The 57,671-nt window shown below is 44.7% G+C and carries 59 protein-coding genes (2 of these 59 running past the window's edge); 24 read left to right on the forward strand and 35 right to left on the reverse strand.

All coding sequences use genetic code 11. From position 1 onward, the window contains the following. The 3 genes in view from HW988_RS00550 to HW988_RS00560 are tightly spaced (each overlapping or abutting the next) and all read right to left on the reverse strand, a layout consistent with a single transcriptional unit that may run on beyond the window. Positions 1–57, reverse strand: partial view of a hypothetical protein gene (locus tag HW988_RS00550; protein WP_255490133.1) — the 5' portion only. It extends 480 nt beyond the left edge of the window; 57 of the gene's 537 nt are visible here — the first part of the coding sequence; the start codon lies at positions 55–57; its stop codon lies beyond the left edge, outside the window. After that, positions 33–863, reverse strand: coding sequence for a metallophosphoesterase (locus HW988_RS00555; RefSeq protein ID WP_181605772.1), 831 nt, complete (start codon positions 861–863; stop codon positions 33–35). The genes HW988_RS00550 and HW988_RS00555 overlap by 25 nt, the downstream gene beginning before the upstream one ends. After that, positions 860–1,828, reverse strand: coding sequence for a hypothetical protein (locus tag HW988_RS00560; RefSeq protein ID WP_181605773.1), 969 nt, complete (start codon positions 1,826–1,828; stop codon positions 860–862). Before HW988_RS00560 ends, HW988_RS00555 begins: the two co-directional genes overlap by 4 nt. A 152-nt stretch (positions 1,829–1,980) precedes the next feature. Here HW988_RS00560 and HW988_RS00565 point away from each other — a divergent pair, with 152 nt between their 5' ends. The 4 genes from HW988_RS00565 to groL all read left to right on the forward strand — a co-directional run bounded on the left by HW988_RS00565 (position 1,981) and on the right by groL (position 5,432). Further along, entirely contained in the window at positions 1,981–2,511 is a 531-nt protein-coding gene (locus tag HW988_RS00565) for a hypothetical protein (RefSeq protein WP_220128780.1), read from the forward strand. Positions 2,512–2,631: 120 nt separating this feature from the next. Beyond that, positions 2,632–3,210 carry a hypothetical protein gene (locus tag HW988_RS00570; protein WP_181605775.1) on the forward strand — a complete coding sequence of 193 codons (579 nt, stop codon included), beginning with the start codon at positions 2,632–2,634 and terminating at the stop codon, positions 3,208–3,210. Between the two features lie 223 nt (positions 3,211–3,433). After that, complete coding sequence (groES, locus tag HW988_RS00575) at positions 3,434–3,721, forward strand: co-chaperone GroES (protein ID WP_168196705.1); 288 nt, start codon at positions 3,434–3,436, stop codon at positions 3,719–3,721. Between the two features lie 64 nt (positions 3,722–3,785). Continuing rightward, positions 3,786–5,432: a chaperonin GroEL gene (gene groL, locus HW988_RS00580; protein WP_181605776.1), complete on the forward strand. Its 1,647-nt coding sequence runs from the start codon at positions 3,786–3,788 to the stop codon at positions 5,430–5,432. Positions 5,433–5,530: 98 nt separating this feature from the next. Here groL and HW988_RS00585 read toward each other — a convergent pair whose 3' ends face one another. Then, positions 5,531–7,099 (reverse strand): hypothetical protein, encoded by a 1,569-nt coding sequence (locus HW988_RS00585; RefSeq protein WP_255490134.1) that lies wholly within the window; start codon positions 7,097–7,099, stop codon positions 5,531–5,533. A gap of 76 nt (positions 7,100–7,175) precedes the next feature. Between HW988_RS00585 and HW988_RS00590 the strand changes: the two genes are divergently transcribed. Genes HW988_RS00590 through HW988_RS00600 form a run of 3 tightly spaced genes read left to right on the forward strand, consistent with a single transcriptional unit; the run spans position 7,176 to position 9,018 of the window. Beyond that, entirely contained in the window at positions 7,176–8,336 is a 1,161-nt protein-coding gene (locus tag HW988_RS00590) for a hypothetical protein (protein WP_181605777.1), read from the forward strand. A gap of 42 nt (positions 8,337–8,378) precedes the next feature. After that, positions 8,379–8,771, forward strand: coding sequence for a response regulator (locus HW988_RS00595; protein WP_142698531.1), 393 nt, complete (start codon positions 8,379–8,381; stop codon positions 8,769–8,771). Continuing rightward, the gene (locus HW988_RS00600; RefSeq protein WP_142698532.1) at positions 8,758–9,018 is read left to right on the forward strand and encodes a hypothetical protein; all 261 of its coding nucleotides are present in this window, start codon (positions 8,758–8,760) and stop codon (positions 9,016–9,018) included. The genes HW988_RS00595 and HW988_RS00600 overlap by 14 nt, the downstream gene beginning before the upstream one ends. Here the strand turns inward: HW988_RS00600 and HW988_RS00605 are convergent, their stop codons facing one another. The 9 genes from HW988_RS00605 to HW988_RS00645 form a co-directional block, all read right to left on the reverse strand. Further along, complete coding sequence (locus tag HW988_RS00605; protein WP_181605778.1) at positions 9,019–9,192, reverse strand: hypothetical protein; 174 nt, start codon at positions 9,190–9,192, stop codon at positions 9,019–9,021. Positions 9,193–9,439: 247 nt separating this feature from the next. Next, positions 9,440–9,649 carry a hypothetical protein gene (locus tag HW988_RS00610; RefSeq protein WP_181605779.1) on the reverse strand — a complete coding sequence of 70 codons (210 nt, stop codon included), beginning with the start codon at positions 9,647–9,649 and terminating at the stop codon, positions 9,440–9,442. A 186-nt stretch (positions 9,650–9,835) separates the two neighbouring features. Further along, positions 9,836–10,108, reverse strand: a complete 273-nt coding sequence (locus tag HW988_RS00615) for a hypothetical protein (protein ID WP_181605780.1) — start codon at positions 10,106–10,108, stop codon at positions 9,836–9,838. A gap of 12 nt (positions 10,109–10,120) precedes the next feature. Further along, positions 10,121–11,773 (reverse strand): DUF6531 domain-containing protein, encoded by a 1,653-nt coding sequence (locus HW988_RS00620; RefSeq protein ID WP_181605781.1) that lies wholly within the window; start codon positions 11,771–11,773, stop codon positions 10,121–10,123. Between the two features lie 32 nt (positions 11,774–11,805). Next, positions 11,806–12,705, reverse strand: a complete 900-nt coding sequence (locus HW988_RS00625) for a type II secretion system F family protein (protein WP_181605782.1) — start codon at positions 12,703–12,705, stop codon at positions 11,806–11,808. 3 nt (positions 12,706–12,708) lie between these two features. Beyond that, entirely contained in the window at positions 12,709–14,916 is a 2,208-nt protein-coding gene (locus tag HW988_RS00630; protein ID WP_181605783.1) for an ATPase, T2SS/T4P/T4SS family, read from the reverse strand. Between the two features lie 53 nt (positions 14,917–14,969). After that, positions 14,970–16,493 carry a type II secretion system protein GspD gene (locus tag HW988_RS00635; RefSeq protein ID WP_181605784.1) on the reverse strand — a complete coding sequence of 508 codons (1,524 nt, stop codon included), beginning with the start codon at positions 16,491–16,493 and terminating at the stop codon, positions 14,970–14,972. A 50-nt stretch (positions 16,494–16,543) separates the two neighbouring features. Beyond that, positions 16,544–17,455 carry a Flp pilus assembly protein CpaB gene (cpaB, locus tag HW988_RS00640; RefSeq protein ID WP_142698540.1) on the reverse strand — a complete coding sequence of 304 codons (912 nt, stop codon included), beginning with the start codon at positions 17,453–17,455 and terminating at the stop codon, positions 16,544–16,546. A gap of 8 nt (positions 17,456–17,463) precedes the next feature. Then, on the reverse strand, positions 17,464–17,964 hold the full coding sequence (locus HW988_RS00645; RefSeq protein ID WP_181605785.1) for a hypothetical protein: 501 nt from the start codon (positions 17,962–17,964) through the stop codon (positions 17,464–17,466). A gap of 173 nt (positions 17,965–18,137) precedes the next feature. Between HW988_RS00645 and HW988_RS19220 the strand changes: the two genes are divergently transcribed. Continuing rightward, positions 18,138–18,233: a hypothetical protein gene (locus tag HW988_RS19220; protein ID WP_370468165.1), complete on the forward strand. Its 96-nt coding sequence runs from the start codon at positions 18,138–18,140 to the stop codon at positions 18,231–18,233. 372 nt (positions 18,234–18,605) lie between these two features. On the opposite strand, the gene HW988_RS00655 is transcribed toward HW988_RS19220, so the two are convergent. From HW988_RS00655 to HW988_RS00690, 8 genes are all read right to left on the reverse strand, one after another. Then, positions 18,606–18,863: a hypothetical protein gene (locus HW988_RS00655; RefSeq protein ID WP_142698543.1), complete on the reverse strand. Its 258-nt coding sequence runs from the start codon at positions 18,861–18,863 to the stop codon at positions 18,606–18,608. A 212-nt stretch (positions 18,864–19,075) separates the two neighbouring features. Beyond that, positions 19,076–19,264: a Flp1 family type IVb pilin gene (locus tag HW988_RS00660; RefSeq protein WP_142698545.1), complete on the reverse strand. Its 189-nt coding sequence runs from the start codon at positions 19,262–19,264 to the stop codon at positions 19,076–19,078. A 145-nt stretch (positions 19,265–19,409) separates the two neighbouring features. Further along, the gene (locus HW988_RS00665) at positions 19,410–19,721 is read right to left on the reverse strand and encodes a hypothetical protein (RefSeq protein WP_255490136.1); all 312 of its coding nucleotides are present in this window, start codon (positions 19,719–19,721) and stop codon (positions 19,410–19,412) included. Between the two features lie 13 nt (positions 19,722–19,734). Then, positions 19,735–21,222 (reverse strand): methyl-accepting chemotaxis protein, encoded by a 1,488-nt coding sequence (locus HW988_RS00670; RefSeq protein WP_181605786.1) that lies wholly within the window; start codon positions 21,220–21,222, stop codon positions 19,735–19,737. 216 nt (positions 21,223–21,438) lie between these two features. Further along, positions 21,439–21,957, reverse strand: coding sequence for a hypoxanthine phosphoribosyltransferase (gene hpt / locus HW988_RS00675; protein ID WP_181605787.1), 519 nt, complete (start codon positions 21,955–21,957; stop codon positions 21,439–21,441). Between the two features lie 17 nt (positions 21,958–21,974). Beyond that, on the reverse strand, positions 21,975–22,700 hold the full coding sequence (locus tag HW988_RS00680; protein ID WP_255490137.1) for a lipopolysaccharide assembly protein LapB: 726 nt from the start codon (positions 22,698–22,700) through the stop codon (positions 21,975–21,977). Beyond that, positions 22,697–23,437: an outer membrane protein assembly factor BamD gene (locus tag HW988_RS00685; protein ID WP_142698548.1), complete on the reverse strand. Its 741-nt coding sequence runs from the start codon at positions 23,435–23,437 to the stop codon at positions 22,697–22,699. Before HW988_RS00685 ends, HW988_RS00680 begins: the two co-directional genes overlap by 4 nt. A gap of 67 nt (positions 23,438–23,504) precedes the next feature. Further along, the gene (locus HW988_RS00690) at positions 23,505–24,284 is read right to left on the reverse strand and encodes an SH3-like domain-containing protein (RefSeq protein ID WP_181605788.1); all 780 of its coding nucleotides are present in this window, start codon (positions 24,282–24,284) and stop codon (positions 23,505–23,507) included. 111 nt (positions 24,285–24,395) lie between these two features. Between HW988_RS00690 and HW988_RS00695 the strand changes: the two genes are divergently transcribed. From HW988_RS00695 to mltG, 5 genes are read left to right on the forward strand one after another with little or no spacing between them, the layout of a single operon-like run. Beyond that, positions 24,396–25,772 (forward strand): aminotransferase class III-fold pyridoxal phosphate-dependent enzyme, encoded by a 1,377-nt coding sequence (locus tag HW988_RS00695; protein WP_142698550.1) that lies wholly within the window; start codon positions 24,396–24,398, stop codon positions 25,770–25,772. After that, complete coding sequence (locus HW988_RS00700; RefSeq protein ID WP_181605789.1) at positions 25,773–27,125, forward strand: M20 family metallopeptidase; 1,353 nt, start codon at positions 25,773–25,775, stop codon at positions 27,123–27,125. After that, positions 27,122–28,150 (forward strand): arginine N-succinyltransferase, encoded by a 1,029-nt coding sequence (locus tag HW988_RS00705; protein ID WP_181605790.1) that lies wholly within the window; start codon positions 27,122–27,124, stop codon positions 28,148–28,150. The genes HW988_RS00700 and HW988_RS00705 overlap by 4 nt, the downstream gene beginning before the upstream one ends. 3 nt (positions 28,151–28,153) lie before the next feature. Further along, positions 28,154–29,671, forward strand: coding sequence for a succinylglutamate-semialdehyde dehydrogenase (locus tag HW988_RS00710; protein ID WP_181605791.1), 1,518 nt, complete (start codon positions 28,154–28,156; stop codon positions 29,669–29,671). Continuing rightward, positions 29,671–30,738, forward strand: a complete 1,068-nt coding sequence (gene mltG, locus HW988_RS00715) for an endolytic transglycosylase MltG (RefSeq protein ID WP_181605792.1) — start codon at positions 29,671–29,673, stop codon at positions 30,736–30,738. The genes HW988_RS00710 and mltG overlap by 1 nt, the downstream gene beginning before the upstream one ends. 1 nt (position 30,739) lies before the next feature. Here mltG and HW988_RS00720 read toward each other — a convergent pair whose 3' ends face one another. Continuing rightward, positions 30,740–31,237: a hypothetical protein gene (locus HW988_RS00720; RefSeq protein WP_181605793.1), complete on the reverse strand. Its 498-nt coding sequence runs from the start codon at positions 31,235–31,237 to the stop codon at positions 30,740–30,742. Positions 31,238–31,319: 82 nt separating this feature from the next. On the opposite strand from HW988_RS00720, the gene lysC reads away from it, so the two are divergent. The 7 genes from lysC to HW988_RS00755 all read left to right on the forward strand — a co-directional run bounded on the left by lysC (position 31,320) and on the right by HW988_RS00755 (position 39,600). Continuing rightward, positions 31,320–32,687 carry a lysine-sensitive aspartokinase 3 gene (gene lysC / locus HW988_RS00725; protein WP_181605794.1) on the forward strand — a complete coding sequence of 456 codons (1,368 nt, stop codon included), beginning with the start codon at positions 31,320–31,322 and terminating at the stop codon, positions 32,685–32,687. Continuing rightward, positions 32,684–33,283, forward strand: a complete 600-nt coding sequence (locus HW988_RS00730; protein WP_181605795.1) for a nitroreductase family protein — start codon at positions 32,684–32,686, stop codon at positions 33,281–33,283. The genes lysC and HW988_RS00730 overlap by 4 nt, the downstream gene beginning before the upstream one ends. Positions 33,284–33,398: 115 nt before the next feature. Beyond that, positions 33,399–34,904 carry a methyl-accepting chemotaxis protein gene (locus HW988_RS00735; RefSeq protein ID WP_181605796.1) on the forward strand — a complete coding sequence of 502 codons (1,506 nt, stop codon included), beginning with the start codon at positions 33,399–33,401 and terminating at the stop codon, positions 34,902–34,904. A 74-nt stretch (positions 34,905–34,978) separates the two neighbouring features. After that, positions 34,979–35,992, forward strand: a complete 1,014-nt coding sequence (gene dusB, locus HW988_RS00740) for a tRNA dihydrouridine synthase DusB (protein ID WP_181605797.1) — start codon at positions 34,979–34,981, stop codon at positions 35,990–35,992. 79 nt (positions 35,993–36,071) lie between these two features. Continuing rightward, a complete protein-coding gene (gene typA, locus HW988_RS00745) occupies positions 36,072–37,886 on the forward strand; it encodes a translational GTPase TypA (protein ID WP_181605798.1) in 1,815 nt (604 codons plus the stop codon). Beyond that, entirely contained in the window at positions 37,886–38,812 is a 927-nt protein-coding gene (locus HW988_RS00750; RefSeq protein WP_181605799.1) for an ABC transporter ATP-binding protein, read from the forward strand. Before typA ends, HW988_RS00750 begins: the two co-directional genes overlap by 1 nt. Continuing rightward, a complete protein-coding gene (locus tag HW988_RS00755; RefSeq protein ID WP_181605800.1) occupies positions 38,812–39,600 on the forward strand; it encodes an ABC transporter permease in 789 nt (262 codons plus the stop codon). Before HW988_RS00750 ends, HW988_RS00755 begins: the two co-directional genes overlap by 1 nt. 1 nt (position 39,601) lies before the next feature. On the opposite strand, the gene HW988_RS00760 is transcribed toward HW988_RS00755, so the two are convergent. From HW988_RS00760 to HW988_RS00770, 3 genes are read right to left on the reverse strand one after another with little or no spacing between them, the layout of a single operon-like run. Beyond that, complete coding sequence (locus tag HW988_RS00760) at positions 39,602–40,495, reverse strand: biosynthetic peptidoglycan transglycosylase (RefSeq protein ID WP_181605801.1); 894 nt, start codon at positions 40,493–40,495, stop codon at positions 39,602–39,604. Next, positions 40,496–41,482 carry an SDR family oxidoreductase gene (locus HW988_RS00765; protein ID WP_181605802.1) on the reverse strand — a complete coding sequence of 329 codons (987 nt, stop codon included), beginning with the start codon at positions 41,480–41,482 and terminating at the stop codon, positions 40,496–40,498. Further along, positions 41,479–42,066, reverse strand: coding sequence for a phosphatase PAP2 family protein (locus HW988_RS00770; RefSeq protein ID WP_181605803.1), 588 nt, complete (start codon positions 42,064–42,066; stop codon positions 41,479–41,481). The genes HW988_RS00765 and HW988_RS00770 overlap by 4 nt, the downstream gene beginning before the upstream one ends. Before the next feature lie 50 nt (positions 42,067–42,116). Between HW988_RS00770 and HW988_RS00775 the strand changes: the two genes are divergently transcribed. Beyond that, on the forward strand, positions 42,117–42,917 hold the full coding sequence (locus HW988_RS00775) for a flagellar motor protein (protein WP_181607512.1): 801 nt from the start codon (positions 42,117–42,119) through the stop codon (positions 42,915–42,917). 22 nt (positions 42,918–42,939) lie between these two features. Then, the gene (locus tag HW988_RS00780) at positions 42,940–43,656 is read left to right on the forward strand and encodes an OmpA family protein (RefSeq protein WP_255490138.1); all 717 of its coding nucleotides are present in this window, start codon (positions 42,940–42,942) and stop codon (positions 43,654–43,656) included. A gap of 66 nt (positions 43,657–43,722) precedes the next feature. On the opposite strand, the gene HW988_RS00785 is transcribed toward HW988_RS00780, so the two are convergent. From HW988_RS00785 to HW988_RS00800, 4 genes are all read right to left on the reverse strand, one after another. Continuing rightward, positions 43,723–44,418, reverse strand: coding sequence for a hypothetical protein (locus HW988_RS00785; RefSeq protein ID WP_181605805.1), 696 nt, complete (start codon positions 44,416–44,418; stop codon positions 43,723–43,725). A 176-nt stretch (positions 44,419–44,594) separates the two neighbouring features. Continuing rightward, a complete protein-coding gene (locus HW988_RS00790) occupies positions 44,595–47,462 on the reverse strand; it encodes a hypothetical protein (RefSeq protein ID WP_181605806.1) in 2,868 nt (955 codons plus the stop codon). Positions 47,463–47,657: 195 nt separating this feature from the next. Next, entirely contained in the window at positions 47,658–49,475 is a 1,818-nt protein-coding gene (locus HW988_RS00795) for a DUF4105 domain-containing protein (protein WP_181605807.1), read from the reverse strand. Then, positions 49,465–49,941, reverse strand: coding sequence for a DUF3015 family protein (locus HW988_RS00800; RefSeq protein ID WP_181605808.1), 477 nt, complete (start codon positions 49,939–49,941; stop codon positions 49,465–49,467). Before HW988_RS00800 ends, HW988_RS00795 begins: the two co-directional genes overlap by 11 nt. Before the next feature lie 83 nt (positions 49,942–50,024). Here HW988_RS00800 and trxA point away from each other — a divergent pair, with 83 nt between their 5' ends. Both trxA and HW988_RS00810 read left to right on the forward strand, forming a co-directional pair. Continuing rightward, positions 50,025–50,369 carry a thioredoxin gene (gene trxA, locus HW988_RS00805; protein ID WP_181605809.1) on the forward strand — a complete coding sequence of 115 codons (345 nt, stop codon included), beginning with the start codon at positions 50,025–50,027 and terminating at the stop codon, positions 50,367–50,369. A 185-nt stretch (positions 50,370–50,554) separates the two neighbouring features. Beyond that, on the forward strand, positions 50,555–51,217 hold the full coding sequence (locus tag HW988_RS00810) for a hypothetical protein (RefSeq protein ID WP_181605810.1): 663 nt from the start codon (positions 50,555–50,557) through the stop codon (positions 51,215–51,217). 73 nt (positions 51,218–51,290) lie between these two features. On the opposite strand, the gene HW988_RS00815 is transcribed toward HW988_RS00810, so the two are convergent. The 6 genes in view from HW988_RS00815 to tolQ are tightly spaced (at most 33 nt apart) and all read right to left on the reverse strand, a layout consistent with a single transcriptional unit that may run on beyond the window. After that, on the reverse strand, positions 51,291–52,025 hold the full coding sequence (locus tag HW988_RS00815; protein WP_304504530.1) for a peptidylprolyl isomerase: 735 nt from the start codon (positions 52,023–52,025) through the stop codon (positions 51,291–51,293). 33 nt (positions 52,026–52,058) lie between these two features. Then, the gene (locus HW988_RS00820) at positions 52,059–54,362 is read right to left on the reverse strand and encodes a glutamine-synthetase adenylyltransferase (protein WP_181605811.1); all 2,304 of its coding nucleotides are present in this window, start codon (positions 54,360–54,362) and stop codon (positions 52,059–52,061) included. After that, the gene (locus HW988_RS00825; protein ID WP_181605812.1) at positions 54,355–55,740 is read right to left on the reverse strand and encodes a PD40 domain-containing protein; all 1,386 of its coding nucleotides are present in this window, start codon (positions 55,738–55,740) and stop codon (positions 54,355–54,357) included. The genes HW988_RS00820 and HW988_RS00825 overlap by 8 nt, the downstream gene beginning before the upstream one ends. Before the next feature lie 9 nt (positions 55,741–55,749). Continuing rightward, complete coding sequence (locus HW988_RS00830; RefSeq protein WP_181605813.1) at positions 55,750–56,583, reverse strand: cell envelope integrity protein TolA; 834 nt, start codon at positions 56,581–56,583, stop codon at positions 55,750–55,752. Then, entirely contained in the window at positions 56,580–57,002 is a 423-nt protein-coding gene (locus tag HW988_RS00835; RefSeq protein WP_246845786.1) for a biopolymer transporter ExbD, read from the reverse strand. The genes HW988_RS00830 and HW988_RS00835 overlap by 4 nt, the downstream gene beginning before the upstream one ends. A gap of 3 nt (positions 57,003–57,005) precedes the next feature. After that, positions 57,006–57,671 carry the 3' portion of a protein TolQ gene (gene tolQ / locus HW988_RS00840; protein WP_181605814.1) on the reverse strand. 72 nt of this gene lie beyond the right edge of the window, so 666 of the gene's 738 nt are visible here — the last part of the coding sequence; the start codon falls outside the window, past its right edge — the gene reads right to left on this strand; its stop codon occupies positions 57,006–57,008.

Raw genomic sequence — 57,671 nt, forward strand, 5'->3', positions numbered from 1 at the left:
CGCAGACGTATTCCACAGGAAAGAAAATAAAACTAGGGCTTTAGCGAAAGGCTGCAATCTTCCTCCAAAGTATCCATGCGTTTGACACAAAACTGTTTCGACGTCGTGTCGATAGTAATAATCAACCAGTGTGCTCCGTACTCGCTGTCAGATCTTCCACACTGCATGGTGATCGTGCCGTTGTCAGTTCCCAGTTGGTAGACGTGATTGTGACCATTAAAGACGACTTTGACCTTAGAGTTCGTCATGACAGCATCCATGTTGGCGGCATCGTCACCAAAAAAACGTTCGGGGTCACGAAGTGGTGTGTGCGTGAAAATAAAAACGTTATCCGGCGCAGAGGCATCAGTGGCAGTTTCTTTTAACCAAGCGGAATCAAAGTTTTCCGGGCTTTCAAGATTATTAGTATTAAAGAAAATGAAGCGGTAGTCGCCACGATCAAAATACATGTTCAAAGGACCGAAAGCTTTTTTGAAAAGCTCGGGACCAGCGCCGATGGTATCGTGATTGCCAATCGCCATGACACTAATCCCCTTCAACCGAGAAATCGCTTCGATGAAGGAGTCATATTCAAGGTTATAGGCAGAATTGGTATAGTCGCCCAGCCCCGCGATAAAATCGAACGGTTCATTTTGATTGATACCGTATGTGACCTTATCTATGGCTTTATAATTTTGGTGTGGATCTGCAAAAACCGCCAGACGAATTTTACCATCACTATCAACTGCTCCAATTTGACCGACATTTTGGGCGTTCAAATTTCTTTCCGGACGAAGAAGCTTGTCCGAAAAAGGTGAATCAACAAACGGAGCGCACGAGCTTAATGTGACAAAAAATACCAGGTGCAGAAGAATTTTTGTCATAAACGAAACTCCAAAGCTAATCTGCCGTAAAAGTCTCCCTTAATAGTTTGAGTTTTCGCATCCGGATGATACAGATGGTCTGTTTGATAAATGCGACGATCACCTGATCCACCGATAGCAAAGGTCACTTGTGTGGCCGAAGTCACGTCACGAGTAAGATACGCCTCGGCCAGGATTTCCTGATAGTAGAGACGATGATTGTCTTCGATACGCTCGTTCAGAAGATAGGAGCGCACGGTGAATGCGGTAAAGGCCCCGACAGTAGTGTTATCTCCGACATCTGTGGAAACTCTTAAATTGGTTCCAAATGGTGTGGTGAAGAACTGGCCGTGCCAGTCATCTTTGAATATCCAATCAACTTTTACATAGGGAAATCCGAAAGAAACCGTTTTTCCTTCAAGTTCGAACATCATCCCGAAATATGGAAAAGGCTTCCCGTTGTGAAGGCCTCGATTCCCCGACTGATCAATTCCCAGAAGGTAGCTGTGATCGTTGAATTTTTTAGTGTGATAAATCAGCGCACCATAAAAATAGTTATTGCGGGGTGCACCCCAAGGACTGTCGCTGGCGGTGGCATAGGCTGCAAAGACGCTCATCTCGCTACCATCAGCAAAATTTTTCCTGACGCCAAAACCGCCGATCTGATTACTTAAAGAGTTCGCGATGAAAACGCTTTGATCCCCCAATTCAAAATCGGCACGTCCCAAATTAAGCGCTTCATCGTAAAGTAATGCGGAGGCGGACCACGTCTCTGAATGAAAAAGTGGAATACGAATACTGCCGCCAGATATACGCACCGGGGAGTTTTTGTAAGTATAAGGTGAAGTCCATAAATCCGAGCGTAAATCGAACATGATCTCGAGATTCTGTTCTTGAATAGTCGGCACAGTACCCAATGGGCCTGCGACAGCTGTGGATTGTTGGATTAGGAATCCTGCGATAGTTATGAAAAATATTTTGAGCACTTTTAATTTTTAGATTTGCTGCTCGATAGAGTCATCTGAAATATCGCATGAGTGTTTTATAATACATCTTGTACCCCAAAGTGCTTTTAGTTAGCATTTCTCAGTACATGAGTTGTTTTAAATTTTTTGCCAAATGGCTGTTGAGCTTGTTAGTGATTGGACTTGTTGCTTGCGCAGATCAAGGTTCATCGTCTTCCGTGATTCCGGATAATCAAAATCAGAATAACGGTGATAGTCCCGACATTATCGAATATGCACGTGGATCGATTAAAGGGCGTGACTGGAAATATGTCCAAGGCCGTGCGGTTATCTTTAAAAGAAATAACAAAAACTTTTTAGAGATTCGTTTGTGGAATGAGCGATTCGATAATCCGTGCGCCGTTGCCGTAGGAACCAACACTCAAGTGCGCATGTATGCTCCTTACTCTCAAGGAACATGGCGAATTGATCCGCTGGATCCCTTTTCTTTAATTCCGACAGTGATCTTTTCTGATTATTCTGCCGGCTCTCATGCGCGTGGAAATCTGATTGCTGATCAAGGCGCCATTTCTGTGAACACGATAAATAAGGATATGGTAAGCGGGGTTGTCCAAGGACGCTTTACCCCTTCTGATGTGGGTGCGACACATATATATGGAAGATTTAGTGTTCCATTGTGTACGCCCTTATTCGGCTCATATTGACACAAAAAGGCCCTGAGCCCCACCCAAGTCAAATGTATTGCTTATGAGGCCTGAAAAGGCCGGGCATAAACATTGAATTCCTGGAATCCGAATCACGTATGTTGGAGACTTGGAGGATTGATGAACCCTGTTAAGCACCTTTCTTTGGTGGCCGTTTTCTGTATGACTGCAACAGCTTTGTCTGGGCAGGCGGCAGCTCCATCGAAACAATTCATCATCCCCGTACGTTCGACGGTGGCTACTCCTCAAGCTCAAGCGCCAAAATTTAAAAGTTATCGTGAGTGGAAAACTGAAATGGTTAGCACCGCTCAAATGAAAGTTACTTACCTAAAAACTCAAATTGATTCTAAGAAAATGAACCGCCGTGCTGCTTCTGGCACTGATCCTAACCTTGCTCGTGGAAGAAATAATCTTGAAGCTGTAGCGTCTCAGGATATCTCTGTGGATAAAATGGAAAAGCAACTTCGCGAAGAGCAGTATGACTTGGAAGTGGCGAAAGATCTGTCCGTGACGGACTATTTCGCCGGCTATTTGACAAAGGTTCCAGATAAGAAAGCGGCTTTCAAGGAAGTGGCTGGTAAGCTTTCTCCGGAAGAAGTGGCTGAGTTGATGAATGCCTATGCGAACTCTGTTTTTGGCGCCCATGCGTCAGACCTACCAGCGAGCGCTACGAACACCAGCAAAGAGTCCGTTCGCTAATCTGACTCTACCCTTCTAAAACACCTACAAATCAATATAGCTTTGTGCGTTAAGCGTGCGGAGCTGCTGGTTTTCGTTCAAACCGAGTCCAAAGTCAGTTTACCGCAAAAAATTTCACTTCCGCGGCTTGACGTTTTCTCAGGGGGGTTCATATTACCTCCATCAATAATTATTACTTAATCAGTTCTAATAACCGGAGGAATACACAATGGCTAAGAACGAAATCGGCGTTCGTCCGCTTCACGACAGAATTCTTGTTCGCAGAATGGCGGAGGAAGAAAAAACTGCAGGCGGTCTTTTTATCCCTGATACAGCAAAAGAAAAACCACAAAAAGGTGAAATCATCGCGACTGGTAAAGGTCGTGTAACTGAAGACGGCAAAATCTTGCCTCTTGAAGTTAAAGTTGGCGACAAAGTTCTTTTCAGCAAATACGCAGGGACTGAGTTGAAACTTGAAGGCGCAGAATACTTGATGATGCGCGAAGAAGACATCCTAGGCGTTTTTAACTAATTTAATAAAGTAAACTTATCTACTCCGACCCCGTCGGAGTGCTTTTAGATACGGAGTAAATCAAATGTCTAAAGTATTAGTATTCTCAGAAGACGCTCGCGCACACATCCTTAAAGGTGTGAACACTCTTGCGAACGCAGTAAAAGTAACATTGGGACCTAAAGGTCGTAACGTTGTTATCGATAAATCTTTCGGCTCACCGATGATCACTAAAGACGGTGTAACTGTTGCTAAAGAAATCGAATTGGAAAATAAATTCGAAAACATGGGCGCGCAAATGGTTAAGGAAGTTGCTTCCAAAACTAATGACGAAGCCGGTGACGGTACAACAACTGCAACTGTTTTGGCTCAAGCGATCTATCGCGAAGGCGCAAAACTAGTTTCTGCAGGTCACAACCCAATGTCTATCAAACGTGGTATCGACAAAGCGGTTGCGATCATCATCGACGAACTTAAAGCAATGGCGAAACCAGTTAAAGGTTCAAACGAAGTTGCTCAAGTTGGTTCTATCTCTGCAAACAATGACAAAGAAATTGGTCAAATGTTGTCAGACGCTATGGACAAAGTTGGTAAAGAAGGCGTTATCACTATCGAAGAATCTAAAACTGCTAAAACTGAAGTTACAGTAGTTGAAGGTATGCAATTCGACCGTGGTTACTTGTCACCGTACTTCGTAACTAACGCGGAAAGAATGGAAGCAGTTCTTGAGAACGCTTACGTTCTTGTATACGACAAAAAAATCTCTTCTATGAAAGATATGATCTCTATTCTTGAAGGCGTTGCTAAGCAAGGTCGTCAGTTGTTGATCATCGCTGAAGACGTTGACGGTGAAGCATTGGCAACTTTGGTTGTTAATAAACTTCGCGGCACTCTTCATATCTGTGCTGTTAAAGCTCCTGGCTTCGGTGACCGTCGTAAAGCTATGCTTGAAGACATCGCGATCCTAACTGGTGCGAAAGTTATCTCTGAAGATATCGGTCGTAAACTTGAGCAAGCGACTATCGCTGATCTTGGTGTTGCGAAACGTATCGTTGTTGATAAAGACAACACAACTATCATTGATGGTTCTGGTAAAAAAGCAGACATCACTGGTCGCGTAAACGCAATCAAAGGTCAAATCGAAGAAACTTCTTCTGACTATGACAAAGAAAAATTGAAAGAGCGTTTGGCTAAATTGGCTGGCGGCGTAGCTGTTATCCACGTTGGTGCTCCTTCTGAAGTTGAGATGAAAGAGAAAAAACACCGCGTAGAAGATGCGTTGAACGCGACTCGCGCAGCTGTTGAAGAAGGTATCGTTGCTGGTGGTGGTACTGCTTTGCTTCGCGCTTCTGTAAAAGTTGATAAAACTAAATTTGCTGAAGAAGAAGCTTTCGGTGCGATGATCATCAAACGCGCTTGTGAAGAGCCTATTCGTCAAATCGCTGCGAATGCAGGTCTTGATGGCGCGATCGTTTTGGATCGTATCCTTCAAAACAAATCTGCCTCTTGGGGTTTCAACGCATACTCTGACGAATACACTGACCTAATCAAAGACGGTGTTATCGATCCAGTTAAAGTTGTTCGTTGTGCTCTAACTAACGCAGCCTCTGTTTCTTCTTTGATGCTTACTACTGAGACTATGATCGCAGAAGCACCTAAGAAAGATTCTCCAATGCCAGCTGGTGGCGGCCATGACATGGGCGGCATGGGTGGTATGGGCGGCATGATGTAAGCCTAAGGCTTACATTAGCTTCCTAAAACAAAAAGCCTGAGTTTTGCGACTCAGGCTTTTTTTATGCGCTGTTGCTACCAAAAAGCGCCAGGCACTTTTTAGAAAAGGTACTGAATGCCGCCCATTAGGGTTGTCATTTTATGGCTGACCGTGCTGCGATCTGCGCCGCCTTTATAGTCGGAACTAAAGTTTTCAAATAGCAACTCACCTTTGATCGCAAATTTCTGTTTTAAGCGATAGTTTCCAAAGAAACTGAAACTATTGATCTTGCTGCTGTTGCCACCGCCGGAATTTGGGCTTTCGCTCATCGTTGGATTTAAGAACAAATCAAAACGACCGCCAAGTTCCACCGGGATTTCGGGGCCCAGCGGGAATGACCCACCCAGGCTCATCAATAAACCACCATACTTGTTGGATGTGAAGGCCACCGGAGTGCTGTCGTCTATTTTAAAATTCGTGTCTTGATATCCGGCACTGACTTGAATTTTCGGTCCAAAGAAATCATTGCTCAGTAAAAAGTTATATCCACCCGTTACCGAATATTGGGACATGGATTCATTCAAAGAGCTGGGAGAAGAGCCTGCAAGGCTGTTGTCGATCGAGAATACAGACTGACGAAGGGAAGCCCCAACGAACCATTCTGGGTTTAGCCACAGTTCTCCACGGATCAATAGATTGGGTGCAAGGCTGGCGTTGCCAGAGATCGATTGTGCTGAAGGGGAAGTAATCTTTACGTTTTGTGTATACGAGGAAAAGCCCGCAAGGACTTCTACTTTACCGTACTGGGGAGCTGGTTCCGGAGTCCATTCTTTAGGATCGTCACCGAAAGCTACGTCTTTGTCAGGACGAGTTGTAACATCGGTAAGAATTTTTCCGGATGGTGTTGTGATTGGTGTCGCGTATTTTACGAATTCATCTGGCATGACTTTCGAGCCGACCCCGATTACGCCTGGTTCTTTTTCAAGCTCAATGTAACCAAAACTTAGATACGGTTCCACTTTGAAAAGCTTTACTCGCCCCAATACTTCTTTTTCAGTGCTTACCAGAATTTTCAATTTCGGGTGACGATTTACTTTAATGATTTGAACAACCGACACGCGGCTATCAGGCTTTAAACCGTAGTTGCTACCCAGATTTAACGTCACTTGTTGACCACGGCGACTTAAAATAACTGCACGGAATGGCATGCGGTTCTTGATATTGTTAAACAATATACTCGCTTGCATTTTGATATCGGCCGTATCAAATCCTTTATAATCCGTGAGTGTTTCTTGGGTCAGTGGCAGTCCTTCGCGACCGACAAATAAAGTCAGCGTGATGGAAATACCGCGAGGTCCGCGAATAATTTTGGAAGTGATCGCTGCATCGGCTTTTGCGGTTTGCAAAAGTTTTTGAACTTCAGCGGGATTCTCATCCAAAGTTTCTGATTTGATTTCCAGATTCTTTGGGTAATTCACCAAAGACCACTGTTTGTCTTCGTTCAATTGATTGCGAATCTGCTCTTCAACTGGTTTTGCGTAAATCCCACCAATATTGTCAGTCGTGGGAACTAAAACGATCGACTTAATAGCCAGATCTTGGTCGACGGTGCTGACGTAAGCATTCTGGGCAAAAGTCTTAAAGCTAAGTGCAAAAACCACGGTGCTAATGAGCATTTTTATTTTCATATTTTAATTCTGCACGGTGAATGAAAAGTCGTCAATTTTGGGTCAAGTAATTCGGACCGTTGCCGAAACTATTTTTATGAAATTTCATTCTCAAATTACTTTATTGATCGCCTTTGCTTTGATGACTTCAACTTCCTATGCACAGTCTAGTCTGGAAGGTTTTTCAACTGGACGTTATGAGGTTCGTAAGACCACAACGTCTGCTCCTAAAACAAAGCGAAATCCTGCGCAAGCAGTAAGTGCTGAAGCAGCGGAAGCAAAAAAAACTGAACCAGTGGCGGCAGCAGCTGCAACGACAACTGCAGCGCCAGCAACAACGGCAGCACCTGCGACAACAACGACTGCGGTGGCTGTTGTAACGACGACTCCTGTGGCGACGCCGGCTCCATCGTCCACGCCAGCTTCAGCGGCAACACCCGCGGTGACGTCTGAGCCAAGCATTGGTGATCAGGCCGAAGCTTTGTTTACGAATAAGGCCGATAAAATTTATGACTACTATGCGGAAGCAATCCATCCATACGATATTCGTAACAATCGCCTGGAGGTCGAGATTTCACCGGTGGCCGTCTATAACGAGTCGAAATCGAATTATTCATTCCGCGAGTATCAAAGCTTTTATGATGCTCTTCGTTTTAAAGCGAACGTGTGGCTGACACCTTTGATTGGGGTGAGCGGTAAGTTCATGTTCTCTATGACTTCAGATATTGATTCTATGGATGCGGATAAGTCCCGTGTGCCAGCCAAATACGAATTTTTGGATTTGGGCCTGAATTTCCGTAAGTACTTTGGCAACTCCCGCAAGTCGAACTCTCTGGAGTTTTCTATCCTTTACAGTCAGGATAAAATGAACACGCCAAGTGATGCGGAAAATCGTATGCGCATCAGCAGCACCGGATTCGGTTTGGGTTTAAAAGCCCGCATTCCAACATCTGTGGAGTACGCATGGGTATTGGGTGGAAGTTTTTTTCCGCGCCTTCAACATAAAGAGACAACGACTAGTACGGGTGTAAATTCTGGTGCCGTGGAAGAAAGCTCTCGCTTGGGTGTTGAATTCGGTGGAGAGTGGCGTTTGTCACGTTCCAGCCAGCTTTTGTGGGGTCTAGAGGCATCCGCGGAGCGCAACATGTTTGACGGACTGGCAAGCCAACCGGACCCAAGTACAGGTTCTACGCCTAAGAATGTCAGCGTAACGAATTCCTTGTATCTGTTCTCCCTAGGCTATCGTTGGGGCCAATAAAATCCACTCATCAAAAGGCTGCATGGCTTCTATACTGAAGCCATGAAGATACGTTTCACTGTTATCGATGATGCCGCATTTCTGCGCGAGCTGATTAAAAATATAATGAGCTCTGCTGGTCATATCTGTGTGGGTGAAGCAGAAAATGGAAACGATGGTATTCGCCTGGTTTCTTCTGTTCTGCCCGATCTTGTATTCTTAGACATGGTGATGCCGTTACGTAATGGCTTAGAGTCGGCTCGTGCGATCAAAGAATCTCATCCTGACATTATGATCATTGGTTGTTCGACAATTGATAGCGACGCCATGATTGAAAAAGCGCACGAAGCTGGCTTTGATGCATATATCACCAAGCCGTTTACCAAAGAAAATTTATTGATGGTCGTTTCAAAAGTGCTACCGCAGGCGGGAGAATCAACTCATGGAAGAACTTAAATTTGTATTAAAGACTTTGGCATTCACGATGGTTTTGATTGTGCTTGCTCAGGTAAAAGTTGGTGGGGCTTCAATTGAATCCTACACATTCCGCTGGTTGCAAAGGTCGACGGTGTCTCAGTATATTCAAAGTGCGGCTGCGGGTGGCGCGATGGCTTTAAAGAATCTGACAGTTCACGTAAAAGATGGCGTAGTTAGCACTGTCGATGGTTTCCAGGAAGGCTCTCACGAAAAGGCTGTTCGATAATTATCTAACGGCTTTTGTAGAAGCTACTTTTACAGATGCTTGAGTTTTAGCGGCGATATTTGAAGATGTTGCTGCTGTGTTTTTGAAAAGACCGTTGTTAGAGCGTGGGCATGAACCGTAAGAAGTTGAAGACATTGCCAAAGCTGCGATTACGATAAGTGTTGCTAGTTTCATGTGATCCCCTTTGTTCGTTGGATACTTACATCTAATGCATCCGACATGCCAAAGCGGGCGTTTCAGACTGAGAATTCAGTCACGAAGAATCAAGTACTTAGAAATTTCAAATCTCAAAATGAGACACACGTGCCGAACGACGCCGTTTTTCGCGCACCTGTGACAAGGCATTGATCATACCCAAAATAGAGTGAACGACCTGGGGGGGGTGAAGGTCGCTCACTCGGTAAGGGCTTTAATCAACATCTTAAGAACCTTGAATACCTTTAACAGTTTTAGTTTTTGTTGAACCAGAAGATGAAGTGTTCTTGGCCGTCTTGTAGTCGGAAGCTGTTTTATCCATCATGCGACCTGCTAGCTTTTGATTGCATACTGGAGCTGCTGTGGATAGGGATGCATGGGATACGGAACCTGTAGCTACAACGGCTACCGCGATCATCAATGTAATAGCTTTCATACTATCTCCTTTGAAGTGAAATAAGACTTCACAGGGGTGTATTGCAGCGGGTGTGCCAGAATGCCTGTCTCGGGCTGGGATGTAATCTTTGTGATATCAATAGGTTAGGGATTCGAGGGGCGAAATAAAAAAGGCTCCCGTTTCAGAGAGCCTTTTTAGGCGCTTCCATTGTTTAGGAAGTTAACACTAATCGTTCAAGCCGCCTTGGCCTTTTGCAGGAGAAGCTTCCGAAGATCCAGCGCCTGCTTTTTGTAAAGGATTTGTGTTTTTAGTAAGAGGCACGTCTGTTACGTGCTTGTTAGCACAATTAACACAGCCTTCTTTGTTAAGGCCGCCAGTGGTTCCAGTTTTTTGATCTGGATAACCAATTTTTTCATTTGATTGATCACCGCTAACTGACTGCGCCTGAGCCGCCGTTACCATCAGAGTGCATACTGCCAATAACAATATTTTCTTCATAACGATCTCTCCCTAGAGATATAGCTCTGCAGTTGCAGGCGCGATAATGTCGAGCAAGTTATTGAATGTAGAGGCCACTTGCATTGCCACTGATGGACCTTCTTTACTGTCGACCTTGTTAATCTCACCATTCGATTTATATGAAACCTGAATAGTGCCCAAGCCCGGGCGAGTCACGATCGCTGGTTTACCATAGCGCTCTTCGTACTCGATCTTAACGACTTTCTTAGCCTGATCCGTGATGGTAGCAATACGTCCACGATTATCATAAGTCATGGAGATTTTCTGACCATCAGAGTTCTGTGCATAGTTTAGGTTGCCTTTGCCATCGTATTTAAACTGAGTGGCTTTCGTCGTTACTTTTTGACCTTTTTGATTGAAGAAAGTAGTCGATACTTGGCTAACTTTTTTAATGGTCTGATCGTACTCAAAAGCCATACGTGTTGCTGGAGTGGCTTTTACTTTCACCAAACCATCTGTGTAGTATTCGTAAGAGATACGTTCAGCATTTCTGCGGATGCTTGTCGGTTTACCGAAAAGCTCGTGATAGCTGATATCTGTTACGTTGCCATTTACAGTCGTCATCACACGTTGCAAGAAGAACTGACCGTCTGCCCGCTGTTTGTGCCAAAATTCGTATTTGTTATCTGCAACAGTCTCTTTACCGCAAACTTTCTTAACTGTAGACCAGTAGTGATTTTGCGGGTCATTTTGAGAGAATTCGTACTTATAGGCCTCTGTACACTTATCACGATCAGTAAATGAAGTTACCCAGTCGTTTTTTTTATCGTATTTAACGGCGATAAAAGTTTTATCCGGCCAAGAAGCTTTTGTCAGATTGTGAAGATCATCGTATTCGTACGTGTAAGTCTTTTGCCAAGCATTTTTCACTGAAGACAAATCATCCAAATTCGCGAATTTATAATCCACATTCAAACCGTTCGGGCCTGTGATGGATTTAACTTTCTTGTTTTGGTAGTACTTGAATGACAGGCGACGACCGTTGTTATCTTCAACTTTCGTAACCAGGTCTTTATCGTATTCGAATTTCAAGAAGTTGCCGTTTTTATCGTAGATGTGAGTCAACTTACCTTGCGGGCTAAAACGTTGAGCGCTGCCGTCTGGAAGAGTGCGCGTATAATACGTTTTATTGAAAGTAAAGTTCTCAACCTCACGACCGTTGGCAAAGAATTTTGTGCCTTCTTTAACTTGAACAGCCACGCCATATTTTTTTGCGAAATCCGCACGGGCATTGTCGTCTTCAAGCAACTGAGTTTTAAGAGAAGTCAGATACGCTTCAGTAACGCCGACTTTCTTTTCAGCCTTCATCTTAGTGATGATGGAGTTGATGGTATTCTCAACATCTTTACGAGTGACTTCGCGCTGGGAGTAGGTAACTTCCATACCACCGCCGCACTCTTTAATTTTGATATTGCCTTCACCATTAACTTCCATGCTGGTTTCGAAATCAGAGCACCATCCGAAACCAAACATCCCGTTGAAAAGTGAACGGCTATTGTAAGTTCTGATAATTTTAAGATCGTAACCAGTGCCTGGTACGTCCATGTCTATCCACGTATTGGAATAGTTGGCATTCTTCATGTCGACAAGAGCATACGCTTGCGCCGAGAAAAGAACGGCCACTGCAATAAGTGCCTTCTTCATTATGTCTACCTCTTCCCTGAAACTCTGACGGACTACACTTTGATAGTAACAAGTTTTTTGATAATGACACCACCGATAATTTGCAGAGCCAGCATCGCAAACAGCAACACTAGACCTAAGGTGGTACTAAACATGGGCTTGATAAAAGCGGGATCGATGACCAAAAAAACGATCATCAAAAAGAATGGAATCAAAGTAACAATGATACCTTGCATGAGGCCTTGCGCTGTCATTGCCTGGATTTTTTTCTCGACCTTTTGTCTTTCACGAATCACTAGGACGATGGTCTGGAAAGTCTCTGCGAGATTACCACCAGTCTCTTTTAAAATGTTGATGGAGGTTACAAACATCTGCACATCGGGACGTGGGATGCGATTTCCCAAATCATTTAGGGCGCTTTCAAAGCTGTCACCAACCTGCATTTGGTAAAGGACTTGCGAGAATTCCTGACTTATCGGATTCCCCATGATTTCAACCACACGTTTCATGGATTCTTGCGGATTCGAGCCGGCTTTAATACCGTTTGCCATGATCGTAATACCGTCAACCATCTGATCCACGAAACTTGTACAACGACGTTCATACAACATGCGCACAATTAAAAGTGGCAGCTGCCAGCCTGCAATAGTTACAGAGGCACCAAAGAATGCGCCAACAAGAACGCTCGGCCAGAAGATTAAAAAGACCAAGGCACCTAAGCCGAAACTCATCAGCAAGATAAGTATGGTAATTTTCTTTTGGTCTGCTTCCATGCCCATCAGGCGCATGATGCGAATAACTTCTTCACGTTGACCCAGGCTGCGCTTATGAAGAAGCGCAATAGCCTTTTCGGCCCACAGAATGACCATGATAAAAACGATCGCCCCAAAGAGTGGGATTAAAACCCATTCTTTAGCCAGCAACGTTTTTAAGAAGGCCAAGACTGCTGTCATACTTTATCCAACCTTTTTCGGTGGTACTACACCACCTGGCATTTTCGGCATCAACCCCCCTTGTGCAGGAGGAGTAGGGCCTGTTGGTTTTGCTTGAGTTGCAGGGTCATTACTGAAAATTTCGCGTGGGATTACAACACCTTTATCACTCAATTTTTGAATGAAGCTTGGGATTGTCCCTGTCGCCTGAAAGACACCTTGGATCTTACGATTTTTATCGTAACCAGTTTCTTTAAAGCGGAAGATTTCTGCTAAAGTGACAACGTCACCCTGCATGCCGGCTACTTCTGTGATGCTCATAATTTTACGGCTACCATCTGATTGACGGGAGATCTGTACGATCAAATTCACGGCACCCGCAATTTGTTCACGGATCGCACGCACGGGAAGATCCATACCGGCCATCATAGATAGAGTTTCCAAACGGGCAATACACTCGCGGGCACTGTTCGCATGGGTTGTTGTCATCGAGCCATCATGACCTGTATTCATCGCTTGCAACATGTCCAAAGCGGCGCCGTCACGGCACTCACCGACGATGATGCGATCAGGACGCATACGCAGGGCATTTTTGATCAAGTCACGGATATGAATGGCATTGTTACCTTCCATAGAAGCTGGGCGAGTCTCCAGACGAACCACGTGCTCTTGTTGCAATTGCAACTCGGCCGCGTCCTCGACTGTGATCACACGCTCGTTGGAAGGAATATATGAAGAAAGCATATTCAGCAGCGAGGTTTTACCGGAACCGGTACCACCCGAGATCACCACGTTCAGACCGTTTTCCACGCAGATGCGCAGGAAGTCGATCATGTTCTTAGTGATACTTCCGTACTCAATATACTTTTCAGCGGTGATACCGCCTTTTTTAAATTTACGAATTGTCAGTGCGGGACCGTCAATAGAAAGAGGCTCGATCACCGCGTTCACACGGGAACCGTCTTTCAAGCGGGCATCCACGTAAGGAGTCGAATCATTAATCTGACGACCCAGGGGTGTCACGATACGCTCGATAATACGGCGTAAGTGATCATTGGAAGTAAATGTCACAGGACTTAGTGCGACTTTACCGCTTTTTTCGACGAAGATTTTTTTATGACCGTTCACCATGATCTCGGTCACGGCCGGATCAGCCAGCAAGTCTTCCAAGGGACCTAGTCCCAATGCTTCCTCTAAAACCTCTTTGATGATTTTAGAACGCTCGTCACGGGAAAGCTCAGGCGCTTCTTTGTCGACGATGACGGTGATTTCACGCTTGGTCTTTTCACGAACTTCTTTTTCTTTGTTTTCGTCTTTGGTATCTGTCAGAAGCTTTTTTAGATCCACAGTGCGGATCAATTCATTGTGCACACGAATCTTCATCAGTGTGCGGGGGTCCATACCATTGGAGCCGGGAACTGGAGCGCTAGCGCCCTCGGAGGCAGCCGGTGTTGGTTTCGGACGGGACAGAGTTTTAAGTCTTTGCAGAACGCCACCCGTAAGCTTACGGGAAAGATCAAAGTACGAAGCTGTCAGTGGAGTTTTTGGCGCACTGATAACGAATGGCTGATATTTTTGTAAAGCCATATTAGTTGTCGCTTCGTCTTGAGGAATGATTCCCAAGAATGGCAATTGCAACTGATTGGAAATAGCTTGCGGAGACAAACCTGTTGGGGAGGCTTTGTTGACGACAAGCTGGAACATGTCTTTTGGGAATGTCGCTGACAACAACTCATTCACAAGTCTTTGTGTTTGAGTCACAACCAGAACTTCTGGAGTGGTCACGATCATAATAGCCGTGGCTTCCTGAAGAACGGCCATCTGTGCCGGGCCCAAGTCATTACCGACGTCAACAACCACAAATTTAAATGCACGAGAGAAGAACTCCATGAGCTTGCCAAGCAGATCAGGAGAGATGTTTAAAGATTCTTCCGGTCCACGCACGGCGCCCACATAGCCCAAGCCAGAGGGATGCATCGTTACCAGTGTATTCATTGGTTGAGAATTCAAAGAGCCCGTGAATGTGGAAAGCTCTTTCAAGGTTTTTACAGGCTTCAGACCCATAATCACGTTTTGATCGCCGACGGATTTGGAATCAGCGTCGACAAGTAAAACCTGAGTACGCAGTTCAGTCATCAAGGCGCAGGCAAAGTTAGCAGCGAAGACGCTTTTACCCACGCCCCCTTTACCACCAACAACAGCGATGAGATTACAATTCGGATTGATAGCCAATGCGGACCTCCGCTAAACTTATCGGCTTCGATGATCAATCCGTATACGCGACATTAGTCGCGCAGACGGAATTTTTTCTTAATTTGTTCAGAGCCCGCACTTGCTGAGGTCTTAACAACTGGAGTTACGAAAACCACAAACTGACTTTGTTGTTTCGCGAATTCTTTGGATGCATACAAGCTGATGATAGGGTTCTTTTGTCCAGATGGACGGTTGTAACCAGTCGAGGAAGAGTTGCGGATCAAACCACCCACCGCAGCACTTTGACGGTCGCGAACCACCACGGAGCTGGACATTTCATTCGAGCTCGTGATTGGTGCCCCGGCAGGAGTACTACCGATCATGCTGGATACCTTAAAGGCCATATCCATACGAACGCTACCCGACTTTTCGCCCATCAGAACCGGAGTGATCGTTGTTACGATACCCACTTCGGCAAAGGCCGTACCTTGAGTGCCATTTTGCCCGATAACTGCGTAAGGCTGATTCGTTACTTGCTTAATTTCACCTTTTTTACCGTCTTCCACGATCATGCTTGTGCTTTCAAGAACACGAGCTTGACCATGTTGTTTCGCCCAGTTCAGTTTCGGCAACAAGTTTGAAACTGTACCTGTGATCGAGCTGACTACGCCACCAGCAGCCTCACCACCAGTTTGGAAAGTCATTTGCGAGTTATCACCAAGCTCTGGCGTGAACTGGAACTTAAAGTTCTTAGAGTAGTCTTTTTGCAATTCTACGTAGTGCACAACCAACTGAATCATCTTTGGAGGTGGCTTTGGTGCGGATTCTTTAATTTGAATCAGATTGATTACACCTTCATTGGCTGGATTACGAGTCTTGATCAGACCTTTTTCCACAGCGGCTTCCACAATGCGGTCTGGAAGATAAGTTTTTGCGATGATCTCGGCACGAGCTGATTCGTCAGCACTGTTTGCCCAGCCTTGAAGAATGATTTTCTCGTTCACTGCGCGAACTTCGATTTCAGGGTTGTTGATGTCGCGGGCGATAAACTCAGCAATCTTCTTTTGAGCAAGGGGGCTTAAGCTCACGATCGAAGAAGCCTGGTTACCGAACTGGGAAACGACGTTGAAAATACGCGCCATATCTTTAGGGAGAAGAATCTGACCGTCAACTACGACTTTATCATTCACGATTTTGATATTGATACCTTCGATGTCACCCAATAAAGAGCGCATCTCGCGAACGATTTTATCAAGTTTGGATTTTTTAACGTCAATACGGTATTCCGCCACGATTTTGCCGTTGCGTTTATCGTGGATAGTTAAAGTCGCAAAACCTTCAGTGCGGGGAGTGAAACGAATGACGTTAAGGTCTTTCGCATAACTCGCAGTTACGATACGACGGAAGTCACCTTTGAATTCCACATTGTCTGGAATCGGAGGAAGTTTTTCGTCCAACTCAATTCCCAACGTCAAGTTGATGAACTTGCGTGAACGGAAAGCTCCACTGCTGTCCTCGCCCGATGTTGACGGTGATGCAGAAAGATCGTCCTCTGCATGCGCAACCGGTACACAAAGACTGACTACAAGCCCCATTGTAAGCAGCATATGTTTCATTGGTTCCCCCTTAACTCACTAACCCAAAACCCAATAACTCAATCTCAATACTACAAAGTCTTAAACCCGTTTCGACGTTGCTGCGTCGGTTGTGGTGCTCGTTGCTGCATTGGCTGTATCATCTGCGGTCGCTGTTGTGGAATCATCACTGGAGGAGCTGCGGGAGCCGAATCCAGAGTTACCACCGGTTTGCCCAGGACCGAATCCGATGTCGAGCTTGGTGCTCTGACTGGGATTGTACGATCACTTGGGTTCCTAAGCGCAAAGAACAAATTTCCTGGCGCTGTAGATAAAATATAAAATAGATCCTGTGCTTCCTTCGGTGTCGCTTCTACTGTGATTGTCGTATATTTCGTATCACCAGTCAGTGCGATCTGATTCAAGTTCTTACCCGAAGAATCCAGTTCGAACATACGCGGAATGTTGTTCACAACACTTAAACCTGTTGCCAGAACTGGGACGTCACTCATCAATGTAAACACTTCGCGACGTTGCGCCACACCTTTACCAGAATCCACGGCGGCATAGATATCTACGCGATCGCCAGGACGGATAAGTTTAGCGACACCACGAATCTCATCCACCGGGATAGAAACGGCGCGCTTACTTGGTGCTACTTGCAACGAGATACCTGTATCCGGACCTGGTGTCAGAAGATTATTCTTCACAACCATTTGTCCTTTACGAATTGGTACCGCCGCTACGTTGCCGATGATTTCGTCTGGAATTGTGACAGCATCCGGTTGAATGAAATCGGCCGGCATATCCTTTGTCTCTACCATTGTATCATAAATTGTCTGCATTTCAGCGATATCTTCTTTTGCGACAACAACACGTTTAGTGGAACCGAAGCGCTTGTCGTATTCGGCCTTTTTTTCCTGGGAATAGCTATAAAGCAGGAAGGTAGCGAATATACCCGCCGCAATCGAAAGCCATAAATTTCTAGTGTCGTTAGATCCCATATATTCTCCTACGCTCCACAAGCTGCATTCAGACAAATCCCATATTGAGACTTGAGCCAAATGGGGTTCACGCCAACTTTGTCGTTTCGTTCGTCATTAACAGTAGGTACTTTTTGATTATGTTCACTATCTGATCCAGCAGCTTCCACTTCCTTCTGAGATGACAACATATTGATGTTGATCGGGCGAGTGGTTGCATACCAGATATCCGAGCCTTTCGGTGATTTTTCCGAAGTGACACCGTGAATGCGAATACCTAATTTGTTATAGCTAAGCTGCGCATTTTCCTTGTCCGTGTTGTTACGGAAATAAACCAGATTCGAGCGGTGTCTGAAAGTTTCAAACGCATAGTTACGAGAAGCAATGGAATTCAAAATACCGGAGTGAATAGCACCAAAGAATCCCAATGAAAAAGTAATGAACGTCACAATAACGAAAATCACCGGGATGACTTCGATCATCGCGGATCCTTTTTCATTGCTCAGGAGGTTGCGTTTGGATTTCAACATCCATTATCCTCCATCGGTACATACTTATTCTTATAGCGGTCAGCCAAAATCGCAAAACGCGAGTCGAGGCCAATGATCGCGTCGTAACGTTTTTTAATTTGTAAATCCCAGCATTCCTGTTGAGTGGGTTCGCGAATTAAAAAGGCAGTGAGATTTGCCTTAGGTGCTTCGCCATCTTCTGTGGTAGATCCCAGGAAGGGAATACGCAAAGCCATTACGCGCGCACTGAAAAGCAGGCGAGCGCCGGTCTGAGGAATACGACCGTCTGAATACGGATAGTCTTTGGAAAAGTCCTGGCCACTGGCGCCACCACCACGAAGTTCAAGATCGGAAAGTTTAAACCATCCCGCTCCTGTTTTGGAGAAAAGTGGGCTTAAAGTTTTATTGGCCATTAGATTATCAAATTTATTTTTGCCCATTTCACTTTGCTTGTCCGGATCGATGTGACCAGCAACATAGGCACGAGAAGTCGAGAAGGTGATGTACTGAGCGATTTCAGCCATCGACAAAGTAAACGTCAATGCAAACATAACACTGCAAAGACCCGCGCAAAGGACCAATGAAAAAATAAAATCCACAGTGATAATACCGTGGGAATTATTAATAATCATGTGAGGGCTCTTTTGTGCTCTCATTGTTCCTCAGTTCGGAGGTCGGTTGGTGATGCTGCGGTCTCTTTGGTTAGGGTGTTGTTGACGAGCTTCCTTAGCCGGAGCCCAAACACCACTTTCCATCATCCCTGCAACTCGTTCCCATGGACCCGAAACCAGTTTCGATAAAAATTTTGAATCACGAAGAGCGTTCATGCTGGCTACAAAAATTCCAACCATCACAATCATCAGCAAAACTGCTTCGATTACGAACTGGCCTTTCTGATTTCCCAGCGATGAGTTCTTCATTTCACTGCGCTCCACTCAAGACGGGCCCCATTTTCTTTGAAGCCTTGTCCTGTATCCAATTGCCTTTCCACACGGGCAGCCAATCGCGGACCTGATCCACGAAATGCCTCAGAGGGGGCTGAAAGAAATGCTTTCAACCCGATCCCCAGAATTGCAATCATTAGCAGGACATACTCAATCGTCATGCGATCTCCGTCTTTGCTAAAGTGAAATTACTCAGCAGTTACGCCGCCGATATTTCCTTGAAGCTCAGCAATTTTTTCTTTTACTGTAGTTTGGATATCTTTTTTGAAGATCATCACAAGTCCAACAACAACTACGAGTAGCAAAATGTACTCAGTTGCACCTTGACCGCGTTTATTCTTCAAAAGATTCTTAGAAAAGTTCTTAAACTTTTTCATTGATGTTCCCCCTTGTACTTCCGTTATCGGCTCATTTGGGGATTGTCTTGAGAGTTTTCACTACACTTTGTGGGAAATTGGTCCTGTCTCAGAATGAGAAAAGGGAGGTACTGGACCTCCCTTTTTAAAAAACTGTGTGTCTAGATTATTTACACTCAGCTTTGTCGGAAAACGACTTGCCTAAATCTTTGCCATCGAATTTCGCAGACACTTTCTTTTCAGTCAGAGTCCCCTTGCGCACGATTTTGGAAGTTTTCTCGGCCCATTTTTCACAAGCCTCAGCCGAGTCTAGTTTTTTTGTCTCGTCAGTCGGGTTTTTACCATTGTAAGGCTTCAGCGCTTCAACTTCTTTACCTGGACAAGCTTTGCGATCAACGGAAATATTGCAATCACCGGCAAAAGCGGCCTGGGCCATCATTAAAGTTGCAACGGACATCATCACTGTGGTTTTAATCATTACAGTCTCCTGTTTATGCTGCAGAGGATTCTTGGTCCTCGTTATTGTTAAATTCATTTTCGTTATTTGATTTCTGTTTTTCGCCCACAAGCACATGAAGTTGCGACATCATGGTTCCAAGTTCTCCAGCCTGATTCTGCATATCTTCAGAGGCACTAGTGACATTACCCATAGAAGCCGCAACGCCCTGAAGGCTTTCGTCAATCGACGTCAGGGCTTGTTTCACTTGTTCAATGCCGTGTGATTGCTCCTGAGAGCCCTGTGCGACCTCTTGAATCAATTGGAACACGCGATTCGTATTTTCAACAATCGCTTTTAAGGATTTTTCGCTGTCAGCTGCCAAACCCACGCCTGTCTGGCTTTTCGTGTTGGCCTCATTGATCAGTCCTGAAATCTCTTTTGCAGCTTCAGCACTTTTTTGTGCAAGCGCACGAACTGCATCCGCAACAACTGCGAATCCTTTTCCTTGTTCGCCAGCGCGAGCCGCCTCAACAGCAGCATTCAATGCCAGAAGATTTGTCTGAAAAGCGATATCATCAATCATCACCAAGATCTCGGTGATCTTTTTCGAGTTTGTCGAAATTTCTGACATGACACTGATCAAGGAATGGATCTTTTCTTGGCCATATAAAACGGCTTCCTCACCATCTTTAGAGATTTTGGCAGCCTCTGTGGAGCTATCGGAATTCTTGCGAACTGTTTGTGTTAAGTCTTCCATGGTAGCCACGATTTCTTCGAGCGCCGCCGCTGTACTGGTCGTGTTACTTGAAATAGATTCGCTTGATTTCACCAGACCCTGTGTGCGGCTTTCCACGATTTGGGAGCTGGAATCCAATCCATCAGCGACATTTCTCAAAGAATTTTGCACGCTACGAATATTCAAAACACTGGTCAGTAAACCCAACAAGACAAAGAAACTTGTAACGCCGGCAATTGCATAAAACGTGATTTTGAAAAGTTTTGCGGCGGATTCAGCCTTTTCAACACCCATCATATAACTGGCGTCTGTTAGGGCTTTTAGCGATTTGTAAGCAGCTTCATAATGTTTAGCAGAGCTGTCTTGAAGAATCTTTTCTGCTGAAGCCGTGTCTTCTTTATCTAAGGCCGCCTTGAACTTGTCACTTTCGGTTTGATAGTTATCCCAGGAAGCGATGAACTCCTCATAGGATTTACGAAGAGAATCTGTAGTTAAAAGTGGTTCTAGTACTTTCGAATAAATCGTGATGTTACCCATTAAAGAATCCATCTCTTCGATGACTAATTTTCTTTCATCTGTGCTTTGGGTGGCGAGTAGATTGAACTCAAGCTTGCGGTATGTGACCACGTTGATATTAATGTCCGCCGTTTTACCCACGATCGGGAGCCAGGTTTCAGCAACTTCAGAGGTCACTGTGTTCTGGGATTTCAACTCAAAGAGTGAAAAGGCATTCGTCAGCACACAAATAAGGGTAAGTAGTGCGGTAATGAATAAAAATCGGCCTTTCAAAGAGAGCTTAGACATTTCGTCCTCCGAAGCTCTTTGTCGGCTTTTTAACAAGCAACCTTAGGTCCAGTTATCACATATCCAAAAAATTTGAATGGGGACACTATTGACCAAGGTCCTAAAGACCCCTAAATTGGCATTCAGGAGTCCCCTATGCAAAAACAGATGGTTCTATTGTACGTATTTTGTGTCGTTATATTCTTTGTAGTTAACGTCGTCGTATCTTAAATCCGACTAGTTTTTCATATTATAGATATCAGGATAGTTTCTGCCGATTTCCTCTGAATCCATTCCGTAACCAATCACATAGCGATCATCGATCGTTTTACCGATATAGTCAGCTTTGATGGGCAGTTCGCGACGAGCTGGTTTATCAAGCAACGTCACGATTTTCAAAGATGCTGGAGCAGATGCGAACAAACGGCTTCTTAGGAAGCTTAATGTGCGGCCTGTATCAATGATTTCTTCTACGATCAATACGTGTTTGCCAGCGATGTTCACGGAAATATCTTTAACGATTTTGATCGCGCCACCGCGCTCAACTGCTTGCACGTAAACGAAATCAACCTGCTGAGGAAGATCTACTTTTCTCATCAAGTCTGCCGTTAAATGCATGGAACCGCGTAAAGGGCAGATAAAGATAATTTCTTTCCCTTCGTAATCGCTTTCGATTTGTGAAGCCAGTTCAGAAACTAGCTCTGCGATTTCTTCTTTAGTGATGAAGGGAACCATTTGTTCTTTAAGTTGTGCCATGTTCTGCGCCTCTGATTTTACAAATCAATTGATGTAATGCCTGCTGCTTGCGCCATCTTCAGATAACGAAGAGCTTCGGGGTGTTGTGGGTCCCGAATGAGAATATTCTCCCACTGTTCAGTGGCTTCAGCAATGTTGTTTGAATTGTAGTAGATTGCCCCAAGCTTTAGGCGAGCTGGAATTAGGTGCGGGTACTCGCGGATAAGGCCTTTCAAATCTTTGATGGCTCTTTCCGACTGATTTAACTGCACGTTAACTTCAGCGATACGCAAAGTGATCTCTGCCTTGCGGCTGGACAGCTTTTGCGCCTTTAAAAGTTGTTCTAAAGCTTCGTTGTAGCGCTTGTATTGATAGTACAAGTCAGCCAATTCCTCGTGTTTGGAAGCAAGCTTTTCATCAACGAATGGATCTTGTTTGCCGGACTTTTTATCCAGCTGAGCCTGGGCATCCAGGAAAACCTGTTTTCCTTCGTCATATTTACCAAGGTCGTTCAGAATGATCGACAAACCCACGCTGGCATCAGTGTAAGTCGGATCAATTTCCAAAGCGCGCTTAAAAGTTTTGATCGCTTTGCTGAACTGGCCTTTGTCATAAGCAATCGTCGCCAGCATCTGATAAACCTCTGGATTGCGAGTGTTTTGCAGAAGCATTTGACTCAAAATGGGTTCAGCCATTTTGTAGTTCCCGTTGATAAAATATCCACGGGCTTCAGAGATCATATCGTCTTGAAGAGAAGAGATCACTTCATCTCCTTTTCAGCCTGTTTTAATTCAGAGCTGCCAGGGAAATCGCTGGAAAGAATCGCCATATATTTATTTGCTTTTGGATCGTCGCCGATCTTTTTCGCAGAAATGACAATGCGTGAAAGTGCGCGAGCATCAAAACCCAAGTTTTTATAATTTGAGTAAAGACCTTCATAGCGTTTCAAAGCGCTGTCATAGATCTCGCGGATGAAATAGAAGTTACCGATATAATCTTCTTTTTCAGCCAGCATTTTGATTGTTGCAGAACGCTTTTCCTTGGCCTCTGCCACGTATTCAGAGTTCGGATATTTCTTAATCAAATCGCTAAGATTGATAATCGTATCGTTCGCCAAAGTTAAATCGCGGTCGATAGAAGACGGCAGCTGATTATAGTAACTCATTCCCAAACGGAACTGAACATAGTCAGAGTTTGGAACTGTCGGATGAAGTTCTTTAAACATCTGATACGCCACTTGAGCTTCAGCAAAAGATTCCTGCTTATAGTAAACATCTGCGATCGCAAGTTCTGCTTTCGTCGCAAAGTTGCTGTAAGGGAATTTGTTTTTAACTTCGGTATAACGACGGATCGCTTCCTCGTAACGTTCTCCCTTATCGAATTCCTCAGCAATAGCGAAGGCACCGTCTGGAGTGTCAGAGTTTTTTTCCATTGTGGAGCATGCAGAAAGTAAAAATCCTGATGCGCAAATAAGTGTCATGACTCGGAGCGTTTTTAGCATGCCGTTATCATATTTTGGTCCAGAACCCACTGTCAATGAAGCGACTTATGGCGCACTGCTATCAGAGTCAATTGGTACGAAGAACAGCAGATTTTTTAACCCAACCCGTGATTGAGCCGGGATATGTGACTTGAACCCAGTCATTGTTTTCATTTTGAACAATAACTTCCATGCCACCATACAAATCCAAAAGAGCAACCTGATTGTCGCCCGGTGCAGATTGCAGGGACACTTTGTCATCCACAACTGTCGCGCGAATGATGGATTGGTCGTACATTTTTAAACCCAAAAGTGTGAGTGAAACCACGAAACCCAACGCTAAAAAAGTTCCAATCACTGGAAATCCTGGCAGAGCTTTTTCTTCTGCTAAAGCGCGGCGGCGCTGCCCCATAAATCCAATTAAAATCCATCCCGCCGCAAATAAGAAAAGTGCCGTCGTGATAAGATAAGCAATAATGGAAACAGGTGCTAAAAGTTTTGCGCGGACACTTTCATAAGTTTCGATTTGATGAGGGATTTCTTTGATTTCCATTTGTGTTAACGCAAACTTTAGTCCAGCTCGGGCTGATGTTAACTCGGGGTCACTATTGAGAGCTTTTCGAAATAGGCCAATCGCCAAGGGTTTTTTACCCAATTGAAACTGGGCTAAAGCCAAGTTTGTGAGTGTAGTTGCGTTATGAGGATCCTTTTCCAGGGCTTTGGCGAATGCGTCACGGGACTGCTCATACTCTTTCGCTGTGTAATGCTGAGTTCCTTGCTTAAAGAGCGCAGCAAAATCGGCGTCTTGAGTCCAAGCTAAAGTGGGCAAAACAAGAGTAAAAAAGAACACAATGAGTCGCGTTGTCATAGTCTCGAAGTTTAGCTGGGTGTCTTGTCTTAGTCCAGAGCGAAGAGTAAACTGGACGGGCATTTCAAATAACATGGGGATGAAGGATTTTATATCTCCGCGAAAGGTATTATGAGCTCTCTTGTAGGCCATCAGATTCAGCAATCCGAAAAAGTAAATTCTTTAATCAAAGATCTTGTCGGTGAAGTTACAAAATTAAATTCATCCCTTGAAGGCATTCGTGCCCCACAAGATGCAAATAAAGAAGCTGGAAAGCAAAAAATTGAACAAACTGGATTGTTGCGTGGTCGTCCATTGCATTACCAATACATGGGTTCAGGTGCAGGACGTGGTCCTTATGTGGAACTTGAAGACGGAAGCGTAAAACTGGATTTGATCAACGGCATCGGTATCCACTTGATGGGTCACGCACACCCTCGCGTGATGACAGCAGCGGTGCGTGGTTCTCTTGCAGACATTTTGAATCAAGGGAACTTGCAGCCGAACAATGAATATCGCTTGTTTACAGAGAAGCTGGTTCAAATCGCTTCTAAAAATTCACGTTTGAAGTATGCGTGGATTGCGACGTGCGGAACTATGGCGAATGAAAATGCGGTTAAAATTTCTCGTCAAAAAAATTCTCCAGCGCGTTTCATCATGTCATTCAAAGATGCATTCGCGGGTCGTTCAACGATGATGGCGGAAGTGACTGACAATCCGGCTTATAAACAGGGTTTGCCAGAATACCACGAAGTATTGCGCGTTCCGTTCTATGATAAGCGCGATCCAAAATCTGGCGAGAAAGCTTTGGCAGCAATGAAAGAACACGTGGCAAAACACGAAGGCAACATTTGTGCATTCGGTTTTGAGCCGATGTTGGGAGAGGGCGGTTACCAAGCGGCTCCTCGTGAATTCTTCGTGCCACTTTTGGAATACTGTAAGTCTAAAAATATCGCAGTATGGGCGGACGAAGTTCAAACGTTCACTCGCACAGGCGAATACTTTGCATTTGAAACTTTGGGCTTGGGTCAATACATCGACATCTGCACAATCGCGAAAACGGCACAAATTGGTGCGACTCTTTATACTGAAGAGTACAATCCAAAACCAGGCTTGATCGCTGGTACATTCTCTGGCGCTTCTCCTTGCTTGGCTGCGGGTGTTGAAATGTTGAATATGCTTTCTGAAGGCTTCCTGGGCCCACAGGGTCGCATTCAACAAATTCACAAACGCTTTATCGACGGTATCAACAAAATGAACGACACGACTTGCAAAGGCATTGCGACTGATGCAGGTGGTATGGGCTTGATGGTTGCTTTCACTCCGCATGACGGTAAGAAAGACAACGTAAATGCTTTCTTGAATAAACTTTATGCCAACGGCGTTATTGCATTCCCATGTGGTAAAGATCCAGTACGTGCGCGTTTCTTGATCCCGGCAATTATTCAAGATCAAGACATTGATATCGCATTGAAGGTGATTGAAAAAACACTTCTTGAAGGGGTGTAATTGGATTTCGTTGAGTCTTGCCGTCAGTTCATAGCTATCGACAGCACGCCCGCTCATGGCAACAAAGAGTTGGCGCGTTGGGCGGCTGCATTTTGCCGTCAGCGTGGATTGGTCGTTGAAGAGCAAGTTGAAGTTGTCGGGGACTTAGAGCAGATCAATATCATCGCTCGCCCGGCATCGTTATCAGAGCGCCCGGGCGCAGAGTTCCTGCTGCAAACGCATTTGGATACTGCAGACCCAGGGCCTTTTGCATTGTGGACTGAAACGGGGAGCAATCCCTATGATGCTCACATTATCGACGGTAAGATTTACGGTTTGGGTACAGCCGACGTGAAACTTGATTTCCTGTGCAAGCTGGAAGCAATGGCTTCCTTCACAGGATCTCGCAACTGGCGCTTGCCACCGGTTCTGGTGGGAACGTTTGGTGAAGAGACGGGAATGCAGGGTGCACTCAAATTAATTCGTAAAAACAAAGTCGCTGCAAACATGGCTTTGATTGGTGAACCCAGTGATTTGCAATTAGTTAACGCTGCCAAAGGTTTTGCGACTGTGGAAATCAGGGTTCCTTTTTCAGAAGAGGAAATTCGCTATCGTGATGAACACAATCTTCGGGAAAGTACATCAACGCAGTCGAAACTTTTCAGAGGCAAAGCCGCACACTCTTCGATGCCTCATTTGGGCGAAAGTGCGGTCACGAAAATGCTGGAGTATTTAACAATGCTTCCAGACACGGTGAACATCATGGAAATTGATGGCGGCATTAATTTTAATACAGTTCCAGGTAATGCATTTTTAGAGATCGATATGATCTCGACTGTAAAAACTCCGATTGCGACCAAGCTAGCGAATATTTATCGCGGTTTAAAGGAATTGGAAAAAGAGTTTTTAAAATACGAAGACAAAGATTTCTTCCCAAGTACGCCGACTTTGAACATCGGTTTGGTTCGCACCAATGAAAATGACGTGCAGATCTCGGGAAGCTGCAGACTGCCACCTATCATCACTCATGAGATTTATGAGAAATGGATGGAGCAACTGCGCGGTCTTTGTGAGCAAAACGGCGCGGTCTTCAGCGTGAATGATTATAAAAAACCATTCCGCACGGAAGTAAATTCTATTCTGGTTAAAGGTTGTCTGGATGAATTGCGTGCGCTGGGTTTAAAGGCCGAGCCGACGACACAACCGTCGACAAATGAAGCGAGTATTTTTTCGCGCATTGGTGTCGAATGTGCTTGTTTCGGTCCCGGCAAGCGAGAAGGTAACGTTCACACTCCTCAGGAACATGTGGCCATTGAGGATTTGTATAAGGCCACTGAATTTTACAAGAAAGTCATCGAAAGGTTTTGCTTATGAGTTTTCTGATAAGACCTGTTCGGCACGACGATTTGAACCAGTTGGTTGATTTAGCAAAACAATTCAATTTGCTGAATCTGCCAGGTGATAAAAAAGTTTTAAGTGAAAAGATTGATCGCAGTGAGCAGTCTTTCGCAGACAAACTGGTTAAAACTAAAGCCGAATATCTATTTGTAGTTGAAGACATTGAAGAGAAACAAATTGTGGGAAGCTCCTTGATCCTTGCCAAACATGGTAACGACGAAGTGCCTCACAGTTATTTCAAGATTATCAAACGCGATCACTTTTCCCAGGATTTGGGAATCGGGTTCATCCATCAAGTATTGCGCTTCCAGCTGGATTTTGACGGTCCAACTGAAATCGGAGGACTTCTTGTCGACAGATCCTATCGCCGTCGTCCGGAAAAATTGGGTAAGCAAATCAGTCTTTCCCGTTTCTTGTATATGGCGATTCATCCTGACAAGTTCGAAGAGCGCGTTTTGTGTGAACTGACGCCGCCACTGACTGATGAAGGTCGAAGTGAGTTTTGGGAGGCCTTGGGTCGTCGTTTCACGGGTCTGCCTTACCAGGAAGCGGATGCTTTAAGTCAGTCGCATAAAGAGTTTATCGAAAGTCTTTTTCCGCAAGACGATATTTATATGGCTCTTTTGGATTCGAAAGCCCGTTTGGTATTGGGTCGCGTGGGTGAGGCAACGAAGCCAGCGCAGCATCTTTTGGAAAGCATCGGGTTTAATTACCTGGATGAGGTTGATCCATTTGATGGTGGACCTCACTATGGCGCACAAACAGCGGATATACTGCCCATTAGACAGGGCAAACGCTTGATCGTTGCGAATGGAAAAGATTGTACCTTTAAAGAACAGTATTTAGTTGCCACCACCGGAGACGAATTCAGAGCCACGATGTGTTCTGTTGATATTCGTGACGGTGAAGTGATTCTTCCCGCAAAAGCGCAGCAGATTTTAGGCGTGGAAGTTGGCGAAGAAGTTTTTGCAGCTCCTTTTCACTACAACAGAGGAAGTTAACAGATGAGCACCACCATTTTTCCTATCAGTTACAAAGGTGATTTTATCAACGGTCGATTCGTTCCGGTTACTAAAGGTGACGGTGAAGTTAAAAACTTAAGTCCGGCCGACTTGAATGACTTGATCATGACGGTGCCATTTAAGCATGACCATATGGACGAAGCTTGTGTCGCAGCTAAAAAAGCCTATCCAAAATGGGCGACACTTTCGATGGATGAAAGAAAAACTTATTTGCTGCGCCTAAAAGAGATGTTTGATTCTCATGCAGAACAGTTTGCGCAGATTATTTCTCGCGATACGGGTAAGCCAGCGTGGGAAGCGATGACCGAAGCGAAAGCTTTAGGTGCAAAGATTGATATCACCTTGAATCAATCAACAAAGTTGGTTGCCGATGAAAGAATTCCAAACGCCTTGCCGCAAGTTGAGGGGGTTATTCGTCATCGCTCTCGTGGTGTGATGGCTGTTGTGGGTCCTTTCAACTTCCCAGCACATTTGCCAAATGGTCATATCATTCCTGCATTGATCGTGGGTAACACGGTCGTATTTAAACCTTCCGAGCAAACTCCGGCTGTGGGTCAATTCATGGCAGAGATGTTTGAAAAAGCTCAGTTCCCTCCTGGCGTATTTAATATGGTTCAGGGTGATGGAGCTGGTGGTGGTCGCTTGGTGGCAAATGAACACGTGGATGGTGTCTTGTTCACTGGTTCTTACGAAGTCGGTTTGAAAATCAAACAAGAGACTTTAAATCACTATTGGAAAATTCTTGCTCTTGAAATGGGTGGTAAGAATGCGACAGTGGTTTGGGAAGATGCGGACATGGATAAAGCGGTTTATGAATCGCTTGTCGGCGCGTATATGACTGCGGGCCAACGTTGTTCTTGTACAAGTCGAATCATTGTTCATCCAAAAATCGCTGATGAGTTTACTGAAAGATTCTATCAAGCAGCTAAAAAACTTTCGATTGGCCACTGGACTGAAAATACATTCATGGGCCCATTGATTACGTCAGCGTCTGTGGAGAAATACATCCGCTTCCAGGAAATCGCAAATCGCGAAAACTGTGAAAGCTTGATGCGTGGTAAATCTTTGGATCTGAAAAACAAAGGTTACTATGTGACTCCGTCGATTCACCTGGTGAAAAAGTTTGATCCAAACTCTGTATATCAAAAATCAGAAATCTTCGGACCAAACGTGGCGATTTACACGACAGGCGACTGGGATCATGCGATGGAGATCGTGAACTCCACTGGCTATGGCCTGGTCATGGCGTTGTTCTCTAAAAACAAAGAGCTTTACGAAGATGCTTTGTTTAAAGCACGCGTGGGCTTGCTGAATTGGAATCGCACGACGAACGGTGCAAGCTCTCGTTTGCCATTTGGTGGTATGGGTAAATCTGGTAACGACAGAGCTTCCGCGCACTATGCGATTCAATATTGCACAGTGCCTGTGGCAAGTCTTGAGGACCCAACTCCATTTGATCCAACTAAAATTCTTCCTGGTATGAATTTGGATATGAAGTAATGAAAAAAACAGTTGTTGTTCTTGTTAGTGCATTTGTTGCTTTAGTGGTTGCGGTTGGCGTGTGCGTAGGCTTTTTAGGCTACCAATACGCCAGCACGGCTCCAAGTAGCGTGGCCCAAGATGTGGTTTATGAAGTTGTGCCGGGTAAGGCATTTAACACCATCGCCAAAGATCTTGAAAACAAGGGCTTGGTTCGTAATGCCTTTTTCTTTTCTATGTATGCGCGTTTTAAAAACGAACGTTCAAAAGTGAAAGTGGGCGAATACTTATTAAGAACCAACATGACTCCGAATGAAGTGCTGGACGTGATTACATCCGGAAAAAGCATTGCGCGTGCCTTTACGGTCAGCGAAGGCCTTAGTATTTATGAAATCTCAGAACTTTATGAAAAAGAAGGCTTCGGAACAGCAGCTGAATTTATGCGCCTGGTGCGCGATCCCGCTTTTATACAGTCAGTTTTGGGTGAAAAGCAGGAAAGCCTTGAGGGCTATTTGTTTCCCGAAACATACATGCTAACGAAGTTCACGGATACCAAAGGACTTCTGCAGGCGATGGTGAAAAGATTTTTGTACGTATATAACGAAATCCAACCGCAATCGCAATTGCAGGGCTGGAGTCGTCATCAGATCGTGACGCTTGCAAGTATTGTGGAAAAGGAAACGGGCGCTCCGGAAGAACGTCCTCGTATTTCCTCGGTCTTTCATAATCGTATTCAAAAGAATATGAAGTTACAGACGGATCCGACGATCATTTACGGCAAAGCTGAAACTTTGGGAAAAATCGTGATTAATATCACTCGCGCGGACCTGTCGACGCCGACTCGTTATAATACCTACGTGATTTCTGGTCTGCCTCCGGGTCCTATAGCAAATCCGGGCCGTGAAGCTTTGTTAGCTGCGATGAATCCTGCGAAAACAGAATATCTGTTTTTTGTAAGCCAAAATGATGGCACTCACGTGTTTTCAGAAAATTACCAAGCTCATGAAGCCGCGGTTAAGCGCTTCCAGGTGAATGCAAAAGCCCGTGAGGGGAAATCTTGGAGAGACCTTAAGAAGTCGACAAAGTAATTTACTTCGTTACGCTTTCTTCAGGTGAGCTCACTTTATCAAAACCGTGAGTCGTTGAATTGTATTTAAAGATATTTAGTCTTGGCACCATCTGATCATCAAATGTCGGTGCCACGATTTCTGAAGTTCCGTCACCATCAACATCCGTCAAAGCCAGATTCGTTGAATTTCCTTTTAAAGAAAAATATCCATCTCGTGACTCTGCCAATGGGAGTTTTGCCATAAGAGTCATGCCATCAGCTGCTTCCAGGTTATAGACTTCGAGCTCTAGAAAGCTTTTGCTTTGAATTTTCAAAACAGTGACTTTGGGGCCCTGGGGAGTCAACGAACCACTCACTTTTGCAATGACCACGCGACTTTCCGGGGAGAAAAGATCCTTCACTGAAGTACGCAGGTTTGGAATCACGGCAATAGTGGTCACAATCATTGCGACAATGGCCAAGCTGACCATCAGGATGATTTCTTTTTTGCTGAAAGTAGAATCTGTTTTGGAAGTCATAGAAAAAAGTTTGCCATAAAGTCATTGAAGTAAAAACAAGAAAAGACTTAAGATCTTGGAGATTCTTAATGCGGAGGGTTTGATGGCAAAGCTTATCGTTTCAAAATTCGGTGGAACCTCCATGGGAGATGCCGAGTGCATGCTCCGAAGCGCCGAAGTCGCTTTTCGACAAAATTCCAGCATGGTTGTGGTTTCTGCCACGTCGGGAACCACCAACGATCTGATCAATCTGGGAACTCAGGCAGAAAAAGGTCACTGGCCCGAGTGCGAAGCGCTTTTAACGAAAATGAAAGATCGCCACAGAAAAATCGCATCTGATCTGAATTCCAACAGTGAATCCTGTAAAAAGCTTGAAACCCTGTTCGAAGAAATGCAATCCCTAGCCAAAGGTGTCCATTTGCTAAGAGATTGCTCTGTGAAAGCCATGGATGCATTGATGAGCCTGGGGGAGCGTATGTCTTCGGTTCTATTCACTGACGCTATGGCGACGGTGTTAAAGAATCATGGCTCGGCAAAATCAGCTCAGCTTTTGGATGCACGCGATGTTTTGAAAACGGATGATTCTTTCGGCAAGGCGAAACCACTAACCACTGTGGTGGCAAGTCATTGCCAGCGTCATTTGCCAAAAATTCGCGACATGAAGACGGTGGTGGTTACTCAAGGATATATTGGCAGCACCGAAGAAGGCATGACAACGACGTTAGGTCGTGGGGGCAGTGATTACTCTGCCGCCATTTTGGCCGAAGGAATCGCGGCCGACGTTCTGGAAATTTGGACAGATGTGGCGGGTATTGCGACAACGGATCCACGTTTGTGTCCAAAGGCGAAACCTATTGCCGAAATTTCTTTTAAAGAAGCTTCTGAGCTTGCAACATTTGGAGCAAAGGTTTTGCATCCTGCGACTTTGCTTCCCGCGATTCGTAAAAACATTCCAGTATTCGTGGGCTCCAGCTTTGATGCTGAAGCCAAGGGAACTTGGGTTCGCAAGGAAGTGGAACAACACCCACTGATTCGTGCGATGGCCCTTCGTAAAAAACAGATTCTGGTGACATTATCCACGCCTGAAATGCTTCATGCCCATGGTTTCTTGTTCCAGATTTTTAAAATCTTTAATGATCACAAAGTCAGTATCGATGCCATCACGACATCTGAAATTTCAGTGAGCGTGACATTGGATGACTCGACTTTGTTGAATAAAAAATTGATCGCGGATCTTTCTGAGATTGCAGACGTTCAAGTCGAAGAAAATCTAAGTCTGGTATCGTTGATTGGTAATAATATCAATCACACCTCAGGTTTGGGTAAAGATATTTTTGATACTATTTCCGACATCAACGTGCGTATGATTTGTCTGGGCGCAAGCAAGCATAACTTCTGCTTTTTGGTGAATGAAGAACAGGGTGCAGAAACAATTCAACGTCTGCACAAAAAGTTCGTGGAGCTTGCATGATCAAAGAAGATTTTTACCAGCTTTTGTCCTCCAGAAAATCCATTCGTAAATTCAAACCAGATGCGGTACCAAAAGAAGTTTTAGACCGTGTCCTGGCGGCTGCGATGGAAGCTCCGTCAGGAAAAAACCGTCAGAACTGGCGTTTTTTTGTCGTTACCGGAAAAAAACGTGATGAATACATTCAGTATTCTCAAAAATCGTGGCTGGGAATCAAAGACGTTCTTCAGCAACGTTTGAAGCCGTCTTTATATGCGTTCACCGAACGATTCTTTTTTACCTTAGGGGACGCTCCGGTTTTGGTGTTCGCCTATTCTCACAATGATTCAGAAGAGCGTTATCACACGAGTATCGGTTCTGTTTATATGGCTGTGGAAAATTTGAATCTTGCCTGCCTGGTGGAAGGACTAGGTTGTTGCACGATGGGAGCACCACTAGAAATAAAAGAAGAAGTGGATAAGTTTTTAGGTGTGGATAAACTTCCGGAATACCAACGAGGCGAACTGGAACTTCTTTGTGGAGTCGTAATTGGATATCCGGATCACAATCCTCCCAAAGCTCCTCGACAAACCGAAGGCCGAGTTTTCTGGTTGAGTTGAATCGACTTTGTTAGGATGCCTAAACCAAAATAATTTTACATAAAGCTAAATTGTTTACAGAAACTTCCACTATCCTCCGATGAATTGACAATTGTTAAATTCCCAGGAGTACGTTGTGAAGAGTTTCAGTCTGTATGCGAAAGTTTGGTCAGTCGTGGGCGTGTTGATTGCCGGAAGTGCGATCATCGCTTATATCGGAATTTCCAAACTTGAATCATTCGATCGCGAGGTCGACGACATCGTCAGCGAAACTGCTGTCAAAGTTGAAATTGCAAACGAGCTTCGTGCTTCATTGTTCAAGCAGCTTTATTTGCAACAGACCTATATCTTGGCGAACACTCCCGCAGAAATGTCGAAAATCTCCTCTGAAATTAAAAAGACGGAAGAGGACTTGGCGCAAGAAATTTCCGGTTACAAAGAATTTCACCTGACTGAAGATGCGCAGATTTTGAAATCCTTTGAAGAGACATATAAAGATTGGTTGCAACTTTCCCGGGAAGTCCGCGAACACGCAGCTGGCAGTAACGATGCTAAAGCTGTGGAGCTGTTTCAGGGCAAGGGTCACAAAATCCGAGATGAAATTTTGGACTATTCGGACAAGCTTGCGCAGTTTAACCGCGTAAAAATGAGTAAAGCCGCAGAAACAGTCCGTGCTGATTACAATATGTCGCACTCATTGATCGTGTTGGTAAGTTCATTGATTGGCCTCTTAAGTATTTTAATCTCCGTTCTGGTTTTAACTCGTTTAAAAAAATCTATCAGTCTGGTGATTTCAAATCTGTCGGACAATTCTCGAAATGTGGCGTTGGCGTCTCATCAAATAGCATCTTCGTCAGAAGAGTTAGCCCAAGCGGCTAGCGAGCAAGCCAACTCATTAGAGGAGGCTGTCGGCACTCTTGAAAAAGTGAATGAAGTGCTTGGCTCGACTTTAAAAAATACCCACGAGGCAGCAACGTTGGCCGATGACACTTGTCAGGCGGCTCTGTCTGGTGAAAATGAAATCCGCGAGCTGAGCCTTTCCATTCGTGAAATTTCAGAGGACTCGATTAAAATCACAGAGATTACCCATGTGATCGATGACATTGCTTTTCAAATTAATATTCTTGCATTAAATGCCGCTGTCGAAGCAGCTCGCGCCGGCGAGCAAGGCAAGGGCTTCGCGGTGGTTGCAGAAGCCGTACGAGAGCTTGCACAAAAAAGTGCCTCGGCTGCCAGTGACATTTCCACTTTGATCAAAGGAAGTAACGACAAAATTTCTGAAAAATCCAAGCAGGTGGATCACAGTGTTTTTGCCCTTAAGAATATTGTAGAGTCCGCTAAAAAGGTGGCGGTACTTAACTCCGAGATCGCTGCAGTTTTCGACAGCCAGTCGGAAGGATTAAGCCAGGTGAACAAAGCGATGCTGCAAATCGACCAGGCGACGCAAATGAATGCCGCAACTTCTGAAGAGGCGGCGGCAGCGGCGGAGGAATTAGCCAATCAGTCGGACTCGATGAACGAGACGATTATCTCTTTAGAAGTGACTATAAATGGGTTCGCAAAACAGGCGGAAGAGTCGCATTCCTTGGAGGCAACTCCTCAAATGTTATTCAGATCGAATAGGTTCGCTTTGAAGGCATAAACCTATGAAATAACGACATTTTTTTAAAACAAAAAGTACCTTTTTGGACGTATTTTTGATATACCGCATCCCTTATGAATCCACTTCACGCCCTTAAGACGAATCCGTTTGTCCTTGCGCCTATGGCCGGGATCACAGATCACGCATTTCGTACATTCATGAAAAAGCTCGACGCCAGTGTTGTCGTTACCGAGCTTGTGAGTGCCTCGGGCATTGAATATAAATCTGAAAAGACATTGAAGCTGATGAGCTTTGACGAAACTCAAAGACCCATCGGCGTGCAACTTTTTGGTGAAGACCCAGAAATTCTGGCGCGTGGGGCTCAGTTTGCAGAAGCCGACGGTTGTGATTTCATCGATTTGAATTTCGGTTGCCCTGTTCCCAAAGTCGTAAAAAAGGGCGCAGGCTCGGCAATGATGAAAGACCCTGTGCAAATGCAAAAGGTTTTGTCTGCGGTTAAAGCCGCGGTGAAGATTCCTGTGACGATTAAAATCCGTACGGGTTGGGACTCAACGACTCGCAATGCTTCCGAAATTTGCAATATCGCATACAACGAGGGCATGGAGTGGGTCGCAATTCACGGCCGCACTCGTAATCAAGGTTACTCTGGGTTTGCGGACTGGGATTTTATTTCTGAAGTTAAGGCCAACGCAAAACTACCTATTCTTGGAAACGGAGACATCCTCACACCAAGACAAGCTGTTTTGAGGCTGGAGCAGTCGGGCTGTGATGGGGTGATGATCGGCCGGGGTTGTCTAAAAAATCCATTCATCTTTATGGATGCCTTGTCCTTATGGCGTGGCGAGTCTGTAAAAGACGTTAAAAGAGACTACGTTAGCTTGTTCAATAGCCTGAAAAATGAGGTTGTTGCGCATTGTGATGAACACATCACTGGTATTCAGTTGAGAAAGTTTGCAGCTTGGTTCTCGACAGGGTATCCTGGAGCGGCACAATTCAGGAAGAATCTTTTCCAATCCAAAAGCAATGAAGAGATCATGACCCTTGCTAACGAATTTTTCGCTGGTATCGGTTCTGTTGAGCAAGAAGATCAGTCTAAGGATGAGTTCCTTATGGGTGGCCATGGTTAGTGCGCTAACCAAATCCTGATATGTATTTTTTAAATTTTTGATTTAGTTTTTACAGTTTCAATTTAATGAAGGGTTAAATATGATTCAAGATCCGAAGAAGATTAGAAATATCGCGATCATCGCGCACGTCGACCACGGTAAAACAACTCTGGTAGACCACTTGATTAAACAAGCCGGTACATTCCGTGACAATGAGCACGTTGATGATCGTTTGATGGACTCCATGGATCTTGAAAGAGAACGTGGTATCACGATCGCGGCAAAGAACGCGTCTTTCGTTTACAAAGATATCAAAGTTAACATCGTAGATACACCGGGACATAGCGACTTCGGTGGTGAAGTTGAACGTATCCTGAACATGGTTGATGGTTGTATCCTTCTTTGCGACGCCTCTGAAGGTCCACTTCCACAAACTCGTTTCGTATTGAAAAAAGCTCTAGAGCAAAACTTGAAAGTTATCGTTTGTATCAACAAGATCGACCGTTCAGACGCTCGTATCCAAGAAGTACACAACGAACTTTTCGATTTGTTCATCGATCTTGAAGCTACGGAAGAGCAATGTGACTTCCACACTGTTTACGCTATTGCGCGTGAAGGTATGGCGACTTTGGATCCAGCGGTTAACACTGGTACTCTAGAAGTTCTTTACGATGCTATCGTAAATCTAGTTCCTCCTCCAAAAATTGATGAAGAAGCTCCATTGCAAGTAATGGTTTCCAACATCTCTTATAACGATTACGTGGGTCGTTTGGCGATCGGTCGTATGCGTGCAGGCACAATCAAAGTTGGTGACGAAGTTCTTTGTATTCAAGCGAATGCTCAGAAAAAAGTTAAAGTCTCTGCTTTGTACCAATACAAAGTGAACTCGCAAGTTCCAGCTCAAGAAGTTGGCGCAGGTGACATCGTTGTTATCGCGGGTATGGAAGACTTCACTATCGGTGATACTATCACTTCTGCTACGGACCCTCGTCCACTTCCGCGTATTCGCGTAGACGAGCCGACAGTAGGGATGATCTTCTCAGTAAATAACGGTCCTTTCGCAGGTATGGAAGGTAAGAACGTTACTTCTCGTAAGATCCTTGAGCGCCTTGAAAGAGAATTATTGTACAACGTTGCGATCCGTGTAGAAAAAACGGCGAACACTGACGCTTTCAAAGTTGTCGGTCGTGGTGAGTTGCAATTGGGCGTATTGATCGAACAAATGCGCCGTGAAAACTTCGAGCTTCTGGTTTCCAAACCGACAGTTATCTTTAAGGAAGAAAACGGTCAAAGAATGGAACCAATGGAGATCGCGGTTATCGATATCGAAGACTCTTACGTTGGTGCGGTTACTGAGAAACTTGGTAAACGTAAAGGTGTAATGACGAACATGGTTCAAAAAGGATCTGGTCGTACTCGTCTTGAATTCCGTATCCCTTCACGTGGTTTGATCGGTTACCGTTCTGAGTTCCTGACAGATACTCGTGGAACTGGTTTGCTTAATACGCAATTCGACGGTTGGGACCAGTACAAAGGTGAAATCGAACACCGTATGAATGGTGCGATGATTTCTGACCGTAAAGGTCAAGCGACAGCATTCGCTATCTGGAATCTTCAAGAGCGCGGTATTATGTACGTTACTCATGGTCAAGATGTGTACGAAGGCATGATCGTAGGTGAGCATGCTAAGGACAATGATCTAGAAGTAAACATCACTCGCGAGAAGAAATTGTCAAACGTACGTGCTTCGGGTTCTGATGAAGCTATCCGTCTAGTTCCAGTTCGTCCAATGACGTTGGAAAAAGCAATGGAATGGATCAAAGACTCTGAGTTGATCGAAGTGACACCGAAGAACATCCGTCTTCGTTGCCGCGAAACAGATCCAAACAAACGTGCAAGAGCAGCGAAGGAATAATGAACTCGAACGTCGCCATTGAAATCAAAGATTTAACCAAAAAGTACGACGACAAAGTCGCCGTTGATGGAATAGATCTGGAGATTTACAAGGGCGAATGTTTCGGTCTCTTAGGTCCGAACGGGGCTGGCAAAACAACAGCAATGAAGATGATGTATTGCTCGGCCCTCGTAACAAGCGGGGAGCTCTATGTACTAGGGCTCAACGTTAAAAAGAACTTCCGTGAAATCAAATCCAGAATCGGCGTTGTACCTCAAGAGGACGGCCTCGATCCCGACTTTACAGTCCTGGAAAATCTCTCAGTCTATGCCAGCTATCACAATATCAACCCTGCTGAAGCCGATTTACGTGCTCAGGCCTTGTTGCGTTTGATGAAGCTTGAAGAATACCAGGATCGCTCCGTGGAAACGTTAAGTGGCGGTATGAAGCGCCGTTTGGCGATTGCGCGTGGCTTGATCAACTCTCCTGAAGTGATCTTCCTGGACGAACCGACAACGGGTCTGGATCCGCAGGCACGTATCTGGATTTGGGATTTCTTTAAGCATTTAAAATCTGAAAAAAGCACTTTGGTTCTGACGACTCACTACATGGAAGAAGCCGAGCAGATGTGTGATCGTGTTGCGATCATCGATGGCGGTAAAATCCTGACGATCGGTAAACCACGCGATTTGATCCGTGATCTGATTGGTAAAGAAGTGGTCGAGTTCGACACTAATCCGGTGGATTTGAACTATTACCTGGGCCGATTGCGTGCCGAAGGCTTTGCTTATCAAGTTATCAAAGACACAGTGTCTGTACTGGTTAAAGAAAATCAGGAAGGCCGTCGTGTTGTGGATCTTATTGCCTCTGACAAAATCTTTATTCGTAAACCGACATTGAACGACGTGTTCCTAAAACTTGCGGGACATCAATTGAGGGACGAATAATGAAGTTAAAGCAGCTTCTTTCAATTCCTAAGTTTAATGACGGAGCTTTGAAAGTTTGGCAGCGTAATTTTCTGTATTTTAAAAAGACCATGATGGTGTCTTTATTCTGGATTGTATTGGAACCGGTTATTTACCTGGGAGCGATCGGTTTCGGTCTGGGCTCGTTCGTAAATAATATGGGCGGTATGTCCTATATCGAATATTTTTTTCCAGCACTTTTGTGTACGACGGCGATGTTGGTTTCTTTCTTTGAAGGAACTTACGGTAACTATACCAAACTTACTCATCAAAAAACATATGCGACGATCATGTTGACCCGTGTGGGTCCTGAAGAAATTGTAGCAGGCGAGTTGATGTGGGCAGCGACTAAAGGATTCTTTGGCGTTATCGGTGTTACGATTGTTGCCGTATTCTTTGGATTGATTGATTCATATAAAATATTACTGACATTGCCGGTCCTGTTTTTGATTGCGGCTTTGTTTTCTTGTATCGGGATGATCTTTACTTCGATTGCCCGTAACTATGATTCTTTTATTTATTCAACATCAGGTCTGATTGTGCCTATGAGCTTGCTAAGCGGAACTTATTTCCCATTGGAACAATTACCATCGGGAATGCGTTATTTGGCGTATTTGTTTCCGCTGACTCACGGTGTGGCTGCGGTTCGTGGGATTTTACATGACGGCAACTTGGTTAAAATTGCCGTGCATATCTTGATCTTGTTGGTGCTGACGTGGATATTTATGAATATCTCGTTCCACCGCATTCGTAACAAACTTCTGAAATAATCTAGTTATCCAAATTATGTTCGGGCTTGATGTCCAGCTCGGAAGAATCAATGTCGCTGTTTTCATCGCGGATCTCTTGTTCTAAGCGATCAATCTCGTCATTGCTAAGTGAATTGACCTGCTCAGCCGACATTCCCTTCAAACCCGGAATTTCATCCATGGGCGGGGGAGCAGGGCTTAGGAAAGATTGAATTCTTTCCATCGCTACTTCGTATTCGGCCTGATCAATGCTGTGGAATTGATACAGATTTTGAACGATCTGACTCATGCGTTTGCGTGCAAATCCCGTCAGTTCTTTTTTGTAGTAGGACTGAGAATACTTAATCGGGCTTGGCAGAACCATCGCCATGAAAGCACTTTCCACCACATCAAGCTCTGCTGGGGATTTTTTGAAATAGAATTGAGCCGCTTGTTTGATTCCGTAAATGTTTTTACCGAATTCAACTACGTTTAGGTACTTTTCCAGAATTTCTTTTTTTGTCAGAGTCTTTTCGATGCGATCAGTGATAATTGCTTCCAGGGCTTTTCTAAAGAAAGTTCTGTCAGCATTCAGGAACATGTTCTTGGCAAGCTGCTGAGTGATTGTGGAGCCCCCGCGTTTGTAGACACCGGTTTCCCAGCCTTGGCGGAAGTTCTTTTCAATCGTTCCCCACTCAAAACCGTGATGCTTATAGAAGTTCCCATCTTCGGTCATGATGATGGTTCTTTGCAGGTACGAGGAAATCTGTTTCAAAGGAACATAGTTTTTAGATGTCGGGCACAGATCGACTTTATACATCGTCGTGATAATGCAGCCCTTGATTTCTTTTTCGTTGGGAAGAGTCGACCAGATAAAGGCCGCAGCAGAAATCATGATCGCAACAATAATGGCAAAAAATAATCCAGCAGCCTTCATCTATTTCAACATCCCCTGATCTTTAACCCATTGAATACTGTTGTGAATGGCTTGGCGAGCTGGGCGAGGTTTGAAATCCAACTCGCGCTGAGCTTTTGATGAATCAAACCAGTGGTACATAGTTGCCGTATATGCATTTTCTTTACTAAGTGGACCTTTAAGTCCCATTTTTTCCATAAAGTCGCCAATGGTTCCCACAATGTGCAGAACTTGATCCGGCATTTGCTTATTAGGAGCAGAAACTCCAGCTTCCTCGGCGATCATGCGGAAAAGATCTTTGATCAGAATATTTTCGCCAGACAGGATATAGCGCTCTCCAGTTTTACCGATTTTCCAAGCGCTTAGAATTCCTTGAATCACGTCTTCGACAGCAACGACATTAACGCCACCGGAAGTGTAGAACTTTAGTTTTCCTTGGGCGACTTTCAGCATCATCTTGCGGCTGCCTTTTTTTGCGTCGCCAAATCCATAGATGGTCGCTGGATTTAAAATGACGGCATCCACTTCGCCTTTGTCGCAGGCTTGTTTCACCAGAAGTTCGGCATCGTGTTTGGTTTCAAAGTAGCCCAGATTCAAATCGTGGATATTGAAAGCGGAAGTTTCGTTAAGGATTTCCTGGGGATTGTGTCCAGCCCCTACTGCTACAACCGATGATAAGTGAACCAGACGGCGAACTTTACGTTCCCGGCAAACTTCAAGAACGTTGGCTGTGCCTTGCACGTTTACTTTTTCCATCAAAGGGCGATCGGCGGCTTTGTAAGCCACCACTCCTGCTAAATGGAAAACGGTGTCGATATCTACAAAAGCTTCCAACAGAGAAACAACATCAGTGACATCACCATAGCGGTATTGGCAGTTTACACCTTTTAGTTCCGACAGGTCACTGTTCTTACGAACCAGTGCGAAGACTTCGTGACCTTGATCAACCAGGGCCCGAGTCAGCCAGCTACCCAAAAATCCATTCGCTCCGGTGACTAATACTTTCATGTTGCTTCTGCCTCGTTGTCAGTTTCGTCAAAACGTTCCATTACTTTTTGGCACAACCGGGCCATCAAAATACCAAGAATCATTCCTAAGACCGCGCCGGCTAAGACATCGGTGGGAAAGTGCACACCGTTATAAACGCGGCTGTAACCAACGATGACTGCTAATGCAAACATCGGAGCTGCGGCGACGGGAAAGATCACAGAAGTGAAGGTCGCGAAGTTAAACATATTCGTGGCGTGATTTGAAACAAAACTATAACCACCGAATGGAGCGCGCACCGTAACTTCTAAACCCTGAGTTTCAGCAGGCCGGGGTCTTTGTACCGTTTTCTTAAACGCCCAATTACCAACAGCATCGGACAATGAAACACTCAAGACTGCCATAATAAAAATCGTGCAGCCTTTTTTCCAACCGCGGCGCCAAATGAAGAGTCCGATAATCAACGGAATCATGATCAGCTTCACCGGATTCTTTTTATGAAGGTCAGTAATAAATGGAAAAAACACGTCTGCCCAAGGAGCAGTCCAATCTGAATTGATCAGGAGGAAAAGACGTTTATCGAGGTTCAAAATAAAATCGAGCATGATAGGGATCTTAACTTAGTTTTTTGCTCGCAGAAAGTCTAGGTCTTCCAATGGTCACAGTGCCTCGTTCAACTCGCTATGGCATCATTGTGTTTATGGACATTGCGACATTATTAGGCCTTCTTATCGGCTTTGGTGGGATCATTTTTGGAAACCTGATTGAAGGTGGCCACATGAGCTCGCTGATGCAGCTCACAGCATTTATCATCGTTTTCACCGGCACTGCTGGAGCGGTGATGGTTTCTAGTTCTGAACATGCTCTTAAGACAGGTTTGGATCTTGCAAAAAAAGCATTCAAACGTCACGAAAGTGAAGCGCACCGCAAGATGGAAGACATCGTGGAGTACGCAAGAATTGCAAAAAAAGAATCCATTCTTTCACTCGAGCCAAGAATCGGCAAAATCGGCGATCCCTTAATGCAAAATGTTTTGCGCAATGTGGTTGATGGCGTTGATGAGTCAATCATCCGCGATATTTTTGAGACTCAAATTTACACAGAAGAAGACGAGCTTCTTTCTGGTGCAAAGATCTGGGCTGATGCCGGTGGCTTTGCTCCGACGATTGGTATCATTGGTGCGGTATTAGGATTGATCCACGTAATGGGTAATCTAACTGATACAAGTAAACTGGGTGCAGGTATCGCAGTTGCGTTCGTAGCGACTGTTTACGGCGTTGCCTCGGCGAACCTTTTGTTCTTACCCATGGGGAACAAAATCAAAAAACGTGTTGAAGATATGACTCGTGAAAAGATGATGGTGCTTGAGGGCGGATTGATGATCGCCAAAGGTGCGAACCATATCGTGATCGAACAAAAATTAAGGTCGTACCTGCCTCATGCAAGCAAAGCGTAGACACAGAAGACACGAAGAACATGTGAATCATGAAAGATGGTTGGTCTCTTATGCAGACTTTATCACTCTCCTATTCGCCTTCTTTGTGGTGATGTACGCGACCTCTACGGCCAATGAAAATAAGCAAAAAGATTTCGAACAATCTATCAAACTGAATTTCCATTTGGTGGGTAAGGGTGGCTCGGATCAAAATGCGGAAACGATTGACTCTGCCATTGCGGAATTGGAAATCCCGGTCGGTAACTTTCCGAAAAAAGGGGGGCCTGCGGAAGCAGCTGACTATGTCGAGCGTGCTTTGGGTAAGGCCATGAGCAAGGATGATAAAAAGAAAGATATCCAGGATGTCTATCATGACTCCGTCGGCGTCCGTGTGTCTTTGACTGCTTCAAGTTTCTTTACGCCTGGTTCTGCAAAGCTTCGTCTGTCGTCATTGCCAGCACTGGATAAAGTCGCAGAGATCCTATCTGCGAATGATAAAAGAATTATCGTTGAAGGTCATACCGATGATACTCCGATCGCTGATCCGCAGTATCCAAGTAACTGGGAGCTCGCTGGGGATCGTTCTGCAGCAGTTGTTCGCTATTTCGTAAAGTACCATAAGCTGAACCCAAAACGCTTCGTTTCAATTTCTTATGGTGATCAAAAGCCAATCGTTCCCAATGATACGGAAGAGCACAAGGCGATGAACCGCCGAATTGAAATCCTGATCGTCACCGACAACAACAAGGTTGGCATCTAATTTACAAATAAAAAAGCCAAGGTTTTGAGGCCTTGGCTTTGGGGTTTTAAAGAGGGTGGTTGTGGTCTATACGCAGTCTTTAAGTTTTCTCAAGATTTCGATCGCCTTTTCTCTCGAAACTTTTTGCGATTCCATTACAGAATCAACAAGAATTTCAGACGGAAGCTTGTTGCTGTTCGAAGACAATTCTGTAAATTTCGCCAAAACACGAGCGTAAGATGAACGCTCTGCTCCTTGGAATTGAGTCAAAATTTGAGTACCAAGGCGTACTGATTTATCGAAAGCTTCAATAGCAATTGCATTTTGCTCTTTAGTTAGTTCGCGAGATTCAGCAGCTTTTAAAAGGTGCATTTTTCCAAGCATATTCGCCAAACCAGAAGCAGAATCAGATACTTCTTTTGCTTCAGCTCCATCAGTGATTTTTTCAGATGCTTTTTTTGCGGCTACGATTGATACCAAATTCTTCATAACTTCGGATTTCATTTTAGGATCACCGAAACCAAACTCTTTAGTACCGTATTTTAGTGCGTTATCAACGATTTGAGTTTCATTTTTAGAGATATCTCTCAAAGATTGTTCTAGATATTTCTTTTCGGCATTTTTGCCCGATGCATTTTTTAGATTACCGTTGGAATCCAAGAAGTATTCTTGGCTTGTTTTATCAAACTTTGCCAATCTTTCAGTTGTCGTCATTTTCCCTGGAGCCGCGAATGCAGTTGCAGAGAACGCTAGTGTCATACCGATAATAAATGCCTTTTTCATGAAGTCTCCTCTTTTAAAATTCGTTTCTTATATAACTCTATTAAGCAAAACCTTTACCAACCCAAAAACTCGTATATTTCATCTGGCTGCGATTTCGTGTTTAACCTCTGAAATCAGTGACCTTTTCTGCGCTCGTCGTTATCCTTCCGATAACTCAGTCTCATTTTGAGACATTTTTAGTTCCCTTGGGCTGAAGCCGTCATGTTTTGAGTGGCTTTTTCTACAGCTTTATCAAATCTCTGTTGATCCTTGCTCATCTGTTCAAGATTGTTGATCTTGTCCCAGCTCACCGCATTTGCGATGGATCCATAGGATTTCATTTCCACGGACAAGCCTTGGAGGGCTTCGAGTACGCTCACCACCAAGTTTGTTTGAGCTTTCGTCAAAGTGAACTTTTTAGTCTCGTGCTTTTCTTCTTTTGCGGGAGCGGAGTCCTCATCCAAGCTCGCAAAAGGATCTGCTTCAGCGGGCTTACCGGAGTTTGGAACGGCAACTCCCAATGTCTCAGCAACCTTCGTCAGGGATTGATTGATCTTTTCTCCCTGAGCTTCAAGTTGAGAGTTCTGTAAACTTGATTGAATGCGTTCGCGACCATTGATTGTAACAATTTTGATTTGCTTGATCAGGCGGTTCATCGTCGCAAATTCTGCTTCTACCTGTTTTAGCAGAGCGTCTGTCGGCGCCTTATCCATGTTGTTTTCAAAATCCATTTTGTACTCTTTGGCCGGGTTCATGATGTCGTTTAGGATGGAAAGATACACTCTTTCCTCTTGGAAAATGGCATTCATCACGCCGTTGTACGACGGGCCCGTGTTGATCGCGATTTTGCCCGGGCGATAAAGATCACGCATCATGTTCACTACGATTTTGTCGTATTCAAGGCCGTAAGTATCAAAAGCCGATTTCATTTGCGCATAAGTGTTTTGCTTCCACCATGATGCGAATGGAACTTGATCTTTACTTCCAATAACTGAGGGACGAGTTTCTGCTAGCAAGTATTCAACCCAGCCATTGTAAGTGATATTTTTTCCGTTGGCTTTCGCGATTTTGACCGGCCATGCATATGGCATTGGAGCACTATTTTTAAAGCGGTCCATATTCATATTGCTGCACTCATCGAACTTTTGACCGGGAATGCCGATGCTAGGAGCAAGGAAGACCGAAGGGAATCCCACAGAGTTGCGAACTGCTAGTTCACCTTTTTCGATATCAGGTCCACAAGCCATTTGCATGATCAAATTATCTGAGATTTGCGGAGTAGAGAAAATACCCACGCGACGGTAAAAGTTTGTGTCCTTAACCTTTTCATAAGTGGCAGGGCTCGACACATAAGTTGCCGCCCACGCAGCACCCGTGTTCATTTGTGGATTCGGATTGCCTAACATTGAGCGAACCTGGCTCAAAAGATTTTGATAAACATTCACTGTATAAGCAGAGACGCGAAGTTCGTTGTTAAGCATCGTCAAAGTTTGCGCTGCTTTAGTCAGATCTTTTTCGCCAAGACCATTTACGATTGCCGTGAATTTCTTTTGTTGATCAGCCGTCAACTGTTTGAACTGTGGGGATTGCAAAAGAAGTGAGGCTGCAGCGGCAGCGTCTTCCATTGTGTAAGCCTGTTGGTGCTGCACGAACATTGGATCCGTGTGGAAAGCATCGTCAGAAGCTTTCATGTCACCAGCACGAACTCCGAACAAAGGTGCTTTGTAAGTGATGTTGGCAGGTCTGTCGCCATAACGATGGTCACGGACTTGAGATACGAAGTCGCCATAGAAATTCTCTGCAGATTTATAGCCTTGAGTCAGCTGGAACAAAGCACTTTGCCAGTTGGCGCTAGCCTCTTGAACAGACGCCATATTAGCGCTTCTCCAAGCGATCATTTTATCTTTAAATGTTTTTAGTTTCGTTTGCAGTGGCACTTCATAGGTAGCAAGCCACTGAGACTTCTTCATCGCATTTATTTCTTGCTCAAGTTCATTGGAATAACCATAAAGCTCGTGAGCGTCGACAACGTTTCTCCAAGTGTAAGTTACAGCACGCATGAAAAGTTGATCGAGTGCCACGAATGTCGCAAGTTTCAAACCTTTAGTTAGCAAGAAACGAAGACCTTTTACTTGCATAGAGCCTGGGATCAACCAAGCAACGATATCCACGCCAGTCCAACGGATCAAAGCACCTTGAACCGCTTGTTTTGTCAGAAGATTAACGGCACCTTTTTCCAAAGTTGCAGCCACCGCAGAAGAGATAAGCATGGATGTGATATTGGGAGCCATTTCCCAAAGTTTTCTGTGGATAACCAGGTACTCGTAGGCTTTGGAGCATGGATCTTTATCCACACCTTTATCCAGATCTTGCTGGGTAACTTTTTTGCCCATCCAAACTTTTGCACACATTTTTACGTTAGGATCAGCCACCAGTTGTGAAGCTAAACCTTGCACTGTCGCACCGACAACCATTCCCAGGTAAGGAATCATCACGTGGTAGCGTGGGTTTTTCATATACATCGCCATTACATTGGAAGCTGCACCTTGCGAGTACATGAATAGTTGAAAACCAATAATACCCATTGGTGAAAAGGAGTGAGTGATATGCTGATCAATTGCGACAGGGTTTTGAGAGTAATTAACTACAAGCTCTCCCATCATAACCAAGCCCATTGCAGAGAAGAACATGACTGATTCTGGAGCCAAGTTTTTCAGTGAATGAGAAAACGCCGCTTTATTAGCGCTCCAAACGCCACCCATTTCTTTTAAAAGACGGCGTTCGAGGTTTTTGGGATCGTATTGACGAAGTACTTTTTCATCGGCAAACGGAATTTCCATAACAGGAATGTTGGTCTTCTTATCAAAAACGCGTGTGATTTTGTTATCATAATCAACTTTTACGGAATAACCGATCGATTCAAGCATCGCTTTATCTTGAGTGGCTCTTTGGTCCTCAGATTTAGTGATCGAGGCTGCGAGTGCAGGAGATAGTGAAGAAAAGCCTACTACCAAAGCGGTTAGGAAGCTGATCGTTCTTTTATATGTTAAAGACGCCTTAAACATAGGATCTCCTCAAAAGGCAATTTGCCTTACTCAAGAGATTAGCAAGTCAGGGGCCTGTCATTAGCGATATAAAGGAACTGGAGCGCCTCAAAGTGAGACGGGACCGTATTCGGTCACTGGCCTGTCTATAATAATGACGGTTATGTGCCAGGTCCTGTTTACGGGAGCACCGCGTCCGTAAACAGGACCTGGCACCTAAAAGGGAAGAATCAGTGATAGACCCCACTGGTCAACAGTGTCTTTGCGCTCGGCTTCGGCGCGGATTTCTATATTCCCAGAGGAGAAAGACCCAGCAACCAGGTGATTCCAATGAAACTCACCCTGAGTCGTTGAGTAAAGATATTCCGATTGAAACAAAGTTCTAAATTGATCCACCCATTTCATCATGAACATCGATTTCGCCCCCAAATAGGGTTGCGCGATGTCAGTTAGGTAGGAATTTTCACTCATGGCGAACAAAGACCAACGAGTCGCTTTCATCAAAGGTAAATCAAAGCTCGCACCGATGCCGCCGTTTACATAGGGATTTAATTTTGGCTCGGTACCCACTTCAACGGACCATGAAATCGGTTTTTCTAACTGAGTCCACGGTGATGTCGAAAGAATGCTTAAGAAAACAAACTGATTCAAATCCCAATTCTGTCTTGTCGGCGTATAGCGAACATCAAAGACAAAGAAATTGAGTTGCGAAAATGGCGCAAGTCCACTGTCATCGGAAAGCAAATCATGAAATCCACGACGGAATTTAAATTGATAGTAGTCTTGCTGATCATTTTGCCCATATCCCAGGTAAAATGCTGCAGTCGCAGGACTTAGCAGGGGAGATTTCGGCGGTGTGATCGTTACTGGTTCTGTGATCGCTCCCAATTTCGCGCGTGCAACCGAGAGTTTATACTTTTCATCGTTGTATTCTTTTTGATCGCGATACTCACGAATTGAAAGATAGCTAAGGGCTGCCTCAAGTGTTTCCGCTTTTTCTTTCTTGGAAAGTCCCAAGTAGTTTTTATTAGTATCCTGTTCTTTTAATAAGACAGAACGAAGCGCAGGTCGTTCGGAAAAGTTAAGCTTTGCATAGCGCGCGCGCCATTCAGTTTGCAGGGAAGTACGAAGTTTTTCTCCACCGATCAGTCCCGCATTAGCAACGACTTTAAGAGTATCGAGAGGTATGGCAATATCATGAAATTGTGAAGTGAGATCGCTGCCTGGCGAAGCTACTTCAATAAGCTCCAACATCTGTGAAGAACAATTTTCATCGGCAAAGAAGTAGGGCGCATAGCTGCCTTCAAGTTCTAACAGATGGTCGATCATCAATTCAACTTGTTGGGGTGTCAGGTTCAGTTTGTATTCCCAAAGATCGCGTCCCTCGAGGTTTGAATACTCTTGAATCTTTTGATGATAGGGAAGCATAGAGTAACTGCCAGGATAATATCCAAAAAGCCCTTTAAGAGCGTAAAGCGCTCCGCCGTCAGTCCCTGTGTAGGCGGCATAATTGATTCCATAATCCAGAAGGTCCAGTTGCCCGGTATTCTTCGGATTATGCAGACGTAAAAATGTATGACCAAAACTTGAAGGGGCACTGGATAAATCAGAAGCAGCAAAAATCAGATAAGCTTCAGTAGCTCCCAATTGCGCTTTCCAAGATTTTCTTTCAGGACATTCTTCGACATCGTCGGATTTAATATCTAACACGGATTTAAGCCAAGAAGTGCGAGCCAGATAACGGCACTGAGATTTTGATGTCTTTGCATCCAAAAGCAAATCAAGTGTCGCCAGAAGTTCAGCACGAGGATTCTTATGCCCATCGGGCGCAATAAAGAAGTTCCCAAGAATCGGGGATTTAAAATTTCCAGAGAGAGTTTTGCGGTAATGACCAAGCTTTAACCAAGCGGAAGACTCATCAAGCTTTTTCGCCAGAGCTTGCTCTTTGTAAGACGCAGTTTCCTGCGATGAAAAGCCCCACACAAAGAGTGGGGCCGTCATCAATAAAACAGTAACTAGAAAATTAAGAACCATGGCAAAGGTTTTGAAGATCCTTTTGACCAGCAAGTTCGTTGTTCAAGTTAGAAACCATTTCAGCTGCAGAAGTGTTAGATGCCGGAATGATGTTTGTGTAGGAACCTTGGGTGAAAGTACCGAATGCAGATTGCGCTTCAGTGTTTTTGCAGCCTTTCATTTCAGCCAAAGTTGCAAGAAGTTGACCATGACCTTGAGCCATTTCACGAGAAAGCTCTTTTTGATTCACTTCAACGAAGTATTGAACTTCTTTATCGTTCATAACGATACCGCTTGAAGAGCAACCAGAAGTACCAGAAGTGATACCAAAGAATGATGACAAGAACGATCCGTTGGTCGTTAATGCCAAAAGTTGCAAGCCTTTGGAGTTTTTAGAAATGATCATAGAGCCCAAACCGCAACCAGCATCACCGGCAAATGCCTGAGCGGAAAACATAAATAGAACTGCAAAAAGAACCTTTTTCATCGAATCCTCCTGTTGTGTACAAACATGCTGACTCACAGTCTGTTTTCCAGCAAACTTTAATTGTGAAAGGCTAGGGCTAAATCATGTCAGTTGTTGAAGTAACCAAAGAGACATTTAAGCAAGTTGTTGAAGAAAACCAGATTGTTATCGTGGACTTCTGGGCGGTCTGGTGTGGTCCTTGTAAAAGATTTGCGCCTATTTTCGACGCCGTAGCAGCTAAACATCCAGGTGTTAAGTTCATCAAGATCAATACGGATGATGAGCCAGAAATTGCGGCAAGTTTCGAAGTGCGTTCAATTCCCACATTAGCTGTCATCAAAGAACAGTCCATTATCTTCGTCCAGCCGGGTGCCGTAAACGAAGACGTTCTGGAGCAAATTGTTCAAAGAGCCAAAGAGATAGACATGTCTCAGGTTGAAAAAGAATAAGTTCGTTCAACTAAGCAGCTCCATTTTTTGTCACGAATTGAATTCTTAGACAACATCGCGGAATTGCACATTCTTTCCACAATCAAAATTAAGATAGCAAGCTCGCACGATTAGCTCGCGCGAGCGTTTTGCGGCGTACACCTTGCTCTTCTAGTTTTCTGAAAAACTAAAACGAGAGAGGTCGTATGACTAACGTATTTTCGAAACTCACACTAACAGTTCTGGCATTTGGTATCGCATTTCAAGCACAAACAGCTAAGGCAGCTGATCGCGGGACCGTGATCGCTGCGACGATTGGTGGCGCCATTATCGGTGGTTTGATTGGTGCGAACATCGCTCAAGACTTTGATGATGATGACAATCGCCAATCCCAGCGCATGTGGTATAAAGCCTTAAACAATGACTTCCGAGACACTCCCTATGCCTGGGATGGACAAGGACATCGTGGGCGCATCGTCTTTACGGGCGAGGGATATTTTGATGGTTACTATTGCCGTATCTATCGCAGTGAAGTTTGGAATCGCAGAACTGATACGCCGATGATCACGCGCGGATATGTGTGCCGTGCCGGTGATGGCTCATGGTTCAAAAGAGAAGAATCAGACATCGCACAGTCTCGTCCAAATCGTCCTGATCGTGGTCAACGCTTCGATCCTCCTCGTCCAGAGAGGCAAGATGATCGCAGGGATGATCGTCGTCAGCCACCAAGATTTGGTGGTCGCCAACAGCAACAATCGGGTATGGGCATGGGCCCAGGTCGTGGAATGGGCGGAGGAATGCAACAAGGTAGCACAAGTTCCGGGACTGTGATCACTAACGGAGATGCTTTACCAATCGGAGTTCAATAGTTCTCGGAATAATTTGGACATAAAAAAACCCGCTCTTTTGAAGCGGGTTCTTTAATTCGTGATGTAGTAACGACTACTCTCTTACGATTTTTACTGACTTGATGATCATTGGCTCAACTGGACGATCCATTGGGCCTACTTTCGTGTTTTCGATAGCGTGAACAACGTCCAAGCCCTCAACAACTTCACCGAATACTACGTGACGGCCATCCAACCAAGGAGTTGGAACGGTCGTAACGAAGAATTGGGAACCGTTCGTGTTAGGACCCGCGTTCGCCATAGAAAGCATGCCTGGCTTAGAGTGCTTCGGTTGACCTGGAAGGAATTCGTCGTCGAAACGGTAACCCGGACCACCAGTACCAGTTCCAAGTGGGCAACCACCTTGAATCATGAAATCTTTGATCACACGGTGGAAAGACAAGCCATCATAGAAAGGCTTTTTAACTTTTGAACCCGTTTTAGGATCAGTCCATTCTTTAGAGCCTTCAGCAAGACCCGCAAAGTTTTCAACTGTTTTAGGTGCAGTTTCAGTCAAAAGTTTAACTTTGAAATTGCCTTTAGTTGTTTCGAAAAGTGCAAACATCGGTTTTCCCTTCTTAGTAGCAGTATCTTCTTTAGCTTTTTTGGAATCAGCTTTTGATTTCTTCGCTGGTTTCTCAGCTTTTACGTCAGCTGTTTTTTCAACTGCCGGGTCTGCTGATTTTTCAGTCGTCGTTTCTGCGGCATCCGCACGGAAACTGAAAGCAGCAAGCAAGAAAGCGAAAAGGTAGATCCAAAATACCTTTTTAATATCGATATTCTTCGACATTTGAATACTCCTGATTTGTTAGAACCTTAACTTTTAGTGAGGGCCACGACGAGGGTCAAGCGCCTTCAAGGAGACGAGATTTTCCGAAATCCGCTGCGAAATATCTTCGAGAAGCTTCGAAGGCGAAGTATTAAACGCCACAGCAAGATCATGAAAGGACTCGTGATTTAAAGACACTTCCGCCGTCGACTCTGACGCTATCAGCTGGAGCATCTGTTCGATTTGACGCATATAGATGTAGTTCTTCACAAGACTCGGGTATTGTGACGACTCCACGGACAAGAATCCTTCCGTCGAAGAATTTGGCGGAGCAAGCTTTTGATTCAGTAAAACAGTTTGAATCGCAAGCTCGATGTCGACCATTCCGCCTTCGCTGTACTTCAGATTCAAGGTCGGAGACTTGTTAATAAGTTCCTGACGGATGCGATTCAGTTCAGACAGTTGCGGAGCCGATAAGCCCCGATCGATATAACAATTCACCAAAGATGGTCCCGTAAAGTTTACCCAACGAGATTTCAAATAGGCCTGACGTTCCCAAACTTCAGATTCGTTACTCAGGTAACTTTGTAAATCTGAGAGCGGGATAACAATCGGACCTGCTTTACCAGAAGGTCGCAATCTCATATCGATGGAATAGATATTCCCGCCGCGATGAGATTCAGTCATGCGCGAAATAAATCGTTTCGCCAATTTGAAATCATTATCAGATGGTTCGCCAGTAATCACGAACAGGAAATCCAAATCAGATTTGAATCCCAATTCTTTGCCACCCCATTTGCCCAGCGCAAGGATCTCGACTGAACACGGATAGTCTTTCTTTAAAGCCGTCAGCAAAGCTGAAGCAATTGAATCCGCAGTGAAAGTCAAATTCTGCAAAAGTGTATCCAGGTCACGGTCTTCCAAGTACTGACTGCCATTGATCAGTTCCGATAAAAGTTTTTTCTCGGCCAGTTCTTCCAACAAGCGATCCAAATCTTCTGACAATTCATTTTGAGCCCGAAACACAAATGAATCCAAAAGTTCGGGGCGACTGCAAAGAATGCGCGACAAATAAGGAGAGTGCGCAAACAACCACGCCAATTTTTTCAAAAGTTCATTCTCGCGCAGAAGAAGAGTAAAGAAGCTTGCCTTGGCGCGAGTGCTGCGGATGAAATCTTTTAGAAACGACAAAGCTCGGCGGCTATCGCCACCTTGAGCCTGTAGGATATTTACGAACTCCTGCAGGAAAGATTTACGAGCCGTTTCATCACGGCCTTTATTACGTGAAAGTACTTCCTGCTCGATAATCTCATTCCAAAGTTCTTTGATATCGCCTTCCGGCAATCCCAAGGTGCTCAGTTCATTTTCCAAAGAAACTGCCTTAGGAGATTCCCCCAACAATGTTTTTACGATCTGATCACAATGCTGCATTTCCGAAGATAAAGTTTTAAGTGCAGTTGTCACAAACTCTGGGTGAGTGTCATTTAAACGTAATAAGTGAGTTTGCTCGTCATTCAAGGCTTGAACGTAATTCTCAAGTCCACGCAGATTGCGATAATGTGCTACTAAGAAATCAGATTCGTCCTGAGGCAAGATGGCTTTCGCGGAAAGAAGTTTCAAAGCTTGGATCGTTCCCCGCGTTTGTAACGAAGGATCTTTGCCACCGTGAACTACTAAAAGAGCGTGGCAGAAAAGTTCCAAATCCCGGATACCACCAACCCCCATTTTTAGATCAATGACGTCCGCATTTGCGGGAGTGTGATAGGCATTTTGAATTTTTCCGCGCAGATGCTTTAAATCTTCAAACAGCGTGAAATCCAAATGTCTGCGGAAAGAAAACTTTTTAGCAAAAGCTTCCACTTGTTGAATAATTCCAGGATGACCAGTGATGGCGCGCAAACGAACAAAGGCCAGCCTCTCCCACGTTTCTCCATAGTTTCCATAGTAATCGCGGAAATGCTCGACCGTGGGAATCAACGGTCCATGACGACCACCGGGGCGTAAATCAAAATCCACACGAAAAACAAAACCTTCGGCAGTTCTTTCGCTTAGTAACTTCTGAAACTGGCGTAAGCCGCGCAAATGTTTGTCATTGTCAGAATCAGACACAAATAAGACGTCGACATCAGAGCTTAAATTCAGCTCCTCAGAGCCCAATTTGCCTAAAGCAAAAAGAGCGATATCGTTTTCCGGAAAGCACTGCTTAAAAGCTTCTGTTAAAAGCTCATCGGCAGCAGTACTCCAGTCATGACATAATTGAATTGAATCTTGGGAACTATTTTTGGCAGAGTCAGCGCAGCGGGACCAGATCCCGTTGCGCTTGATTCTTAGAGAAGATTCTAACGAAGAATTACTCAAGGTTTACGGACCACTTCGGTTTGAAGTAGTTGTAATTGTCATTTGTTACGCGGCGTTCTTCAGTTCCATCAACTGTGGAAAGATAGATTTGATTCTTTCCTGTACGGTTGCTGGAGTACATAACAAAGCGGCCGTCTGGAGAGAATGAAGGGTCTTCATTCGATGACATTTTGCCGTTTGATTTTTTAGCCGAAGTCAGACGAATCATGTCGGAACCATCTGCATTCATCACGAAGATATCAAAGTTGTTATCGCTTTGACCTGCAAACGCGATTTTCTTGCAATCAGGAGACCAAGATGGCGAAGAGTTAAAAACGCCTGCGAAAGTCAGACGTTTTACGTTTCCACCGTTTGCATCCATTGTGTAAATCATCGGTTTACCAGCGCGGTCTGAAGAAAAAGCAACTTTATTTGCATCACCCGGGCAGACAACCGGTTCAACGTTCATCGCACCAGCAGGACCGTTGGTGATTTTACCGTTCAAAGTTCCATCGTAAGACATTTTATAAATGTCAGGGCTGTTTCCTTGAGAAATCGTCAAAAAGATTGTTTTACCATCCGGAGAGAAAGAAGCACCCGAGTTGATACCTTGACGATATGAAATCAAGGAACGTTTTCCTGATTTCAAATCCAACAGCAACATGTCGGCATTTCTAAATTTCGAACCAACGCGCTTAACATAGGATGTATAAGCTACTTTTGAACCATCAGGAGACCATGCCGGGGAGATCGCCACACTGGAGTGTTTGGAAATCTGCATGGAATTCGCGCTATCCCAGTCCATAATGTAAACTTCACGAGCCTGGCCACCAGCTTTGTCTGAAGTCAGAACCACGCGGGACAAGAACATGCCATCTGTACCAGTCAAAGCCTTCATCACGTCATTCGCGAACGTATGACCGATACGACGAGCACTCGATACAGGGCCTTTATATTTTTTGCCTGCGATCAAAGTCGCTTTGCTGACAGAGTAAAGATAAGTTTCCAAAGTCACTTCATTGCCCGCAATTGAAAAGCCCGCGCGGATCAGGAAGTCAGCACCAATTGCTGACCAGCTTTGAAACTTGAAACCACCCGGATTGCCCGGAGCTGGCGTCAGACCTGTTTTGCTGGGGTCTTCAAGGAAGGCTTTTGAATCAATAAACTGGAAATATGAAGAAACTGAAAGGTCATTATTCACGACATTAAAGATTTCAGCCCCTGTTGCCTGATAGTGAGAAGCAGTTGTTGGAGTGCCGAAGTACTGCAACGCGGGGAAAGCGAGCATACTTTTCTTGGTGCGGGCCTCGCCCAGCTTGATATAAATGCCATTGTCCTGAGCCATGCTGACTTGAGACAACGAAATAACTGCGAGTAATACACATAGAAGTCGGATCATAGTTTCTCCTTACTCTGGGAAGCCGATTAAAATCCCATCCACACTAACAAGTGATACAAATTTTTCGGGTGGTGCTGGGAATGGTGCTGATTTATCAAGTGCTTCTAGCACCTTCTCATCATAATCAGGATTTCCACTCGATTTCACAATTTTACGATCTAAAATATTTCCGCGTGAATCAATATAAACGCGCGCTTGCGCCTTCAAATCACGTTTTGCCAACCAGTCCGGCAATGTCCAGTGCTGTTTGATATGACGATCTAAATCCGCGCCGTAAGTGTCATGCTGCAATTTAGATAATCCCGTCAATGCAGTTCCCGGAGAAATTTGATTTCCTTTGATTGGAGCAGCTCCCACCGTGGATTTCCCAGTGCCAGCTGGAGGAGTCGGCTTTTTAGCGTCTTCCTCTTTTAACTTTTCGATGGCGGCCATGGCTTTAAGTTTTTCCAAAGCGTCTTGCTGTTTGGATTTAACTTTTTCTAAGTTTACGCCGTCATCTTTTTTTGCCGTTTTAGTGGGAAGTTTAACTTCAGGCTTGGTTTCAACTTTAGGTTCTGGCTTTTTTTCCGCAGGCTTTTCCACAACGGGGGAAGGTTCGGGTTTTTTCTCTGCCGGCTTGGCATTTTCTTTCGCTTCTGGTTTTGGCGGCAGATTATTGGGATCTAATTTATCGGGAAGACCCACAATATCTACGCGAACAGCTTGAGTAAAATCAATAGACTCAGGCGTAAAGAACGCTGCCTTCACAATGAAAAATAGAACTAAACCGACGTGGAATCCAATAGAGATCACCAGGCCGCGATTTAGAGAGTCAATCTGAGGTTTATCGTTTAATGCGCTCACTTGTCTTTTGGTACTGTCACTAAGCCGATGTTAAAGATCCCTGCAGCGCGAATTTCTGCCATAGCTTCCGCGACGAAGCCATAGTCCACCTTACGGTCTGCCTGGATGAATATTTGTTTGTTCTTTTTGTTTTCAAAAATGGCTTTAAGCTTTGTTTTAAGATCTGCCATTTGAATACGTGTTTTCGCGATGGTCATTTTTTGATCGTGACCAATCACCAAGACAAAAGGTTCTTCATTCATCTCCACGCCAGAAGCCGAAGTTTTTGGCAGGTCGACGTCGATCCCTTGTTGCATCAGGGGAGTCGTCACCATGAACATGATCAGAAGAACCAGCATGACGTCCACTAAAGGCGTCACGTTGATTTCACTTAATGTCGCGCGACTTTTTTTGCCGCCGCCACCACTGCCCATTCCCATGATTTAGTTTCCTTGAAAGAAGTTACGTTTAACGATGTTCAGGAAGTCTGCACCGAAGTTATTCAATGTAATTTCTTGTTTGCGAATGCGGGAAATAAAGTTGTTGTACAAAACCACGGCTGGAATCGCGGCTGCAAGACCAATCGCTGTAGAGATCAAGGCTTCCGAAATACCAGGAGCCACGACCGCCAAACTTGCAGAACCTGTCTGACCGATTTTATGGAAGGATTGCATGATCCCCCAAACCGTACCAAACAAACCGATGAAAGGACCAGTACTGCCGGTAGTTGCCAGAACTGTCAGGCGAGATTCAATTTTTGCGATCTCGTTTTCAGTGGCTTTATTAATGATACGTTCCAAGTTGTCGATGCCAGACAAAATAGGCTTATCATTTTCAGTGCGTGCCAAAAGGGGAGATTCAGAAATTTTTTTCATCTCCAAATAAGCTGCTTTAAAAACGCGTGCTACGGATGAGTCTTTGTATTGATCAATATCTTCATACAAAGAATCCAATGAATTTACTTTCCAGAATTTATTTAGAAACAAATCATCTGCCGTACGCATGTTTTTGAAGGCTTGGTATTTGGTATAACCAATGGCCCAGCAAAAGATCGACATGACGATGAGGATAACCAAAGTCAGTTGAACGACTGGACTCGCTTGTGCGAT

It is taken from the genome of Bdellovibrio sp. KM01, assembly GCF_013752535.1.
In the GTDB taxonomy this organism is placed as follows: domain Bacteria; phylum Bdellovibrionota; class Bdellovibrionia; order Bdellovibrionales; family Bdellovibrionaceae; genus Bdellovibrio.

Excerpts from the sequence above, each read along its gene's own strand:
- HW988_RS00555 (WP_181605772.1), bottom strand. The coding sequence starts at position 863 with ATGACAAAAATTCTTCTGCACCTGGTATTTTTTGTCACATTAAGCTCG.
- HW988_RS00570 (WP_181605775.1), top strand. The coding sequence starts at position 2,632 with ATGAACCCTGTTAAGCACCTTTCTTTGGTGGCCGTTTTCTGTATGACT.
- groL (WP_181605776.1), top strand. The coding sequence starts at position 3,786 with ATGTCTAAAGTATTAGTATTCTCAGAAGACGCTCGCGCACACATCCTT.
- HW988_RS00585 (WP_255490134.1), bottom strand. The coding sequence starts at position 7,099 with ATGAAAATAAAAATGCTCATTAGCACCGTGGTTTTTGCACTTAGCTTT.
- HW988_RS00590 (WP_181605777.1), top strand. The coding sequence starts at position 7,176 with ATGAAATTTCATTCTCAAATTACTTTATTGATCGCCTTTGCTTTGATG.
- HW988_RS00595 (WP_142698531.1), top strand. The coding sequence starts at position 8,379 with ATGAAGATACGTTTCACTGTTATCGATGATGCCGCATTTCTGCGCGAG.
- HW988_RS00600 (WP_142698532.1), top strand. The coding sequence starts at position 8,758 with ATGGAAGAACTTAAATTTGTATTAAAGACTTTGGCATTCACGATGGTT.
- HW988_RS00605 (WP_181605778.1), bottom strand. The coding sequence starts at position 9,192 with ATGAAACTAGCAACACTTATCGTAATCGCAGCTTTGGCAATGTCTTCA.
- HW988_RS00610 (WP_181605779.1), bottom strand. The coding sequence starts at position 9,649 with ATGAAAGCTATTACATTGATGATCGCGGTAGCCGTTGTAGCTACAGGT.
- HW988_RS00615 (WP_181605780.1), bottom strand. The coding sequence starts at position 10,108 with ATGAAGAAAATATTGTTATTGGCAGTATGCACTCTGATGGTAACGGCG.
- HW988_RS00620 (WP_181605781.1), bottom strand. The coding sequence starts at position 11,773 with ATGAAGAAGGCACTTATTGCAGTGGCCGTTCTTTTCTCGGCGCAAGCG.
- HW988_RS00625 (WP_181605782.1), bottom strand. The coding sequence starts at position 12,705 with ATGACAGCAGTCTTGGCCTTCTTAAAAACGTTGCTGGCTAAAGAATGG.
- HW988_RS00635 (WP_181605784.1), bottom strand. The coding sequence starts at position 16,493 with ATGAAACATATGCTGCTTACAATGGGGCTTGTAGTCAGTCTTTGTGTA.
- cpaB (WP_142698540.1), bottom strand. The coding sequence starts at position 17,455 with ATGGGATCTAACGACACTAGAAATTTATGGCTTTCGATTGCGGCGGGT.
- HW988_RS00645 (WP_181605785.1), bottom strand. The coding sequence starts at position 17,964 with ATGTTGAAATCCAAACGCAACCTCCTGAGCAATGAAAAAGGATCCGCG.
- HW988_RS00655 (WP_142698543.1), bottom strand. The coding sequence starts at position 18,863 with ATGAAGAACTCATCGCTGGGAAATCAGAAAGGCCAGTTCGTAATCGAA.
- HW988_RS00660 (WP_142698545.1), bottom strand. The coding sequence starts at position 19,264 with ATGAAAAAGTTTAAGAACTTTTCTAAGAATCTTTTGAAGAATAAACGC.
- HW988_RS00665 (WP_255490136.1), bottom strand. The coding sequence starts at position 19,721 with ATGATTAAAACCACAGTGATGATGTCCGTTGCAACTTTAATGATGGCC.
- HW988_RS00670 (WP_181605786.1), bottom strand. The coding sequence starts at position 21,222 with ATGTCTAAGCTCTCTTTGAAAGGCCGATTTTTATTCATTACCGCACTA.
- hpt (WP_181605787.1), bottom strand. The coding sequence starts at position 21,957 with ATGGCACAACTTAAAGAACAAATGGTTCCCTTCATCACTAAAGAAGAA.
- HW988_RS00685 (WP_142698548.1), bottom strand. The coding sequence starts at position 23,437 with ATGCTAAAAACGCTCCGAGTCATGACACTTATTTGCGCATCAGGATTT.
- HW988_RS00690 (WP_181605788.1), bottom strand. The coding sequence starts at position 24,284 with ATGACAACGCGACTCATTGTGTTCTTTTTTACTCTTGTTTTGCCCACT.
- HW988_RS00695 (WP_142698550.1), top strand. The coding sequence starts at position 24,396 with ATGAGCTCTCTTGTAGGCCATCAGATTCAGCAATCCGAAAAAGTAAAT.
- HW988_RS00705 (WP_181605790.1), top strand. The coding sequence starts at position 27,122 with ATGAGTTTTCTGATAAGACCTGTTCGGCACGACGATTTGAACCAGTTG.
- HW988_RS00710 (WP_181605791.1), top strand. The coding sequence starts at position 28,154 with ATGAGCACCACCATTTTTCCTATCAGTTACAAAGGTGATTTTATCAAC.
- mltG (WP_181605792.1), top strand. The coding sequence starts at position 29,671 with ATGAAAAAAACAGTTGTTGTTCTTGTTAGTGCATTTGTTGCTTTAGTG.
- HW988_RS00720 (WP_181605793.1), bottom strand. The coding sequence starts at position 31,237 with ATGACTTCCAAAACAGATTCTACTTTCAGCAAAAAAGAAATCATCCTG.
- lysC (WP_181605794.1), top strand. The coding sequence starts at position 31,320 with ATGGCAAAGCTTATCGTTTCAAAATTCGGTGGAACCTCCATGGGAGAT.
- HW988_RS00730 (WP_181605795.1), top strand. The coding sequence starts at position 32,684 with ATGATCAAAGAAGATTTTTACCAGCTTTTGTCCTCCAGAAAATCCATT.
- dusB (WP_181605797.1), top strand. The coding sequence starts at position 34,979 with ATGAATCCACTTCACGCCCTTAAGACGAATCCGTTTGTCCTTGCGCCT.
- typA (WP_181605798.1), top strand. The coding sequence starts at position 36,072 with ATGATTCAAGATCCGAAGAAGATTAGAAATATCGCGATCATCGCGCAC.
- HW988_RS00750 (WP_181605799.1), top strand. The coding sequence starts at position 37,886 with ATGAACTCGAACGTCGCCATTGAAATCAAAGATTTAACCAAAAAGTAC.
- HW988_RS00755 (WP_181605800.1), top strand. The coding sequence starts at position 38,812 with ATGAAGTTAAAGCAGCTTCTTTCAATTCCTAAGTTTAATGACGGAGCT.
- HW988_RS00760 (WP_181605801.1), bottom strand. The coding sequence starts at position 40,495 with ATGAAGGCTGCTGGATTATTTTTTGCCATTATTGTTGCGATCATGATT.
- HW988_RS00765 (WP_181605802.1), bottom strand. The coding sequence starts at position 41,482 with ATGAAAGTATTAGTCACCGGAGCGAATGGATTTTTGGGTAGCTGGCTG.
- HW988_RS00770 (WP_181605803.1), bottom strand. The coding sequence starts at position 42,066 with ATGCTCGATTTTATTTTGAACCTCGATAAACGTCTTTTCCTCCTGATC.
- HW988_RS00775 (WP_181607512.1), top strand. The coding sequence starts at position 42,117 with ATGGTCACAGTGCCTCGTTCAACTCGCTATGGCATCATTGTGTTTATG.
- HW988_RS00785 (WP_181605805.1), bottom strand. The coding sequence starts at position 44,418 with ATGAAAAAGGCATTTATTATCGGTATGACACTAGCGTTCTCTGCAACT.
- HW988_RS00790 (WP_181605806.1), bottom strand. The coding sequence starts at position 47,462 with ATGTTTAAGGCGTCTTTAACATATAAAAGAACGATCAGCTTCCTAACC.
- HW988_RS00795 (WP_181605807.1), bottom strand. The coding sequence starts at position 49,475 with ATGGTTCTTAATTTTCTAGTTACTGTTTTATTGATGACGGCCCCACTC.
- HW988_RS00800 (WP_181605808.1), bottom strand. The coding sequence starts at position 49,941 with ATGAAAAAGGTTCTTTTTGCAGTTCTATTTATGTTTTCCGCTCAGGCA.
- trxA (WP_181605809.1), top strand. The coding sequence starts at position 50,025 with ATGTCAGTTGTTGAAGTAACCAAAGAGACATTTAAGCAAGTTGTTGAA.
- HW988_RS00810 (WP_181605810.1), top strand. The coding sequence starts at position 50,555 with ATGACTAACGTATTTTCGAAACTCACACTAACAGTTCTGGCATTTGGT.
- HW988_RS00815 (WP_304504530.1), bottom strand. The coding sequence starts at position 52,025 with ATGTCGAAGAATATCGATATTAAAAAGGTATTTTGGATCTACCTTTTC.
- HW988_RS00825 (WP_181605812.1), bottom strand. The coding sequence starts at position 55,740 with ATGATCCGACTTCTATGTGTATTACTCGCAGTTATTTCGTTGTCTCAA.
- HW988_RS00835 (WP_246845786.1), bottom strand. The coding sequence starts at position 57,002 with ATGGGAATGGGCAGTGGTGGCGGCGGCAAAAAAAGTCGCGCGACATTA.